This window comes from Rhodococcus sp. 15-649-2-2, assembly GCF_002258645.1.
Taxonomy (GTDB): domain Bacteria; phylum Actinomycetota; class Actinomycetes; order Mycobacteriales; family Mycobacteriaceae; genus Rhodococcoides.
Window position 1 is genome coordinate 1 of sequence record NZ_NPFM01000015.1, and the last position, 57477, is coordinate 57477.

Annotated in this window: 57 protein-coding genes (1 of these 57 only partly in view); 30 read left to right on the top strand and 27 right to left on the bottom strand. The window is 64.0% G+C overall.

What is annotated here, in order from left to right; all coding sequences use genetic code 11:
* Window positions 1-202: 202 nt before the first annotated feature.
* The 5 genes from CH305_RS07260 to CH305_RS07280 are packed head-to-tail and all read right to left on the bottom strand — an operon-like array spanning window position 203 to window position 5278.
* Window positions 203-1225: an NAD-dependent epimerase/dehydratase family protein gene (locus tag CH305_RS07260; RefSeq protein ID WP_094703275.1), complete on the bottom strand. Its 1023-nt coding sequence runs from the start codon at window positions 1223-1225 to the stop codon at window positions 203-205.
* 60 nt (window positions 1226-1285) lie between these two features.
* Entirely contained in the window at window positions 1286-2605 is a 1320-nt protein-coding gene (locus tag CH305_RS07265; RefSeq protein ID WP_032378601.1) for an MFS transporter, read from the bottom strand.
* Window positions 2602-3153: a 3-isopropylmalate dehydratase gene (locus tag CH305_RS07270; RefSeq protein WP_032378602.1), complete on the bottom strand. Its 552-nt coding sequence runs from the start codon at window positions 3151-3153 to the stop codon at window positions 2602-2604. Before CH305_RS07270 ends, CH305_RS07265 begins: the two co-directional genes overlap by 4 nt.
* Window positions 3150-4415, bottom strand: a complete 1266-nt coding sequence (locus tag CH305_RS07275) for an aconitase family protein (protein ID WP_373454543.1) — start codon at window positions 4413-4415, stop codon at window positions 3150-3152. Before CH305_RS07275 ends, CH305_RS07270 begins: the two co-directional genes overlap by 4 nt.
* The gene (locus CH305_RS07280) at window positions 4412-5278 is read right to left on the bottom strand and encodes an oxaloacetate decarboxylase (protein WP_052058575.1); all 867 of its coding nucleotides are present in this window, start codon (window positions 5276-5278) and stop codon (window positions 4412-4414) included. The genes CH305_RS07275 and CH305_RS07280 overlap by 4 nt, the downstream gene beginning before the upstream one ends.
* A gap of 143 nt (window positions 5279-5421) precedes the next feature.
* Between CH305_RS07280 and CH305_RS07285 the strand changes: the two genes are divergently transcribed.
* Window positions 5422-6222 carry an IclR family transcriptional regulator gene (locus CH305_RS07285; RefSeq protein WP_037151856.1) on the top strand — a complete coding sequence of 267 codons (801 nt, stop codon included), beginning with the start codon at window positions 5422-5424 and terminating at the stop codon, window positions 6220-6222.
* A 48-nt stretch (window positions 6223-6270) separates the two neighbouring features.
* Here CH305_RS07285 and CH305_RS07290 read toward each other — a convergent pair whose 3' ends face one another.
* Together CH305_RS07290 and CH305_RS07300 are read right to left on the bottom strand one after the other, a co-directional pair.
* Window positions 6271-7104, bottom strand: a complete 834-nt coding sequence (locus CH305_RS07290) for a DUF72 domain-containing protein (protein ID WP_094703276.1) — start codon at window positions 7102-7104, stop codon at window positions 6271-6273.
* Window positions 7105-7340: 236 nt separating this feature from the next.
* Complete coding sequence (locus tag CH305_RS07300) at window positions 7341-7922, bottom strand: TetR/AcrR family transcriptional regulator (protein ID WP_256983591.1); 582 nt, start codon at window positions 7920-7922, stop codon at window positions 7341-7343.
* Between the two features lie 50 nt (window positions 7923-7972).
* Between CH305_RS07300 and CH305_RS07305 the strand changes: the two genes are divergently transcribed.
* The 3 genes from CH305_RS07305 to CH305_RS07315 all read left to right on the top strand — a co-directional run bounded on the left by CH305_RS07305 (window position 7973) and on the right by CH305_RS07315 (window position 11272).
* Entirely contained in the window at window positions 7973-8440 is a 468-nt protein-coding gene (locus CH305_RS07305) for a group II truncated hemoglobin (protein ID WP_032378605.1), read from the top strand.
* Between the two features lie 139 nt (window positions 8441-8579).
* Window positions 8580-10124, top strand: coding sequence for a metallophosphoesterase (locus tag CH305_RS07310; RefSeq protein WP_094703278.1), 1545 nt, complete (start codon window positions 8580-8582; stop codon window positions 10122-10124).
* A gap of 38 nt (window positions 10125-10162) precedes the next feature.
* Window positions 10163-11272, top strand: a complete 1110-nt coding sequence (locus CH305_RS07315) for a S1C family serine protease (protein ID WP_094703279.1) — start codon at window positions 10163-10165, stop codon at window positions 11270-11272.
* 36 nt (window positions 11273-11308) lie between these two features.
* Here CH305_RS07315 and CH305_RS07320 read toward each other — a convergent pair whose 3' ends face one another.
* Window positions 11309-11686, bottom strand: coding sequence for a VOC family protein (locus CH305_RS07320; protein WP_032402203.1), 378 nt, complete (start codon window positions 11684-11686; stop codon window positions 11309-11311).
* Window positions 11687-11745: 59 nt separating this feature from the next.
* Between CH305_RS07320 and CH305_RS07325 the strand changes: the two genes are divergently transcribed.
* From CH305_RS07325 to CH305_RS07340, 4 genes are all read left to right on the top strand, one after another.
* The gene (locus CH305_RS07325; protein WP_179278220.1) at window positions 11746-12723 is read left to right on the top strand and encodes an LLM class F420-dependent oxidoreductase; all 978 of its coding nucleotides are present in this window, start codon (window positions 11746-11748) and stop codon (window positions 12721-12723) included.
* A 65-nt stretch (window positions 12724-12788) separates the two neighbouring features.
* Window positions 12789-13397: an AIM24 family protein gene (locus tag CH305_RS07330; RefSeq protein ID WP_032402204.1), complete on the top strand. Its 609-nt coding sequence runs from the start codon at window positions 12789-12791 to the stop codon at window positions 13395-13397.
* A 1-nt stretch (window position 13398) separates the two neighbouring features.
* Entirely contained in the window at window positions 13399-14076 is a 678-nt protein-coding gene (locus CH305_RS07335) for an AIM24 family protein (RefSeq protein ID WP_032378609.1), read from the top strand.
* 11 nt (window positions 14077-14087) lie between these two features.
* Window positions 14088-14831: an AIM24 family protein gene (locus CH305_RS07340; RefSeq protein WP_032402205.1), complete on the top strand. Its 744-nt coding sequence runs from the start codon at window positions 14088-14090 to the stop codon at window positions 14829-14831.
* Here CH305_RS07340 and CH305_RS07345 read toward each other — a convergent pair.
* Window positions 14820-15572, bottom strand: coding sequence for an alpha/beta fold hydrolase (locus tag CH305_RS07345; RefSeq protein WP_094703280.1), 753 nt, complete (start codon window positions 15570-15572; stop codon window positions 14820-14822). The two genes, CH305_RS07340 and CH305_RS07345, sit on opposite strands and share 12 nt — an antisense overlap.
* Before the next feature lie 28 nt (window positions 15573-15600).
* Between CH305_RS07345 and CH305_RS07350 the strand changes: the two genes are divergently transcribed.
* Both CH305_RS07350 and CH305_RS07355 read left to right on the top strand, forming a co-directional pair.
* Window positions 15601-15927 (top strand): hypothetical protein, encoded by a 327-nt coding sequence (locus CH305_RS07350; RefSeq protein ID WP_032378612.1) that lies wholly within the window; start codon window positions 15601-15603, stop codon window positions 15925-15927.
* 48 nt (window positions 15928-15975) lie between these two features.
* The gene (locus tag CH305_RS07355; RefSeq protein WP_094703281.1) at window positions 15976-16701 is read left to right on the top strand and encodes a rhomboid family intramembrane serine protease; all 726 of its coding nucleotides are present in this window, start codon (window positions 15976-15978) and stop codon (window positions 16699-16701) included.
* A gap of 37 nt (window positions 16702-16738) precedes the next feature.
* Here the strand turns inward: CH305_RS07355 and CH305_RS07360 are convergent, their stop codons facing one another.
* Together CH305_RS07360 and CH305_RS07365 are read right to left on the bottom strand one after the other, a co-directional pair.
* A complete protein-coding gene (locus CH305_RS07360; RefSeq protein ID WP_094703314.1) occupies window positions 16739-17887 on the bottom strand; it encodes a macrolide family glycosyltransferase in 1149 nt (382 codons plus the stop codon).
* Between the two features lie 33 nt (window positions 17888-17920).
* On the bottom strand, window positions 17921-18235 hold the full coding sequence (locus tag CH305_RS07365; protein ID WP_032402262.1) for a helix-turn-helix transcriptional regulator: 315 nt from the start codon (window positions 18233-18235) through the stop codon (window positions 17921-17923).
* 89 nt (window positions 18236-18324) lie between these two features.
* Here CH305_RS07365 and CH305_RS07370 point away from each other — a divergent pair, with 89 nt between their 5' ends.
* Genes CH305_RS07370 through CH305_RS07385 form a run of 4 tightly spaced genes read left to right on the top strand, consistent with a single transcriptional unit; the run spans window position 18325 to window position 24478 of the window.
* Window positions 18325-19605 (top strand): MFS transporter, encoded by a 1281-nt coding sequence (locus tag CH305_RS07370; RefSeq protein WP_094703282.1) that lies wholly within the window; start codon window positions 18325-18327, stop codon window positions 19603-19605.
* Window positions 19574-20161 (top strand): GNAT family N-acetyltransferase, encoded by a 588-nt coding sequence (locus tag CH305_RS07375; protein WP_032402263.1) that lies wholly within the window; start codon window positions 19574-19576, stop codon window positions 20159-20161. Before CH305_RS07370 ends, CH305_RS07375 begins: the two co-directional genes overlap by 32 nt.
* Before the next feature lie 9 nt (window positions 20162-20170).
* Window positions 20171-22540 carry a lysylphosphatidylglycerol synthase transmembrane domain-containing protein gene (locus tag CH305_RS07380; RefSeq protein ID WP_094703283.1) on the top strand — a complete coding sequence of 790 codons (2370 nt, stop codon included), beginning with the start codon at window positions 20171-20173 and terminating at the stop codon, window positions 22538-22540.
* Between the two features lie 15 nt (window positions 22541-22555).
* On the top strand, window positions 22556-24478 hold the full coding sequence (locus tag CH305_RS07385) for a bifunctional diguanylate cyclase/phosphodiesterase (RefSeq protein WP_256983593.1): 1923 nt from the start codon (window positions 22556-22558) through the stop codon (window positions 24476-24478).
* Between the two features lie 28 nt (window positions 24479-24506).
* Here CH305_RS07385 and CH305_RS07390 read toward each other — a convergent pair whose 3' ends face one another.
* Window positions 24507-24803 (bottom strand): putative quinol monooxygenase, encoded by a 297-nt coding sequence (locus CH305_RS07390; protein ID WP_032379396.1) that lies wholly within the window; start codon window positions 24801-24803, stop codon window positions 24507-24509.
* A 14-nt stretch (window positions 24804-24817) separates the two neighbouring features.
* Window positions 24818-26323, bottom strand: a complete 1506-nt coding sequence (locus tag CH305_RS07395) for a PucR family transcriptional regulator (protein ID WP_256983594.1) — start codon at window positions 26321-26323, stop codon at window positions 24818-24820.
* A gap of 147 nt (window positions 26324-26470) precedes the next feature.
* Here CH305_RS07395 and CH305_RS07400 point away from each other — a divergent pair, with 147 nt between their 5' ends.
* The 8 genes from CH305_RS07400 to CH305_RS07435 all read left to right on the top strand — a co-directional run bounded on the left by CH305_RS07400 (window position 26471) and on the right by CH305_RS07435 (window position 36923).
* On the top strand, window positions 26471-27337 hold the full coding sequence (locus tag CH305_RS07400; protein WP_032402265.1) for a xanthine dehydrogenase family protein subunit M: 867 nt from the start codon (window positions 26471-26473) through the stop codon (window positions 27335-27337).
* Between the two features lie 2 nt (window positions 27338-27339).
* Window positions 27340-27813: a (2Fe-2S)-binding protein gene (locus CH305_RS07405; RefSeq protein WP_032378620.1), complete on the top strand. Its 474-nt coding sequence runs from the start codon at window positions 27340-27342 to the stop codon at window positions 27811-27813.
* A complete protein-coding gene (locus tag CH305_RS07410) occupies window positions 27810-29162 on the top strand; it encodes an 8-oxoguanine deaminase (protein ID WP_037151886.1) in 1353 nt (450 codons plus the stop codon). The genes CH305_RS07405 and CH305_RS07410 overlap by 4 nt, the downstream gene beginning before the upstream one ends.
* The gene (locus CH305_RS07415; RefSeq protein ID WP_230592393.1) at window positions 29159-31483 is read left to right on the top strand and encodes a xanthine dehydrogenase family protein molybdopterin-binding subunit; all 2325 of its coding nucleotides are present in this window, start codon (window positions 29159-29161) and stop codon (window positions 31481-31483) included. The genes CH305_RS07410 and CH305_RS07415 overlap by 4 nt, the downstream gene beginning before the upstream one ends.
* 109 nt (window positions 31484-31592) lie before the next feature.
* Window positions 31593-33035 (top strand): NCS2 family permease, encoded by a 1443-nt coding sequence (locus CH305_RS07420; RefSeq protein ID WP_094703284.1) that lies wholly within the window; start codon window positions 31593-31595, stop codon window positions 33033-33035.
* Window position 33036: 1 nt separating this feature from the next.
* Window positions 33037-34113 (top strand): XdhC family protein, encoded by a 1077-nt coding sequence (locus tag CH305_RS07425; protein WP_218828575.1) that lies wholly within the window; start codon window positions 33037-33039, stop codon window positions 34111-34113.
* A gap of 57 nt (window positions 34114-34170) precedes the next feature.
* Window positions 34171-34461, top strand: coding sequence for a hypothetical protein (locus CH305_RS07430; protein WP_094703285.1), 291 nt, complete (start codon window positions 34171-34173; stop codon window positions 34459-34461).
* A 140-nt stretch (window positions 34462-34601) separates the two neighbouring features.
* On the top strand, window positions 34602-36923 hold the full coding sequence (locus CH305_RS07435) for an HNH endonuclease signature motif containing protein (RefSeq protein ID WP_094703286.1): 2322 nt from the start codon (window positions 34602-34604) through the stop codon (window positions 36921-36923).
* Here CH305_RS07435 and allB read toward each other — a convergent pair.
* From allB to CH305_RS07470, 7 genes are read right to left on the bottom strand one after another with little or no spacing between them, the layout of a single operon-like run.
* Window positions 36920-38281, bottom strand: coding sequence for an allantoinase AllB (gene allB / locus CH305_RS07440; RefSeq protein WP_094703287.1), 1362 nt, complete (start codon window positions 38279-38281; stop codon window positions 36920-36922). The genes CH305_RS07435 and allB overlap by 4 nt on opposite strands.
* On the bottom strand, window positions 38232-39275 hold the full coding sequence (alc, locus tag CH305_RS07445; protein ID WP_094703288.1) for an allantoicase: 1044 nt from the start codon (window positions 39273-39275) through the stop codon (window positions 38232-38234). The genes allB and alc overlap by 50 nt, the downstream gene beginning before the upstream one ends.
* On the bottom strand, window positions 39272-40405 hold the full coding sequence (locus CH305_RS07450; protein ID WP_094703289.1) for a glycerate kinase: 1134 nt from the start codon (window positions 40403-40405) through the stop codon (window positions 39272-39274). The genes alc and CH305_RS07450 overlap by 4 nt, the downstream gene beginning before the upstream one ends.
* A gap of 2 nt (window positions 40406-40407) precedes the next feature.
* Complete coding sequence (gcl, locus tag CH305_RS07455; protein WP_094703290.1) at window positions 40408-42207, bottom strand: glyoxylate carboligase; 1800 nt, start codon at window positions 42205-42207, stop codon at window positions 40408-40410.
* Between the two features lies 1 nt (window position 42208).
* Window positions 42209-43105 carry a 2-hydroxy-3-oxopropionate reductase gene (locus tag CH305_RS07460; protein ID WP_032402223.1) on the bottom strand — a complete coding sequence of 299 codons (897 nt, stop codon included), beginning with the start codon at window positions 43103-43105 and terminating at the stop codon, window positions 42209-42211.
* Between the two features lie 8 nt (window positions 43106-43113).
* A complete protein-coding gene (locus CH305_RS07465; protein ID WP_094703291.1) occupies window positions 43114-43950 on the bottom strand; it encodes a hydroxypyruvate isomerase family protein in 837 nt (278 codons plus the stop codon).
* Between the two features lie 12 nt (window positions 43951-43962).
* Window positions 43963-44358, bottom strand: coding sequence for a gamma-glutamylcyclotransferase (locus tag CH305_RS07470; protein WP_032385160.1), 396 nt, complete (start codon window positions 44356-44358; stop codon window positions 43963-43965).
* A 222-nt stretch (window positions 44359-44580) separates the two neighbouring features.
* Here CH305_RS07470 and uraD point away from each other — a divergent pair, with 222 nt between their 5' ends.
* From uraD to CH305_RS07510, 8 genes are all read left to right on the top strand, one after another.
* Window positions 44581-45126, top strand: a complete 546-nt coding sequence (gene uraD / locus CH305_RS07475) for a 2-oxo-4-hydroxy-4-carboxy-5-ureidoimidazoline decarboxylase (RefSeq protein WP_256983596.1) — start codon at window positions 44581-44583, stop codon at window positions 45124-45126.
* Window positions 45119-45457 (top strand): hydroxyisourate hydrolase, encoded by a 339-nt coding sequence (gene uraH, locus CH305_RS07480; protein WP_032402224.1) that lies wholly within the window; start codon window positions 45119-45121, stop codon window positions 45455-45457. Before uraD ends, uraH begins: the two co-directional genes overlap by 8 nt.
* 5 nt (window positions 45458-45462) lie before the next feature.
* Window positions 45463-46353 carry a factor-independent urate hydroxylase gene (gene pucL / locus CH305_RS07485; RefSeq protein ID WP_032402225.1) on the top strand — a complete coding sequence of 297 codons (891 nt, stop codon included), beginning with the start codon at window positions 45463-45465 and terminating at the stop codon, window positions 46351-46353.
* A gap of 12 nt (window positions 46354-46365) precedes the next feature.
* Window positions 46366-47766: a nucleobase:cation symporter-2 family protein gene (locus CH305_RS07490; RefSeq protein WP_094703293.1), complete on the top strand. Its 1401-nt coding sequence runs from the start codon at window positions 46366-46368 to the stop codon at window positions 47764-47766.
* A gap of 43 nt (window positions 47767-47809) precedes the next feature.
* Window positions 47810-48571: an IclR family transcriptional regulator gene (locus tag CH305_RS07495; protein WP_037151915.1), complete on the top strand. Its 762-nt coding sequence runs from the start codon at window positions 47810-47812 to the stop codon at window positions 48569-48571.
* Window positions 48572-48803: 232 nt separating this feature from the next.
* Window positions 48804-49835 carry a D-isomer specific 2-hydroxyacid dehydrogenase family protein gene (locus CH305_RS07500; protein ID WP_094703294.1) on the top strand — a complete coding sequence of 344 codons (1032 nt, stop codon included), beginning with the start codon at window positions 48804-48806 and terminating at the stop codon, window positions 49833-49835.
* Between the two features lie 61 nt (window positions 49836-49896).
* Entirely contained in the window at window positions 49897-50505 is a 609-nt protein-coding gene (gene vanX / locus CH305_RS07505; RefSeq protein WP_094703295.1) for a D-Ala-D-Ala dipeptidase VanX, read from the top strand.
* A gap of 37 nt (window positions 50506-50542) precedes the next feature.
* Window positions 50543-51649, top strand: coding sequence for a glycosyltransferase (locus CH305_RS07510; protein ID WP_094703296.1), 1107 nt, complete (start codon window positions 50543-50545; stop codon window positions 51647-51649).
* A gap of 27 nt (window positions 51650-51676) precedes the next feature.
* On the opposite strand, the gene CH305_RS07515 is transcribed toward CH305_RS07510, so the two are convergent.
* From CH305_RS07515 to CH305_RS07545, 7 genes are all read right to left on the bottom strand, one after another.
* Complete coding sequence (locus tag CH305_RS07515) at window positions 51677-52774, bottom strand: HAMP domain-containing sensor histidine kinase (protein WP_094703297.1); 1098 nt, start codon at window positions 52772-52774, stop codon at window positions 51677-51679.
* The gene (locus tag CH305_RS07520) at window positions 52767-53462 is read right to left on the bottom strand and encodes a response regulator transcription factor (protein WP_094703298.1); all 696 of its coding nucleotides are present in this window, start codon (window positions 53460-53462) and stop codon (window positions 52767-52769) included. The genes CH305_RS07515 and CH305_RS07520 overlap by 8 nt, the downstream gene beginning before the upstream one ends.
* Window positions 53463-53563: 101 nt before the next feature.
* Window positions 53564-53737 (bottom strand): hypothetical protein, encoded by a 174-nt coding sequence (locus CH305_RS28995; protein WP_179278222.1) that lies wholly within the window; start codon window positions 53735-53737, stop codon window positions 53564-53566.
* A gap of 547 nt (window positions 53738-54284) precedes the next feature.
* Window positions 54285-55379, bottom strand: a complete 1095-nt coding sequence (vanA, locus tag CH305_RS07530) for a D-alanine--(R)-lactate ligase (RefSeq protein WP_256983603.1) — start codon at window positions 55377-55379, stop codon at window positions 54285-54287.
* Between the two features lie 159 nt (window positions 55380-55538).
* Window positions 55539-56399: a spermidine synthase gene (locus CH305_RS07535; protein ID WP_094703300.1), complete on the bottom strand. Its 861-nt coding sequence runs from the start codon at window positions 56397-56399 to the stop codon at window positions 55539-55541.
* Window positions 56392-56832 carry a cupin domain-containing protein gene (locus CH305_RS07540; protein WP_094608831.1) on the bottom strand — a complete coding sequence of 147 codons (441 nt, stop codon included), beginning with the start codon at window positions 56830-56832 and terminating at the stop codon, window positions 56392-56394. Before CH305_RS07540 ends, CH305_RS07535 begins: the two co-directional genes overlap by 8 nt.
* 10 nt (window positions 56833-56842) lie before the next feature.
* A protein-coding gene (locus tag CH305_RS07545) for an SDR family NAD(P)-dependent oxidoreductase (protein WP_094703301.1) crosses the window boundary here: on the bottom strand, window positions 56843-57477 show its 3' portion. It continues 31 nt past the right edge of the window; only the last 635 of its 666 coding nucleotides appear in the window; its start codon lies beyond the right edge, outside the window; it ends in the stop codon at window positions 56843-56845.

The window sequence follows — 57477 nt, forward strand, 5'->3', positions numbered from 1 at the left end:
CACCATCTCCCGAATCTGCTCCCCCGTGAACTCAGCACTCAACATGCGATAACCCTCCATAGCTTCTCGAATGACTCACCAGAAGCTTGGCAAAGAGGGGTTCCCCGCAAATGCGCGCGCGTTTGTCAGATGCGAGCGAATTCGATACCGATCTCGCAGCTATTCCGAACGCGTCTGACGATTCCGCGCGCGTCTGTCGAGTTCACCAACCCTCTGCATGCCCCACGCCCGCGAGAATTGCCGCCTCACGGTCGGCGGAGAGTCCGACAGGCGTCCGGTCGCGCCTCGTCGACGCCTCACCGTTCACTGACTGCAGCCAGGTCCACGTGTCTGCGACGGTCTCCTGGATCGGCCGTGCCCGAAGCCCCTCCGCGAATGCCTTCGACACGTCGGACGCGTGCAACGAATCATGATCTGCGCCAGGCGGAATCCAGATCGGTAGCTCCGTCCACGGCTGCACTCCGGCAGCACTGAGGACGTCCGGTTCCACCCAACGCAGGCGAGCATCGGACCGTGTCGCGGCAACACAGGCCTGCAGAACCTCGCGCATCGTTGCATGCCCGGGCCGACTCACCACGTCGTACGGACCCCCGAGCCCACGGGCAGCCGCGTCCAGAGCCCAGCCGACAAGATCGCGCGCGTCGATGTACTGCAGTGCCAGGTCGGCTGGACCGGGCGCGAGTACATCCCCGGCACGCCCATTCTGGTCACGCCGCAGGCTCCGCTCCTGCCCAATTCTGTTCAGCCACCATGGAAGTCGGCCGATATTCTCGTACGGTCCCAGGATCAATCCGGCCCGGACCAGCAAGGCTCGAACACCGAATGCCGCGACGGCGGCCTGCTCACCACCGAGCTTGCATCGCGCGTAGTCATCGCCAGGCCCTTGTACCGTCGGCCAGGTCTCGGTCGCACCTGCTCCAGGCGCGTCGTACACCGATCGGCTCGACACATAGACGTAGCTGCGCACTCGACCGGTGAGCGCAGAAGCCGACTGCGCCACTACACCGGGCTCCCACGACCACGTATCGAAGACTATGTCCCAGTTACCTTCTCGAACCGAATCCAATCCGTCGGCCGCGCGTCTGTCTCCCTGGAGTTGCATGACCCGAGGATCCGACGGGGTCGTGCCGCGATTGAGTACCGTAACGTCCCACTGCAACTCGAGAGCATGCTCGACGGCAGTTCGCCCTACGAAGTCGCTTCCGCCGAGTACCAGTAGCTTCATGCATTCAGTGTGCCGTCGATCGACCCCTTCGGCACGCTGCTGACAGCAGAGCGGCTCGAGCTACACAGGAAGCTTGCTGCGTCCCGTCTCCTTGATGGTCAGCACCGTCGCAACACCGATGACGCACACACCCATCACCCAGTACGCCGGTGACATGGCGTTGCCGGTCGATTCGACCAACTGTGCGGCTACGTACGGCGCAGTTCCGCCTGCCGCGATCGTTCCGATGTTGAAGCCCAACGACACTCCGGTGTAGCGCACGGAGCGCGGGAACAGTTCGGTGAACAGCGGGAACGCCGGAACCTGCACTACGCCGTTGAGCACCATGTAGACGAAGTAGACGACGCCGACGATCAGAATGCTGGACGTGGCACCGAGAATCATGAACACCGGCAGCGCGATGATCACGTAGGCCACATAACCGAACAGCAGCACCGGTTTGCGACCGAATCTGTCCGTCAGCATGCCGCTCAAGGGGAAGGTCGCACAGGCCAACGCAATTGCGATCGCGGAGGTCCAGTAGACCGAATCCTTCGAGAATCCCAGGTCGTTGATGAGGTAGACGCTGAAGTAGGTCAGTCCGATGTAACCGGATCCGTTCATCGCAATGGCGATGCCGACGACACGGAGCACCGACCACGGCTGCTTCTTCACGACATCGCTCAGCGGGCTCTTGGCAACCTCGTTCTTGGCTGCCATTTCCTCGAACTCCGGGCTGTCCTCCAGCTTCAGACGCACTCGCAGGCAGACGAATGCCAGCGGAAGAGCCAGCAGGAACGGAATGCGCCAGCCCCACGCCGACATCTGATCGTCTGTTGTGACAAGGGCGACCACTCCGACGACGGCTGCGGCGACAGCGAAACCGAGGGTAGAACCGACCGGGGTGAACGACCCGAAGAATCCGCGACGGTTCGGTGGTGCCGATTCGGCGATATAGGTTGCTGCACCGCCGATTTCACCGCCGGCCGAAAAGCCCTGGGCCAGTCGGATGATGACGAGCAGAATCGGTGCCAACACTCCTACACTCGAGTGTGTGGGCAGCATTCCCAGGACTCCACACGCGATACCCATACAGACCACCGTCACGACCAACGCCTGTCGACGACCCTTTCTGTCGCCGAGGCGGCCGAAGAAGATGCCGCCGAGCGGACGTGCAACGTATGCGACGCCGAATACTGCCAAGGTCGCGAGTATGGATACGCCGGGACTCGTGGACGGGAAGAACAGTGGCGCAATGACTACGGCGAGAAAACCGTAGACGGCGAAATCGTAGTACTCGATCAGCGTACCGACGCCACCGGCCAGCGCGGCACGGCGCGCGGTGCTGGTATCGGCTTTCGGTGCGCTGGTGACCGCAGAAGGCTGGTCGACGTTCGTCATCGCGCTGTTCCCTGTCCTGTGAGTGGTTGCTTGCTTCGGTGTTCGGCAAGAAGTAGTTCGTACGATCCGCCGGCCTCGATGACTGCGACTGTACGAGGGCTGGGCGCAGCGCCCACCATCGATCGGCCGTCGCCGATGGTCAATGATGCTCGTCGCCAATCCAATTCGACGGCGTCACCGGTTTCGACCGCGCCGGAAACTCCCGGAATGGTGATGAGGGGTACTCCGTTGAACGTCTCTCCGCGCCAGAACCCCGGCGAGAACGACTCGGCCACGATGGCTCGAATACCGGCGTTACGCAGGGCCACCATCGGTGGGTAGTGCGGGTGGCCGTATCCAAAGTTCCGGCCTCCGACGATGATGTCGCCCGGCCGAACGCGGTCGACGAAACCCGGATCGTATGCGGCCATACAGACCGATCTCAAATGATCAGGATCATACGACTTGATATTTGCAACGCCCACAACGAGATCGATGTCGAAGTCGTCGCCGAAGACCCATGCAACTCGGCCGGCGATGACGTCGGGCGGGGGCGGGTAGGCACTCATGAGCTCACCTGCTGAATTGTGCCCGCGAGCGCACTTGCCGCGACGGTATACGGAGAGCCCATATAGATGTTGGCGTCCGAGCTGCCCATCCGGCCGGAGATGTTGAGTACGCCGGTCGATATGCAGTTCTCGCCCGCCGCTAATGGCTTCTGATAGCCGAAACAGAAGTCGCAGCTGGATACTGCGATGTGGGCACCCGCTGCACGCAGTACGTCGAGCAGACCCTCTCTTTCGGCTTGATCGTGCACCTTCTGCGACGTCGGCACCACATTGAGTTCCACGCCGGGGGCCACGGTGCGGCCGTCGAGGACGAGTGCCGCAGCCCGCAGATCTTCGATTCGCCCACTGGCACAGGATCCGATGAACGCCTTGGTGATCGGCGTGCCGGCGAGGTCTGCGGCAGAATGGGTGTTGGCTGCGCGCGCCGAGCCGGGCACAACGACCTGCGGCACGATCTGGGCGAGATCGATGGTGTGCCGAGCTGCGTAAGTCGCACCCGAGTCAGGATAGACCGGCGTGAAAGACTGTCTTGCAACATCGTTGGCGTAGGCGAGGGAGATCTCGTCCGGTTCGAATATCGCGGACACAGCTCCGGTGAACATCGCCATGCCGCACAACCCCTGTCGGTGGTCGATCTTCATCGATCGGGCACCGGGGCCACCGAATTCCATCACCTGGTGTGCGCATCCGTCGGCCCCGACGAGGTCGATGATGGAGTGCACCAGATCGCGGCTGTCCACTCCCGGCGCGAATTCGCCGTACAGATCGAACCGCGTGGTCGCTGGAATATCCACGTACAGCTGGCCGGTCACCCACGCTTCGATCAAGTCGCGGCGAATACCCCAGCCCAACGCACCGAACGCGCCGATTCCGCTGATGTGGCCGTCGAAGTGCACGAGGAAGTCACCGGGGATGGCCAGGCCGAGCTCGGCGGTGAGCTGGTGCCCGATGCCGCGGCCCTCGTGCAGCTCGATTCCGTAGTACTCGCACCATTCCCGGGTGACCTGGTGGACTTCTTGCTCCCGGTCGTTGAGCTTGGTCAACATGTGATCGATGAAGACGACGTACCGGGCTGGGTCCTCCAGCGAGGTCATACCGAAGTCATCACGCATCTGGCGGAACATCACATCGGTGTATCCGGGGAAGTCGTACGCGATCATCCGAGCCGGACGCACCGCGTGATTCGCACCGGCGCGCACGGGATCGCCGCCGCAGGTTCTCCCGAGGATTTTCTCCACCATCGTGAAAGAGTCCGGAATCATCGGTTCGACTCCGCGGGGAGGTACTTGCGCTGCTGCGCTTCGACTTCGGGAAAGCCGATGAGGTCTACGAACTCGTGGTGCTGCAACGCGTCGGCGCTGACGTCTGCGGGAGCTTCACCGGCGGCCAGGCGGCGGAGAGTCTCGCGTGCGGCACCCGTCGCGGCCATCAGTACTTGAGTGGGCAGCAGGGCCAACCGCACTCCGATCTGCGCCAGAACTTCCGGGGTGAACTCCCGCTCGGTCCAGGTCGAGGCAGTGAGTGTGGCCATCAGCGGAACCCCGACCGCTCGGTGACAGTTCTCCCACTGCTCGACGGTTTCGAATGTCTTGGTGACGGGCATGATCATGTCGGCGCCAGCATCGACATAGGCCTGGGCCCGCCTTATCGCATCGTCGCCCCGCGCATCGGTGCGCGCGATGAGCAGAACGTCGTCCGGCATCGAATCACGCACCGCTCGCACTTTGCCCGATGCCTCGTCGACGGAGATGAGATCCACCGGCTCGCCCACGCAGATCGGACATTTCTTGGGTGACAGCTGGTCCTCCATGAACACGCCCTGGACACCGGCCTCGGCGAACCGGTTCGCGGTGCGCGCGGCGTTGACTGCATTTCCGTACCCGGTGTCGATGTCAGCGACCAGCGGCAGCGCCGATGCCTCACGAATGGTCCGGACCGCCTGGAGGTTCTCGGTCATGGTGTAGAGCTCGGCGTCGGGGAGGCCGAGGGCCGCTGATACGGCGAATCCGGAGGCGCAGAGCGCTGAAAAGCCCGCTTGCTCGGCCAGCTTGGCCGTCAACCCGTCCCACACGCCGGGCGCAAACACCAGGCCTTGTTCGGTCAAGCCTCTCAAAGTTATCGTCACGAGCACTCTCCGTTTCGTATTGCGGAACGCCTTCCGAATTTAGAGTTGCTCGGATCACAAGTCAACACCTGTCGATCGATACCGCAACGAGCGTCGGTTCGTAGGATGGCGACGACGCTCCACCCGACCGGAAGGAACAACCCGTGGCAGTTCCCACCGAGTCCGACGCTCAGGCCGGCCGCGACATCGTCGGTGCCGTCGTGAAGGCATGCGCTCTACTCGACCATTTCGACACAATCCATCCCGTGTGGACGCTCAACGATCTGACGACGGCGAGTCGAATGAACAAGACGACCGTTCACCGCCTTATGACGACGTTGATCCATGCCGGTTGGGTGGACAGAACAGCGGAGGGTTCGTACCGAATCGCCATGCCGGTGTTCGAGATCGGCTCGTCCGCGCTGACACAGCTCGACATCCGCGGTGCCGCCCAGCCGTACCTGTCCGAGATCGCTGAAAAGTTCGGCGATACCGCCTATCTGATGGTTCCCGCAGACGAAGGTGCGGTCTGCATCGATCGCCATGAAGGCAGCAATCCTCTTGTGGTCGCAGGTATTTCGATCGGGTCTGTCCTCCCGTATCACGCCACGGCCGGGCCGATGGCGATGCTGGCGTTCTCTGCTCGGATCCGCGACCGCTGGCTCGGCGGTGAACTGCCCGCGTACACGAACCGGACACTGACCTCGCCCGAAAAGTTGATCGGTCATCTCGACCGAATCCGATCGCAGGGATATGCGCTGAGCAACTCCGACTACCTCGCTGGCGTCGCGGCAGTCGGCGCACCGATTCTCGGACGCGACGGGGTGGTCGTGGCGTCGATCAGCGTCGGTGGCCGCGTGGAGACCTTCGAGGGCGACGCCTTGACCGACAAGGTGGAGTCGATACTCGCGGCGGCGCGCAGCCTCTCACGCGTCGCAGAGGCCCTACCTGCATCGAGCCAGTAGCTACAATACTATTCGCACCTCTAGCTCCAGTAGTAGAAAGCGTAATACTCACCTACCGATGCGCTCGATGAGCCTCATGGCGTCGAAGGGTGCGTAGCCCTTGATGTCGTTGTCGAAGTACACGTAGACGTCCCGTCCCGTCGACGTCCAGTCCGCAATCTTCTGGGCCCATCGATCGAGGGCCTCATCGGTGTAGCCGCTGGCATACAGTTCCTCGTCGCCGTGCAGTCGGGCATACATGAAATCCGCTGTCGGAGTGTCGATGTACGGGTATTTGCCGGCGGTATCGGCCACCACGATCGCAATATCGTTGCGCTGCAACAACTCCACCGCTTTGTCGGAGGCGAAGCTTGCATGCCTGGCTTCGACACAGTGCCGAAGTGGCCGAGACGACGCAGCAGGCAACAACACTCGATCCTCCGCCAACTTGTCGTCCCGTGATTCCGCCAGAGCCACTGCAGCTGAGACCGTTCGAGGCAACAGGGCACAGAAGTCCGCCACCTTCTGCGCATCGAATTCGAGGTTCGGCGGGAGTTGCCACAGGAAGGGCCCGAGCTTGTCTCCCAGAGTCAACACACCGGTGGCGAAGAAGTTCGCCAGAGCCGATTCGACGCCGACGAGCCGCTTGATGTGCGTGACGTATCGACCGCCCTTGATGGAGAAGACGAAATCGTCGGAGGTTTCGTCGTGCCACTTGGTGAAGCTCGACGGCTTCTGCATCGCATAGAAGGTGCCGTTGATCTCGATCGATGTCAGGTGCTCGGACGCATATCCGAGCTCCTTGCGATGCGCCAAACCCGCCGGATAGAAATCTCCCCGCCACGGCGCGTACGTCCAACCGGAGATGCCGATCAGAACTCGGGGTCGACGCTGCGCGGGCATGAGCAGACTCTAGTCGTGGACTTGCACGCCAACATTTCCGATGAGTACGAGTATGTGGCGGAAGGAATACTCGCCCGTCGACGTTCCCGACAGCCTGACGGCGTTCGACGACCGGTCCATCTCGGTCGAACCGGACGGTTCGCTCGCACCGCATTTCGGGCGGCCGTCCGATCTATCAACCACCTCACGCTCGGTGAAGGATCGTCGATATTCGACTGCAGGCAAGATGCTGCTTCCTAGCGCCGGTCGCCTCCAGCCGCGCGCCAGATCACCGCGGCCGTTCGCTCTGGCCAGCGCTCCGGAATGGGGTCTCCGGCGAGGGCCCGGCCGTAGAACGAGCCGGTCGCCATCGGAACGATGATCTCGAGGTCCGCGTCGACCGGAATCGACCCGTCACGCTGACCGCGTTCGAGGATGTCGCGAATACGTTGCCTCCGTGGGGCGACGACGCCTACGGCGTACCGGTCACGAACATCCTCGTCGGTTCCCTCCTGCAACATCGTCCCGACCAGAGCCATTCGGCCGGGGCGCGAGACGCCCGATCTGAAGTCGGTGAGTTCGCGGACCAGCGCTTCGAACGGCTCGGCGTCGTCGAGTTCGGGTGGTGCCACCTCGGCGACGGCGGTGACGGCTGCTTCCGCGAGCGCGGCCTTCGTCGCCCATCGGCGGTAGATGGCTTGCCGGGTGGTGCCGGCGTCGGACGCCACGCGCTGAACAGACAAAGCGTCGTATCCCGATTCGGCCAGCTGTCGAGCGGCGACGGCAAGAACACGGTCGTCGATCGTTGTATCGCGCAAACGGCCCGTCTTGCTCACCATGATGGGCAACATACCTTGTCAATACAATACTGTTGTGTATTGTATTGACGATGGCAGATCCGACGCTCTACGACTGGGCCGGTGGAGACGCTGCGTTCCGGCGGCTGCTCGACGCGTTCTACGACCACGTCGAGCGAGACCCGTTGCTGTCGCCGATGTTTCCCGGTGGCGTGAGCGAAGATCACCGCGCTCACGTGACCCTATGGTGGGCCGAGGTATTCGGCGGACCTGATCGCTACACCACCGAGCTGGGTGGGTACCACCGCATGCTCGCCCACCACATCGACCTGGGGATCACAGCCTTGCAGCGTCGCCGATTCGTGGAGTTGATGTCGATCGCGGCGGACGACGCCGAGCTACCCGACGATCCCGAGTTTCGCTCGGCATTCATGGCGTACGTGGAATGGGGAACGCGACTGGCGTTCTCCAACTCTCAGCCGAACGCCGAGCTGGTGGCCGACGCACCCGTCCCTCGCTGGGGCTGGGGCGTCGCGCCGCCCTGGAATCCTGGCAGTTGACCGGTCGCGAATCCCTATCCGGGTGTCCCCACAACGATCGCGTGGTTCTTCGTCGGACTCGTCGTTTTCGATCCGCTCGCGGTGCTCCTCGTCATCGCGACGCCGCGGCTCTGGCGCTGGTATCGGTAACCTCGATGACATGAAGCGCCCATCGGCATTCGGCTCCCTGGCGCTGGCCTGTGTTCTGCTCGCCCTCACCGACGCCGACGCGGGAGCCGAGCGTCGCGATCAGCCGGCACCTCGCCAGGCCGCTGCGGTACCTGGCGTCGGGTTGACGACGGTTCCCGCAGCGATCACCACGTCGATGGTGGCGGGGATCGCCGCAGAATCGGATCCGACGACGCACGCGGTCGGTGTCGAATCGTCGAGCACCGAGATGCACACTTCCGGGTGGGACGAGTATCCGTACCTTCGCTACACCGTTTCGGTGGTGCCGGGGACCGAAAGAACGACGCTCACCTGGTCCGGTCGATCGGTCAACACCAATGACCTCGCGCTGCATGTATTGAACGAAGCGACGGCCGATTGGGGTCCGCCGCTCGCGGCAGCGGAGCCTGCGACTCCCGGTGGACTAATCGAACTCAGCGCCGACGTAGCCAGTGAGAGCGGCACTGTCGAGGTTCTCGTCATCGACAGTCCCCGAGCGGATCGCTCGTTCGCCGAGACCAACGCCAGCCCCGACCGGGCTTTCGCGGACGCCGACACCTACGACTTCGCGCTCCAACACATCACCGACACCCAGTACATCTCTCGCGACGACCCCGGTGTTTATTCGGACATGACGCAATGGACTGCCGACAACGCCGACGAGCTGAAGATCGACTACAGCGTGCACACCGGCGACCTCATCCAGAGTTGGATCAGCCCCGGTCGACCGGATACCCAGGCCCGCAAGGAATTCGAGGCAGCCAGCGAGTCCATGAGCATCCTGGAAGACGCCGGCATCGCCCACGGCGTGCTGCCCGGCAACCACGACAACATCTGGAACGCGGCGGGCAAGTTGGTTCCCGGAGAGCACGAGAAGAATCACGCGCTCTACAACGAGTACTTCGGCCCACAGCGTTATCGCGATCAGCCGTACTGGGGCGGTTCCTTTACCGCCGAGGACAATTCGGCGCACTACGATCTGGTCGACATCGCCGGTGCAAAATTTCTCATGCTCTTCATCGGCTACAACCCACCCGAGAAGGTCATGCAGTGGGCAGAACGGGTACTCGACGATCACCCCGACCGCAACGTCGTCATCGGTACGCACTATTACCTCGACGAACTCGGCGAGAAGAAGTTGATGGGGTTCGGCGATATCGGATCGAGTTCGGGTCAACAGATCTGGAACCGACTCGTCGTACCCCACGAGTCGGTCTTCCTCGTCTTGTCCGGGCACGTGGACGGTCAGGTTGCCGTGGTCGACGAGAATGTCGGCGACACCGACCGCACCGTCGTGCAGTTGCTGGCCGATTACCAGTACTTCGAGGTCGACGGCGAACGAAGTACCGGATTTCAGCGTCTGCTCCAATTCGACGTCGACGGCGCGACGATGGCCGTCACGACACACTCACCGACGCTCGACGCTTTCGACGTCGAGAACTACGACATCAAGAACCGGTACGGACCCGAGGACGGCGAGTTCGTCACCGATTTCACGTTGCGCGCCGACGTTCCACGGGCCGTGATCGTCAACTAGCTGGCACCTCCGACGCCACCGGACCATAATCGATTCCTATGCGGTCGGGTGGACGAGCGGTGGTTCTGACGCTGGTCGCTGCCGGTATGTGGCTGTTCGCGACGCCACCACTCGATCCCGGAACCACCGACTTCACTGCCGCGCCTGCACCCGTCCCACCAGTTGCTCCCGTCGTCGAACCGCCGCCACTGACTCTCGACGAGCTCTCGGCCCGGGTCGATCCAGCCGTCGTCACACTGTCGGCTTCCGCCGGTTTCTCCGGGGTCGCCGGTACCGGCTTCGTCGTCGCTCCCGACGGGATCGTGCTCACCAACTTCCACGTCGTGGAGTTCGCCACCGAGATCAGCGCGGTGAACATGGGCAACGGACTGATCTACGACGCCACCGTGCTGGGTTACGACAAATCTCGTGACGTCGCGGTCGTGCAGTTGATCACCGCGACCGACCTGCCAGTGGTCGAGTTGGCCCCGGACCCACTTCCCGACGTGGGTGATGCCGTCACCGCCATCGGAAATGCCTCGGGCGCAGGGGTATTGGTGCCGGCACCCGGCGCCGTGACCGCTCTCGATCAACAGGTGCGCACCCGCAGCTCGGTGGACGGCTCACGGAACACACTGGACAAGATGATTCGAGTCGATGCCGATGTGCGAGCAGGAGATTCGGGTGGGCCGCTGTTCGACGCCTGGGGCAGGGTGGTGGGTGTGAACACCGCCGGGCTGTCGGACGACGCTCGCAACGGCACCGAGTTCGCACCGCCCCAGGCACCCGAGGCCTACGCCGTCCCCATCGGCGAGGCGGTTGCCGTGCTCGATCAAGTATTGGCCGGGCAGTCCGGCGGCACAGTGCATGTGGGTCCGACGCCGTACTTCGGAGTGTCGGTGCGTGATGTGTCTGTCTTCGAGAACAAGCCGGCGATGGGGGCGGCCGTCGTCTCGGTGAACTCCGATTCCCCGGCCGAGACTCTCGGCTTGTCGGCGGGAGACATCATCGTCTCGCTCGACGGAACGGACGTGCAGTCCTCGTCGGATCTGTCGGAGGCGCTCATCGGCCGCGTCCCCGGCGATACCGCCGTCGTGGTGTGGGTGAACGACGCAGGAGTCACCAGTTCCGGGACAGTCGCTCTCGCCCAAGGAACCCCTACAGCTTGAGGCCCGTTCCGCAGGCTCCACTCCCGAGTGCATAAATCAGCCCTGCACCACCGACAACACATTGCCCGCAGGATCGGTGAACCAGGCGATCAGCGGCCCACCGTGTCGGAAGATCCCCTTCTCGTCGGTCCCCATATCTGGATATTGTTGGAAAACAACCCCTTTCGCACTCAACACATCGACCGCTGCCTCGATGTCGACCACCGGGAAATTGAGGATGGTGTATTGCGCCGGCACGTGCCCGGGCCGGGGATAGACCAGTACCGTCGCTGCTCCCAGGTGTAGTTCGAGCATCCCCATCTCGTTGTCGGTCACCTCGAGACCGAGGGTGTCGGCGTAGAACCTGCGGGCTGCAGGCAGGTCGTCGACGGCGAATCCGGAGAACGGTGCTCGGGCCAGATCGATGGTTGTCATGGACGAATTATCGCGCTCTCCCACGTGCCGTGGGCCGATATCCGAGTAGCGTGGATCTCGTGACTATTCGCCTCGGTTACCAGATGCCCAACTTCAGCTACCACGGTTCGGTCGCAGAACTCTTTCCCCAGGTCATCGCGCAGGCGCGCGAGGCCGAAGCGGCCGGGTTCGACACCGCGTTCGTGATGGATCACTTCTACCAACTTCCCGGCATCGGCAAGCCTGACGAGCCGATGCTCGAGGCCTACTCCGCGCTGTCCGCCCTTGCGACGGCCACCGACACCATTCAGCTCTCCGCCTTGGTCACCGGGAACACCTACCGCAATCCGGCGATCCTGGCCAAGACCGTCACCACGCTCGACGTCGTCAGCGGCGGTCGCGCGATCCTCGGGATCGGAGCCGGCTGGTACGAACTCGAGCACCAGAGCTTCGGACTCGAATTCGGTACGTTCACCGATCGGTTCGAGCGTCTCGACGAGGCCCTGCAGATCATCGAGCCGATGCTGCGCGGCCAGCGACCGACATTCGACGGCCTCTGGTACCAGGTCGAGAACGCGATGAACGAGCCCCGCATCCGCGACGATCTTCCGATCATGCTCGGCGGCGGTGGCGAGAAGAAGACGTTCGGCCTGGCCGCTCAGTTCGCCGATCACCTCAACATCATTTGCGACGCACAGGAATTGCCGCGCAAGATGGCAGCCGTTCAGGCTCGGTGCGAGGAGGTCGACCGCGACCCGAAGGACCTCGAAACGAGCTTCCTCGCGTTCGTCATCATCGACGAGGACGGCGACAAGGCCAAGGAGTTGCAGCGCGAGTTCGTGCTGAAGCAGGGCCTCGATCTGACGAACCTGTCCGAGGAGGACGCCGCGAAGGCCACCGATCGCCACTTCTGTGGAACCCCCGACGATGTCGCCGAGCAGGTGCAGAAGCGCGTCCTCGATCAGGGCATCGACGGCGTCATCATCAACCTGATCACCAACGGACACCAGCCCGGAGCCGTCGAGCTGGCAGGCAAGGCGTTGAAGCCTCTCGTCTGAATTTTCTCCAGCAGTAGCCGCGGGGGCGCGAGCAGTGGCATAGTTCCCCCGTGGCTCAGCTGAGGATGAACGGGCACCGTGTCTTGGTCGCAGACCTGACCGGCGACTCCCTGCGCGCGATGTCGGGTTCGATGGTGGCCTACGAGGGCGATGTCGCCTTCAAAAGCGCTGGGATGGGCGGTGGCGGAGGATTCCGCGCCGCGCTGAAACAGAAAGTGACCGGCGAGTCGCTGTCGTTGATGGACGTGTCCGGCAAGGGCACCGTGTACTTCGCCGTCGATGCCCAGGACATCACTCTCGTCGAGGTGCAAGGCGACACCCTCCACGTCGAATCGTCTCAATTGCTCGCTCTCACAGGTCAATTGAAGACCGATGTGAAGTTCTCCGGTCTTCGCGGCGCAACGTCGGGGCAGGGCTTGTTCACCACGGTGGTCAGCGGATCCGGCACCGTGGCGCTGTTGTCGAAGGGTGGGCCGATCATCGCCCTCGCCGTCGATCCGCAATACCCCCTCGTCGTCGATCCCGACGCGTTCGTCGCCCATCGCGGCCAGTTGAACCAGAGCTTCGTCACCGACGTCACGTGGCGCTCCGCCATCGGCGGCGGCAGCGGCGAGGCGTTCTCCCTCCGCTTCGACGGCCAGGGCGTCGTCTACATCCAACCCGAGGAGCGCTGACGTGCCGCTCGAACTCGTCAACAGCAAAGTCGTGAAATCCGTTCTGGCACCGAATCAGAACGTGCTCGCGCGTCGTGGATCGATGCTCTACTACACCGGCGACGTCCGGTTCGTTCCGCACTCGATGGGCGGCTCGGCCGGTGCCATGCCGGGCATGGGCGGCGTTGCCGGGATGGCCGGCCGGATGATGGCAGGCGAACACGTCGCGATGATGGCCGCCGAGGGGCAGGGCGAGGTCTTCTACGGTCACGCCGGGTTGTACATCGAGGTGATCCATCTCGACGGTTCGTCGATGCTCACCGTCGAAGCCGATCGGCTCCTGGTGCACGACGGCTACCTTCAGAGTTCCATCGTTGCGTTGACCTCGCAGGGCGGCGTCCGCGGAGCAGTGCGCGGCGCAATGACCGGGCAAGGTCTGTTCACGACGCAACTGACCGGGCAGGGCAGCGTCGCGGTCCTGTCGCACGGCGGCGCGACACCGTTGCAGGTCGGGCCCGATCACCCACAGGTGGTGGTCGATCCGCAGGCGTACGTGTGCCACATCGGCAACATCAACGTCGACATCTCTGCCAATGTCGGCTGGCGTGACGCCGTCGGCAAGGGCAGCGGCGAGGCGATCCAGCTGAAGATGACCGGCATGGGCACCGTGTGGGTTCAAGCCTCCGAGCAGAAGTTCTAGGGAGCGGCGCAATGAGTTTGGAGATTCACACCCCGTACACCCTGCCGGTCAACGACAACGTGCCCGGCAACGATTACGCGTTCTGTGTCGAACTCGCAGGTCAGCCGTGGTTCACGTCGAAGGGCGCGATGATCGCGTACTACGGCAACATTCGCTTCGAGCCGCTCGGGCAGACGTCGATGCCCGCCATCGTCGCCGCGCGGTTCTCGTCTCCGCTGTACTCGAACGACTGGGTTCTCGCGCAGGGTCAGGGCAAGCTGATTCTCGGCGATCGCGGATTCAACATCAACAGCTACGACCTCGACGACGGCAACCTGACGATCCGAGCCGCAAATCTGCTTGCGTTCGAGCCGACTCTGGATCTCAAGCAGTCCATCGTCCCCGGATTTCTGACGCTGCTCGGTACCGGGAAGTTCCTGGCCTCGTCCAACGGCACCGTCATGTTCGCCGAGCCGCCGCTACGCATCGACCCGGAAGCGCTTGTGGGATGGGCAGATTGCCCGTCACCGTCGCATCACTTCGACGCAGACTGGATGCAGAACTTCCTCGGTGCGGCGCGCGGATTTCTCGGAGCCAACAGCGGCGAGGAGCGCCAGTTCGATTTCACCGGCGCCGGCACCGTGTTGATCCAGTCGAGCGAGAAAGTGCTCAACGATTCGCATCTGTTGCGCTACATCGAATCTCAGACGGTCTCGCTGGGCCAGAACTCGCTGCGGGCTCTGCACAACACCATCGGAGCTCGGCTACAGCAGTAGCCCGGCTTTCACTGCCTCTACGACGCCTTCGCGATTGTCGGCCATCATGACGTGGCCGGCATTGTCGATGCGCGTGAAACCCACACCTGCAGAAGCCAATCGGTCCTGCTGCCTCGGAGCGCCGGTACGCTCTCCGTAGACGAACAACCGCGGTACGGTGACCGACTCGAGCATGGCCTGCACCGTCGGATCAGGTCCCACGCACAGGCCGACGGCGGTGCGATGAAGTGCAACCGGATCGGCAACGCGCAGGGTGGACGCCCATCCCGGATCCGCGTCGGCGATCAGTCGGTCGATACCGGTGTCGACGAACTCGGCCTCCGACTGCCGGGCAATCTCGACGCTGGCGGTGCCGTCCCAAGGCAGCAGGTTGGGCTCGAGCACGATCAGCCGGCCCACCAGATCCGGTCGACGGTAGGCAAGCACGGTGGCGATCGATCCACCCAGGCTGTGGCCGACGAGGTCGACCGAGGTCAGATTCCGCTCATCGAGCAGGTCTGCAACGGCAGCAGCATGGTCGTCGAGCGAGTAGCCGAAATCGAGCGGACGATCGCTGAAACCGAAGCCGAGCAGATCCGGCAGCAGCCGCTCTCTGCCCTCGAACGTCGCGTCGGCGGCGATGGCACCGAATGCCGGGCCGCCCGCGGAGCCGAGCCCGTGCAGAAAGACCAGAGCCGGGTCGGTGCTGCCCGGCAACGTGAACGTGCGGACGCTCGGCGGCTGTTCGGAGGAAACGCGCATACTGGAGTTTCACCTAGGAGGTACTGCCATGGCCAACCAAGGACCCTTCGGATTCGGATCCGACGACTTCGACAAGTTCGCCCGTGAGGCAACCGAGGGACTGCGCGAGGTGGTCGGTTCGCTGTTCGCCTCCAACGTCGGTGCACCCAAAGCTCCGCCCGAGCCCGAAACCACAGGTCAGAAGGGCGACGGAGTCTGGGCGATCTACAGCGTCGACGACGCCGGATCGCCGCAGATCGATCAGCTCTACGCCACCGAACTCGATGCCCTGCGTGCACACAAGGACAACACCGACCCGCGTCGACGGGTCCGCTTCCTGCCCTACGGCGTGAGCGTCAGCGTTCTGGAGGACTGACATGGGTGCATGCGGCTAGCGTGCACCTGCGTCAGTGAACGGTGACGGATGAATTCCGGGACCTACGCACGATCTGCGAATCGCCACTCAGCCGTACCGACGTTTGTGGTCGCCTCGATCACCACCGTGGTCAGCGTGGTCGCCTTTCTCGACTCGAGCGTGATGGATCTGCTCGTCCGGAACCGGCCGCTCCTCGAATCCGGCCAGTGGTGGCGAGCTGTCACACCGGTACTGGTGCAGCCGGACGGTTGGGGTCAGTTCGCCTTCAACCTCCTCGGAACAGTGCTGGTGGGGATCGCCGCGCAGCGCCGGGTGGGGCCGGCCACCTGGTTGTGTGCCTACGCCATCGGTGGTGTCGGCAGTGTCGCGATCTACAGCGTGTGGCATCCGGTAGACACCGGCGGCGGTTCGTCGGCGGCCGTCGCGGCCCTGATCGGAGTGCTGGTGGTGACCTGCGCGGTCGAGCCCGATCACAGTCCGCTCGGTGGATGCGCCCAGGTGTACGCGATGTTTTTCGCCGTCTACCTGACGGCACTCGATATCGGCGGCGTGGGCGCATCGGTGGTTGCGGGCAATGCTTCTATCGTGGCGACAGTGGTGGCGCGCCGCGGGCTGGGCGTCGAGCGAACGTCATTCGTGGTGCTGTCGGTGGTCACGCTGACCGGCATCACGATGGCGGTGCTCAGAGACGACCACGGTACCGGCATCCTGATCGGCCTCGCGTTCGGAATCCTTGCGGAGATTCGCCGTCGCCGCTCGACCACGGAGCGGTAGTCCGGCGCGCGGGAGCTACGAGCGCTCGCGACGTAACCTAACGGCGTAATGCCTCTACCGCATTCGCCGCCTGTTCGACGCCACCGTGTGCTCGCACCTCGGCACCGAGTTCTGCTGCACGTGCACCGAATTCGCGGGCGTCGGCGACTGCCTCTGCCAGCATCACAGCCGTGACCTTCTCGAAGTCCAGGTGCACGCCCACCCCGAGTTCGGCGAGCATTGCGGCGTTGCCGAACTGATCGACAGCCTGCGGCACCGCCACGGTCGGCACGCCGAACCACAGCGCCTCCGTGCACCCGCCCATCCCGGCGTGGGTGATGAAGACGGTGGTGGCGTCCAGCACCGCAAGCTGCGGAACATGTTCATGCACTTCGATATTCGCGGGAATATCACCCAGCACGGCCGGATCGACACGTCGACCGATGGAGATCACCACATTCCAGTCGGTCTTCCCGAACGCCTCGATACACAGTCGATAGAAGTCCGGTCGCTCGTTGTATCCGGTGCCGAGCGAGATGTACAGGACAGGTGCCTCGGGTGCCGTCCAGCTGTGGTCACTCAGGCGTACCGGATCGAGGCACGGTCCGACGAACTGCACCGTGTCGGCCACCCGGTCGGCATGCGGCTGCATCACCCGCGGAATCAGCGACAGGCAGTGCGCCGGATAGGTGATCCACTCCCACGGGTCGGCGTCGATGTCGTTCTCTCGCAGCCACGTTGCATAGGTATCGCGATACGCGGCACCGGTCGGCGACTCTCGGATGGCGGTCATCCCATCACCGAGATCGTCCGCGTAGCCGGCCCAGGCCACGTACGTCGGCGAGAGTTGCACGGCAGGCACCCCGTAGCGCACCCCGAGGACCGGTGCCGTCATACCGCCGATGTCGTACAGGAACAGGTCCGGCTGATCGTCGTCGTAGAACGCAGTGAGCACGGGGTACGACGCAATGGCCTCGTCGAGGAACACCCGCATCGCCGACGCCGGATCATCGGGCCACGAAGCCTCTCCGTCGGGCATCATCGACTCGAAAGGGACCACCTCCACGCCTGCCGGTTCCACCATGTGCCGCAAGGAATCTCCCACGGCATAGGTGACGCGATGCCCGCGCCGCACCAGCTCGGCAATGACGGCCAGTGATGGATAGATGTGACTGGGAGCCGTCGTGCCGATCATTGCGATGTGCATGGGCATCACGGTACGACGGGCGACCGTTTCGGGCTAGCGGATTTCGTTGGCGATCAGATCGAGCAGGCCGGGGAACCGATCCTCGAGTTCGCGACGGCGCAGCGTGACCTTGCGACTGTTGCCACGGTCGACCTGGAACACGAGACCCGCCTCGCGGAGAACTCGAAAGTGATGCGTGAGAGTCGATTTGGTGACACCGAGCTCGAAAGACATACATGTTCGTTCGGCACCGTCGTCGTCGCCGACAAGTTCGGTGACCACCTTGCGGCGCAGCGGATCCGCCAGCGCGGACATCACCGCACCGAGTTGCATTTCTTCGGGCTCCGGATGCCCGTTCTCGTCTGCCATGAGCTCCTCCCGCATCAAGGTACGACTTGCGCCGTACCTCAAAACCTGTTCTAGTACGAAAAGCATCGTACCTAAGCGCAGGGGGATTCATGAGGGCAGTTCTACCGGTCGTACTCGCAGCGCAGTTCGTCGTGCCGATGTCGATCTCGGGCACCGCCATCGCGCTTCCGGTCATCGCAGCCGATCTCGGCTCCGATCCCACCCCACTGCAGTGGGTCGTCAACGGCTTCAACGTTGCGTTCGCCCTCTTCACAGTGGTCTGGGGTGCGGTCTCGGATCGCATCGGGTACCGCACGTCGTTCCGCATCGGCGTACTGCTCACGGCCACGGCCAGCCTGGTGAGCGCACTCGCACCTTCCCTGCTCGTACTGGACGGGGCGCGGGTGGTCGCGGGTATCGGTGCCGCTGCGGTTCTGGTGGGCTCGACGTCGATTCTGTCGCTGCATTTTCACGGGACCGAACGGACCACGGCATTCGCACTGTTCGGCACCGTGAACGGGCTGGGGCTGGCACTGGGTCCGACGATCTCCGGGCTGCTGATCGCCGCGGTCGACTGGCGCGGGGTGTTCGCCGCTCAGGCGATCGTCCTGCTGATAGCGGCCGTTGGCACCCTGGCTCTGCCTGCTCTGCGAAGCGAATCCACCAACCGTCTGCTGGATTTCGGCCTACTGCGCAACCGTCGATTCCTCGCGCTCTGCCTGGTCCCGGTCGCCGGAGCCATCGGTTTCGTCACCCTGCTCACCTATCTGCCGGCCGCCCTCAGCGCAGTCGCGTCGATGACTCCCGGCCGAGCCGGACTGTTCATGCTGGCGATGACCATCCCGGTTCTTCTCGCCCCGCTGACCGTGGCACGGCTGAGCACGACGTTCGACGCCGTGACCCCCAGCCGCGTCATTCTCGCGAGCCTGGGCTGTCTCGCTCTCGGCAATCTCGGCATGCTGGCCCTGCAGCCCGGCGTCCCACTTCCCGCCGTGACGATCCCCATGATTCTGGTGGGGCTCGGTTTCGGACTCCCCATCGGTTTGGTCGACGGCGAGGCACTCGCCGCAGTTCCGCCGCACAGCAGCGGCACCGCCGCCGGGGTACTCAACCTGTTCCGCATCGGCAGCGAGGCCATCGCGGTCGCCGGCTATGCCTGGCTGCTGGCCTTCCTCATCCGCGGGCGGGTGTCGAACAAGATCGACGCCGACGCCGCTGCATCCGGGCAACCCGGATTCGCCGATGCCTACGCACACGCTTTCACCGAGGTGATCGCCCTCGTCGTCGTCGCTGTCGCCGTCACCGCTGCGGCAATCATTGCGCTTTCCCGGACGGCACGTTCCGACGTATCGTCGGCGAATGCCCTTTCTGCAACCGGTGACCCTCGCTGACGATCTCGTGACTCTGGAGCCGCTGAGCCACGACCATCTCGAAGGACTGTCCGACGCCGCCCGCGACGGCGAGTTGTGGAACCTCTGGTACACCAGCGTGCCGAAACCCGAGGACATGGCGGCAGAGATCGATCGTCGGCTCGGATTGCTCGAAGCCGGAACCATGCTCCCGTTCACGCTGCGCCGCAACGACACCGGCCAGATCATCGGCGCGACGACGTTCTGCAACGTCGACTCGAAGAACCGTCGGGTCGAGATCGGGTACACCTGGAATGCCCGCTCCGCGCACGGAACCGGCACCAACGCCGCCAGCAAATTGCTGCTGCTGACGCATGCCTTCGAGGAGCTGGGATGCATCGCCGTCGAATTTCGCACCCACTGGATGAACCTGCAATCGCGCACGGCGATCGCAAAGCTCGGTGCCAAGCAGGATGGAATTCTGCGCAATCATCAACGCATGCCCGACGGTTCGTTGCGCGATACCGTCGTGTTCTCGATCATCGAATCCGAATGGCCCGCCGTCCGCAACGAACTCCGCAGGCGTACTGCACGGTAGGTTGACCCCATGCGTGTGGATGGGCGGGACATTCCCGTAGCGGGGAACCTGCTTCAACCGCTGGTGCGAAGAACCAGCGACATCATTCGGGTCGTGTCGGCTGCGGTACTGCTCGGCCTGGTCATCGCCGGTTCGCTGATCACCAGAAATCAGTGGGATGCGCTCGAGGAATCGGTATCGAACATCGTCGGCGTGCTCAGCCCCGACCAGTCCAACGCCGTCTACATCGTCTACGGCGTCGCCATCCTCGCGCTCCCGTTCGGAGTCCTGATCGGCCTGATCGCCGGCCGCAAATGGAAACTGCTCGCCGGCTACGCGGCAGCGGCATTGCTGGCCGCGTTGGCGCTGTCGATCACCGGCACCGGAATCTCCACCCCCACCTGGGACCTGGACGTTCCCGAGCGACTCGACACCTTCCTGTCGCAATTCCTCGACGACTCTCGCTGGATCGCCATGTTGGCCGCGGCCCTCACGGTGTCGGGCCCCGGCCTGCCCGCGCGGTGGCGTCGGGCATGGTGGACGCTGTTGCTCGCGTTCGTGCCGATCCATCTGGTCGTCTCCACTGTCGTTCCGGCTCGCTCGATGCTCGGTCTGGCCGTCGGCTGGCTCGTCGGAGCCGTCATCGTGCTGCTGGTCGGTACGCCGGCTCTCGAGGTTCCTCTCGACGCAGCACTGCGTCTGTTCCGCGATCGCGGCGTCACCGTCCACAGCTTCACCGTCGTCCGTCCGGCCGGACCGGGTCCGTTGGTGTTGAACGCACACACGTCCGATGCCGATGTGGTGGTCGAGTTGTACGGGCAGAATCAGCGCAGCGGCGGCGCGCTACGCCAGTTCTGGAGATGGATCACGCGGCGTGGCAGTGAAACTGCGCCGCTCCATGCGTCGATGCGCAGGGCCGTCGAGCATCGAGCACTGATGGGCTTGGCCATCGAGAGGCTGGGTGCCGCGGGCAGCCATCCGCTCGCGGTCGCGGCACTCGATCGGGGGTGGACGTTGTACGCGCACGATCTGCCCCTCGGTCAGCCGGTCGAGGCCGAGCACGACGACGCCACCCTCAGCGCGTTGTGGAAGGCCCTCAACACCCTGCACGAGAACCAGATCTCGCACGGAGACCTGCATCGAGGCGAACTCCGAATCCATGAGGGTCGGGCTCTGTTCTGCGGATACGGGCACGCCGAACTGGGAGCGTCGGATGCCCAGATGCAATCGGATGTGGCGCAGCTGTTGCTCACCACAGCAGACCTTTTCGGCTCTCGCCGTGCCGTGGAAACGGCCGTCGGCGTCCTCGGCTTCGATACCGTGATCGCGGCATCGGGCCGGCTCACCAAGTCCGCCATTCCGCCTCGGATTCGTCAATCGGTTCGCGATGCAGCCACGACGATGAAGGCCGTCCGACTCGAGGTGCTCGAGCAGACCGGGGCCGCCAAGATCGAGGCCGAACAGGTCACTCGTTTCAGCCGAAACCAGATCATCTCGCTCGTGTTGTTGATCGGATTGGTCTACGTCGCGTACCCGTTCATCAGCGCAGTGCCTGCGTTCGTCACCGAACTGGGTTCGGTGGACTGGTGGTGGGTTCTGCTCGGGTTGGCGGTCTCTGCTCTGACGTACGTCGGTGCCGGAGCTGCGTTGTGGGCGTGCGCGTTCGGCAAGGTCAGCTTCTGGAATCTGACGGTCATGCAGGTTGCCAACACCTTCGCCGCGACGACGACCCCCGCAGGCGTGGGAGGACTGGCTCTGAGTGTGCGATTCCTGCAGAAGGGCGGATTGGGTACCGTTCGCGCGACAGCGGCTGTGGCACTGCAACAGTCGGTCCAGGTGATCACGCACGTGAGCCTGTTGATCTTCTTCAGCGTCGTCGCCGGCACCTCCTCGGGGTTGTCGAACATGGTGCCCGGCAACACCGTGCTGTATCTGATCGCGGGTGCCGCATTCGGTGTCGTCGGAACGTTCATGTTCGTGCCCAAGTTGCGCCGGTGGCTTCGAGTCGCCGTCCGGCCGCAGATCAAGGAAGTCCTCACCGAACTGGGCGAGCTCGCACGTGATCCCAAGCGCTTCTCGATCATCATTCTCGGTTGTGCCGCAACGACATTGGGTGCAGCGCTGGCGCTCTGGGCGAGCATCGAGGCCTTCGGCGGCGGTACGACGTTCGTGACGGTGACCGTCGTGACGATGATCGGTGGAACCCTCGCGTCCGCCGCACCGACACCCGGCGGCGTGGGTGCAGTGGAGGCCGCACTGATCGGCGGTCTCGCGGCGTTCGGTCTACCTGCCTCGATCGCAGTGCCGTCGGTGTTGCTCTACCGTGTGCTGACCTGCTGGTTGCCGGTGTTCCTCGGGTGGCCCACGCTGCGTTGGATGACCGAGAAAGACATGGTCTGACCCACAGGCCGACAGGTGCGCCCGATTTCGGCCCCGCCACTGGTAGCGCTGGTAGCGTTCGTGATGGCCGGGGATCTGCCCAGGAGAGGTAAGCCCATTTCCAAACCGGGAACCGTGGTGGTGACGGCCCAAGGCCGTACGCGGTACAGACCTGGGATCGGCATCCCTCTCGACAGCGTCGAGGACGACTACACCTACTTCGCGAACACCGCACGCGAACGTTGGGTGCGTTACTTCATCGGGCTCGTGACACTCCTGTTCGGTGTGTCCGGCGTCCTCATGTCTGCCACCGGCATCCACTACGAGGGTCTGGACGTGTACGTCTTCCTCGGCTCGTTGACGACGATTCCGGTGGCGATCGCCTGGTTCCTGCGGCCGTGGCCGTCACCGCGCGTGGCCAACGCCTTCGTTCTGTACGCCGATATCGGCGTCGTAGCGACCCTGTTCAGCAGTACGAACCGCCTCGTCCCGCTGACCGGGTGCATGATGTTCACCATCGTGGCGGTCTTCACCGTCATCGCCAGCTCGTATCGAGTGATGTGGGCTCACCTCGCCGTCTCGATGGCGACGGTCCTCACTCTCGCCGTCCTCGCAGTGAAACAGGGAACGAACCCGTGGCTGGTGGCCGCGACCGCGGTCACCGTCGTCACGTTGTACCTCACCCCGCTGATGATGCGGGCCTACATTCGGTACCTGCGTTCTCGGGCGTCGGGTGCAGTCACCGATTCGTTGACAGGCCTGTTCAACCGGCGTGGATTGCTCGAAGCGATCGACGGCGTCGGTATCGCGTACGCCGCCGATGCTTCCGATCGGACCATCGGCGTCACTGTGCTCGACATCGACCGGTTCAAGGAGATCAACGACCGGTTCGGTCACCCGACCGGCGACGCCGTCTTGATCGAGATCGCAGCGCGCCTCACCGCCGCGGTCCCGCGGACGTCGGTGGTCTCGCGCCTGAGCGGAGACGAGTTCGTGGTGGTGCACGTCGGGTCCCCCGGCGACATCGAATCGACTGTCGACAAGATCCGGAGCGGTCTCGACGAGACGTTCTCCGGACCTCCGTTCACCACCAGCATCGGATCTGCCGTGGAATCGCTCGGGAGCGCACCCGTCACCCCGACGGTGGTGCGCAAGCTGATCGCACTGGCCGATATCGAGATGTATCGCAACAAGTCTCGGCTGGCCGGGGACGACGGCAGCGCGCGCGGCAGCAGTACCGGAACGCGAGCCGACATTCGCGCACGCATCGAAGGTCTGATCTCGCGAGGTGGGCCGGACGTGGTGTTCCAACCCATCTGCGACACCGTCACCACTACCGTCGTCGGCTACGAGGCGCTCTCGCGCTTCCCGTTCGGCTACGGCTCGCCGACGATGTGGTTTCGCGACGCGACCAACGCCGGAATCGGGCCGCTCCTCGAAGTTGCGGCCATCGAACGTGCCCTCGTTGCCGCCGAGTCTCTGCCCCGCGGAATCTTCATCTCCCTCAATGCATCTGCCGACACCATTCGTTCCATCGACCTGGCTGCGAAGCTACGACCGTTCCAGAGAGACCGAGCGTTCCACATCGAGATCACCGAACACGAGCGGGTCGACGACTACCGTGCGGTCGCTCGAACCATCGAATCCTTACGCGTGGCGGGCATCTCGATCTCCGTCGACGACGTCGGTGCCGGCTTCGCCGGGCTTCGCCAGGTGGTCGAACTGCGGCCCGACACCCTCAAGGTCGACTACGCATTGGTGCACGGAATCGACACCGACGCGGTCCGACGGGCCGCTGCTGCATCGGTGATCGGATTTGCCCACGAGATCGGCTCGACCGTCATCATGGAGGGCGTCGAGACGGAGGCGGAACTGCAGGTCGCCGTGGAACTCAGAGCCGACATGGTGCAGGGCTTCCTCACCGGGCGGCCACTTCCGTTGGCGAAAATAATCGAGTGACGTTGCGCTGCGCCATCGCGCAGTGAACTCAGATCGACGAATCCACGGAGAACTTCGTCAGTACAGGCGCGGCAGCCAGGAGCGGCGGCATCTCGGTGATCTTGCCCGGGCCGGCGCGGAACTCGCGGTACTTCGCATCGGCCTCGGCCGACTCCCACGTCTCGTAGGCGACGACATGCGCCTCGTTCTCCTCGTCCACCCACACCTCCACGCCGAGGCAGCCCTCGAACGCACGGGTATCGGCAAGCACCGTGCGCAGCAACGCACGCGCCTCGGCAAGAGATTCGGGCTTGAACGTGAAATCCAGTGTTGCGATGAGGGCCATGGGCTTCACACTAGTCATCTCAGCCGAAGTGCCAAGTAGAACTCGATTCTGTCCTCCAGCCGCGACAGGTCGCGGCCGGTGAGTTCCTCGATGCGCTGCATTCGGTACCGCACAGAATTGACGTGCATGTGTAGTTGTTCGGCGCATCGGGTCCAGGCACCGTTGGTGTCGAGGTAGACCGACAGCGTGGCGATGAGATCGCTGTTGTGCTGATCGTCGTACTCCGTCAGGGGATCGAGAAGCCTCGAGGTGAACATTCGGCGGACGTCGTCGGGCACATTTGCCAAAAGTATTGTCAACGTTGCCAATTCGTCATGACCGACGACGCTGCAGTCCGCACCCCGCCCCTCGGCGAGCCTGCGGGCGTAGCGCGCTTCCTCGATTGCGCTTCTGATGTCGGCGGCCGCGGTGGGAGCGCTGACCCCGATGGTGGTGCCGCTGCCGATCAATCCCGGGGTGACGGACTGGACGGCACGTCGAACGGCGTCGGTCTTGTCGGTGCGCGCCTCCACCACAGCGATGGCCTCGTTCTCGACGACTCCCAGCGTGATGTCGAGAGGTGCCAGCAGTTCTCGTAGCAGCGGCCGCAGCTCACCGAGCCGGAGCGTCTCCCCCGAGGTAGCGGCAACGATTGCCGCATAGCGTGTTTCGGTATCGAGTCCGATGACGTGCATCTGCGCCAGGATGTCCGCCGGTGTCGCGCCGCCCACGATGGAGCGAACGAATTCCTGAGCGAGGATGCCCGATCCTGACACGCGTTCGTCGACGCGACCGCGTTCGACGGCGACGATCGACGCCAACTGCCCGGCCAGCGATGTCCTCGGGACATCCCATGTCTGCCAATCGCTTTCGAAGGCGACGAACCAGTCCACGACACGTGGGGTGGCCTCCCCGTCGACCGGAAAGATCGACACCCGCTGCGTTCGGCAGTACCGCGGCAGACGTACCGAAGTCATGAACTCCCGCGCCACGGCCGCAGTGTCGGGCGGGTTCTCGGATCCGGCGAGAACACGTCCCGACGAGGCGACGACCCAGCACTTCATACCCAGATCGGAACTCACCATCTCCAACAGCGGCCCCAGGCCGCCGCCGGGTCCGGCGCTCGCCACGAGGCGTCGATGCCGGTCCAGCACGAGGCTCAGATCCGACGCCCGCGCCGTCGAGAGCTGCCGGACGACACTTTCGGTGACCGTGGCGAAGGCGATGTCGGCCGGCACTCGAAACAGCGGCAGACCGTGTTCGCGGCAGGCGTCGACCAGGTCGTCCGGCACAACACCGCCGGCGGAGGCCGCCAGCGCCGCGATTCCGGCCTTGGACACCGCCCGCACGAAGGTTCTCGAATCCTCCGGGCCCGCCCGCCACATCAAGCCGGTCAACACCAGTTCGCCGCCGCTGAGGTAACGGCTCGGATCGAGCATGTCGGTGGTGACGACCCATCTGATCGTCGGGTCGAAATGCTCGGGAGTCACGATCGGCTGCAGCTTCAGATCGGGGAGATCGGCCAGATCACGCAGTCTCACGGTGCCATCGACCTCCTCTTCGTATGATCCTCCAAAACCTACACTGTGATCGGCGTCATACTTCGTCGTTCCTGTCCCTCGTTCGCGGTACTCCCGGCGGCTGTACTGGGTGAACACGAAATATGGACAGCGAGCGGAGCACCGAACATGGATTTCCTGCGACCACAGACCTGGAGCGACGCGTTGGCCGCAAAGGCCGACGACGTCGACGTGGTGCCCATTCAGGGCGGCACCGACGTCATGGTCGAGATGAATTTCGATCTGCACCGACCGGGCGGACTGCTGGATCTGAACCCCATCAGCGAACTCACCGAATGGCAACAGCTACCCGACGGATCGCTTCGGGTGGGGGCAGGCGTGCCCTACGTCCGCATCATCGCCGAGCTCGGAGACAAACTTCCCGGCATCTCACAGGCGTCCCGCACCGTCGGTTCCCCGCAGATCCGCAATCGCGGCACCGTCGGCGGCAACCTCGGCGGAGCATCTCCTGCCGGTGACCTGCACGCGCCCTTGCTCGCTGCGGGCGCGACAGTAGAAGTGGAATCGGCCGCACGCGGGGTACGGATGATCCCAGCGACCGACTTCTACCTCGGCGTCAAACGCAATTGCTGCGAGCCCGACGAGCTGATCCGTGCGTTCCACGTCATGCCGGCGGCGGGACCTCAGTACTTCTCCAAGATCGGCACTCGCAACGCGATGGTCATTGCGGTGTGCTCGTTCTCGATCGCACTGTTTCCGCAGGAGGGCCGCGTCGGCACCGGTCTCGGCTCCGCTGCGCCGACGCCGCGTCGGGCTTACGATGCCGAGAACTACCTCGCGGCCGAACTCGACTGGGACGGTGCCCTCGATCCGCGGGTGTCCGAGGAATTCGGCCGATTGGTCAGTGCGGCAGCAAGTCCCATCGACGACGTACGAGGCACTGCCGATTACCGCAAGCACGCCCTCTCCGTGATGGCCCGGCGCACGCTGGGTTGGGCATGGCGAGACCTCACAGCCGCACGGAAGGTGGCCTGAACATGCGAGTCAATTGCACCATCAACGGAAAAGACATGGAAGCCGACGACGTCTGGGAGGGTGAGAGTCTGCTGTACCTGTTGCGTGAACGCATGGGGCTTCCCGGATCCAAGAACGCGTGCGAGCAAGGTGAATGCGGATCGTGCACGGTCTATCTCGACGGTATCCCGGCCTGCGCCTGCCTGGTGGCAGCCGGACAGGTCGAGGGCCGTGAGATTCGTACCGTCGAAGGCCTCGCCGACGGCGACAAGCTCGACCCGATGCAGGAGGCGTTCGTCGAGTGCGGAGCCGTCCAGTGCGGCTTCTGCACCCCGGGACTCGTAGTCCAGGCGCACGATCTCATCGAGCGCGTTCCCAACCCGTCGGACGTCGAGATTCGCGAGTCTCTCGCCGGAAACCTCTGCCGCTGTACCGGATACGAGAAGATCCTCGACGCCGTGCGGCTCGCAGCAACCCGAAAGGCCGAAGCCAAATGACCACCGTCATCTCGGGGGCATACATTGCCCCGATCGTCGGCGACGAAATCCCGAACGGGTATCTCGTCGTCGAGGGCACCACGATCAGCGCCATCGGATCGGGCCCGGCACCGATCATCGCCGGGGCCGAGACGATCGATGCGTCCGGCTGCCTCGTCACCCCCGGCCTGGTGAACACTCACCACCACCTCTACCAGTGGGCCTCTCAAGGTCTGGCCAAGGACAACACCCTGTTCGAATGGCTTGTTGCACTGTACAAGCCGTGGTCCAAGATGGACGCCGAAGTCGTCGGCGGTGCTGCCGCAGCCGGGCTGGGATGGCTGGCGAAGTCGGGGTGCACCACGAGCACCGATCACCATTACATCTTCCCCAAGGGCCGAGGCGACCTGTTCGCCGCCGAGATCGATGCGGCGCAACGCATCGGCGTCCGATTCCAACCGTGCCGCGGCTCGATGGACCGGGGCGTGTCCGACGGCGGATTGCCGCCGGACGAGGTGGTCGAGTCGCTCGACGACATCCTCACCGCCACCGCCGAGGCCATCGACACCTATCACGACGCCTCTTTCGGTTCCATGCTCCGGATCGCGGTCGCACCCTGTTCGCCTTTCTCCATCAGCAAAGAGCTGCTCGTGGAGTCCGCCGGGCTTGCTCGCGCCAAAGGTGTTCGGCTGCATACCCACCTGGCCGAGACCCTCGACGAGGAGGAGCACTGCCTCGCTCAGATGAACTGCACCCCGGTCGAGTACATGGAGCAGGTCGGCTGGCTCGGTGACGATGTGTGGTTCGCCCACGCCGTCCACCTGCACGACTCCGACATCGCGAAGATGGCGGCCACCGGCACCGGCACTGCCCACTGCCCGAGTTCCAATGCACGTCTGGGCGCAGGCATCGCCCGAATCTCCGATCTACTCGCGGCCGGCGCACCCGTCGGCCTCGGTGTCGACGGTTCCGCCTCGGCCGAGATGGTGCCGCTGGCCGGCGAGGTGCGGCAGGCAATGTACATGCAGCGAGCCAAGTACGGTCCGACGGCACTCACGGCGCGTCAGGCACTCGAGATCGGAACCATCGGCGGTGCAACGGTACTGGGACGTCAGAGCGAGATCGGTTCGCTCGAGGTCGGCAAGCTGGCCGACATCGCGATCTGGCGCACCGACGGGTTCTACTCGGCCGTGGACGATCCGGTCGTGGCGTTCGCCTACGGGCAGACGCCACCGCTGGCTCGCTTGATGGTGGGCGGACGAACGATCGTCGAGAACGACGTTCTGACCAGCGCACCGCAGGACGAAATAGGCCGCGCCGGAGCCGATGCGCACCGTCGCCTCATGAAACTCGCGGAGGACGTGCTGTGAGCGCCCCGACCACTACACCCCGGCAAGCTCCCGCCGACATCCCAGCACCGGGACGCGGCCGCGTCGGCGACAGCCCGCTGCGGCCCGACGGTACGTTGAAGGTGAAGGGCGAGTTCGCATATTCTTCGGACCTGTTCATCGACGGCATGCTCTGGGGCGCAACGCTTCGCAGCCCGCATCCCCGTGCGAAGATCGTCTCCGTCGACATCTCGAAGGCACTGGCAACACCCGGCGTCGAAGCTGTTCTCACGCACGAGGACGTGCCGGGACGTAAATGCTTCGGACTCGACCACACGTGGGACCAGCCGGTGTTGGCCTTCGACGAGGTGCGACACGAGGGGGAACCGATAGCGCTCATCGCCGCCGACCATCCCGAGACCGCCCGGCGCGCAATGGAAAAGATCGTTGTGGTCTACGACGTGCTCGAGCCCCTGACCGACGCTCGACGCGCAGCCCTGGATCCGGACTACCCGAAGGTGCAGGAACGCGGCGGAGTGGCGCGGCATCAGCCGGTCCGCGTCGGCAACGTCGCCGCCGCTCGGGCGACCGCGGACGTCATCGTCAGCAGCGACTTCGCCGTCGGGATCCAGGACCAGGCATTTCTCGGACCGGAATCCGGACTGGCCGTACCGGCCGAGGACGGCGGAATCGACCTGTATGTCGCAACGCAGTGGATGCACAACGACCTTGCACAGATCGGACCGTGCCTCGGTCTGCCCGAAGAGAAGATCCGGATGACGCTCGCCGGCGTCGGCGGAGCATTCGGTGGCCGCGAGGACCTCTCGATGCAGATCCACGCCGCGATGCTCGCCATGCACACCGGCAAACCCGTCAAGATCGTCTACAACCGCTACGAGTCGTTCTTCGGTCACGTGCACCGCCACCCGGCGCAAATGCACTACGAGTACGGTGCGACCAGCGACGGCAAACTCGTGTTCGCCGATGTCGAGATCATCCTCGACGGTGGCGCGTACACCTCGGCCACCCTCAACGTCGTCGGCAACGCGGCCTCGCTCGGGGTCGGACCGTACATCATTCCCAACATCGAGATCGATGCGTACGGGGTGTACACGAACAATCCGCCATGCGGTGCGATGCGTGGATTCGGCGCAGTACAAGCATGTTTCGCGTACGAGTCGATGATGGACAAGCTCGGTGAGGCCTGCGGCATCGGACCGGTTGCGATCCGCCAGATCAACGCCGTCAGCCAGGGCTCGATCCTGGCCACCGGCCAGGTGATCGAAGCGCCGGCACCCCTCGCCGAGATGCTCGCCCGAGCCGAAGCGATGGAACTACCTGCCCCGCTGGATGCGTCGGACATCCGGAATCTGCCGGGTGGGGCTTCCCAGACGACCCACGGCGAAGGGGTCGTGCGAGGGATCGGTTACGGCGTCGGGATCAAGAACATCTGCTTCTCCGAGAACTACGACGACTACTCCACTGCTCGCGTCCGTCTCGAGGTGATCGGCGGTGAAGCAACGGCATTGGTGCACACCGCTGCCGCAGAGGTGGGGCAGGGTCTGGTGACGTTGGAGGCGCAGATCGCCCGCACCGAACTCGGCGTCACCAAGGTTGTCATCCACCCGGCCGACACCAAGGTGGGCAACGCCGGATCGTCCTCGGCGTCACGGCAGTCGTACATGACCGGCGGTGCCGTCAAGACTGCCTGCGAGGCCGTCCGCGAGGCGGTGTTCGTCCTGGCCGGCCTGTACCTCGGGCGTGCTGTGGCCGACCTGAGCCTCGACGGCGGCAAGATCGTCTCGGCCACCGACGGTGTGCTGGCGACGATCGAGGATGTGCTCGGCGACCGAGTCATCGAGCAGACGCGTGAATTCCACCATCGCCCCACCAGCGGAATGGATCCGGTCACCGGGCAGGGCGCGAGCCACACCCAGCTCGCCCTGTGTGTCCACCGCGCCGTGGTGGACGTCGACGTCGATCTCGGGCTCGTGAAAGTGGTCGAGATGGCCGCTGTTCAGGACGTCGGCAAGATCCTCAACCTTCTCTCGCTCGAGGGCCAGATCCACGGCGGCACAGCCCAGGGCCTCGGCCTTGCGGTGATGGAGGAGATCGTCGTCGTCGACGGACTCGTGAAGAACCCGTCGTTCACCGACTACCTCATCCCGACCATTCTCGACATGCCGCCCATGAAGCTGGACATTCTCGAGAACCCGGATCCGTTGGCCCCCTATGGCCTTCGCGGCGCAGGCGAGCCGCCCACGCTGTCGTCGACGCCTGCCGTCGTCGCTGCCATCCGCAACGCCACCGGACTCGCCTTGACCCGAGTTCCCGTGCGACCCGAACACATCGTCAACCCCTGATTCATTCGATGAGACCTTCTCCAGCACAACGCGACCCGAGGCCAACTCCCCCGGCACGGTCAGCGTCACACGCTCGGACAAGGTTGATCACGCCCTGGGAGGGCCGATCATGACCGATGTACACACACCCAGTACTCGCAAGAGCGGACGAGGTCGATCTCAGATCGACAAGTTCTTCGATATCACCGGCCGAGGCTCGTCGGTATCGCGTGAGATCCGCGGCGGCGTCACCACTTTCGTGGCGATGGCGTACCTGATCGTCCTCATTCCGCTGATCATCGGCGATGCCCGTGATGTCACGGGTGCGACTCTCGATGCAGCGCAACTGTCGACGATGGTCGCCCTGTCCGCCGGCCTGACGACGATCCTGATGGGGGTGGTCGGTAACGCGCCCCTCGCGATGGCAGCCGGCCTCGGCGTGACACCCATCGTGGTGTTCCAAGCCGCGCCGTACATGACGTGGCCGCAGGCAATGGGTCTGGTGGTGCTCGAGGGCGTGGTCATCGTCGTCTTCGCCCTCACCGGCATTCGGCAGCTCATCATGGACGCGATCCCCTTGGTGCTCAAGCAGGCGATCGGCGTCGGAATCGGCGCGTTCATCGCCCTCATCGGACTGGTCGACGCCGGGTTCGTCGGCCACCACGAAGCAGCCGCAACCGCCGTCACCCTCGGCACGTTCGGCAAGCTAGCGGGCTGGCCCGTGTTCGTGTTCTGTATCGGCCTGATCCTGATGATCATGCTGTTCGTTCGGAGAGTGCCGGGCGCGATGCTGATCGGCATCTTCGTCGCCACCAATCTTGCGATCATCCTCAACTCGGTGTTCGACATCGCACCGGAGGCATGGGGTCCGGTGGTACCGAAGGTGCCCGATTCCATCGTCGCCACACCGCAATTCGACCTGCTCTTCAACGTCGACCTGTTCGGCGGGTTCGCTCGAGCAGGTGTCGTCACGGCCTCGGTGGTGCTGTTCACGCTCGTGCTCTCGGGTTTCTTCGACGCCATGGGCACCATCCTGGGCGTCGGCGAGGAAGCGGGCCTGGTCGACAAGCAGGGCAGGATGCCGGGATTGAGCCGCATCCTCACCGTCGACGGCATCGGTGCCATCGTCGGAGGTGCGATCAACGGATCCGCCAACACTGCCGTCGTCGAGTCCGCGGCAGGCGTCACCGAGGGTGCCCGAACCGGTCTCGCGAGCGTCGTCACCGGCGGACTGTTGACCAGTCTGATCTTCTTCACCCCGTTGGCCGGGGTGGTCCCCGTCGGTGCAGCAGCCCCCGCGCTGGTTCTGGTGGGCGCGCTGATGATGACGCACGTACGCAAGATCGACTGGGAGAACACCGAAATCGCGATCCCGGCCTTCCTGACCATCGTGCTGATGCCCTTCACGTACTCGATCACCGTGGGAGTCGCAGCGGGTGTCATCTCGTACACCCTCGTTCGCCTCGCCAAAGGCAAAGCACGCCAGACGCATTGGCTGCTGTACCTGATGTCGGGAATCTTCCTGGTCTACTTCGCCCTGCACCCCATCGAAGAAGCGTTGGGAATCTCGTAACGTGAAAGAGATCGTCGATCGTCTGACCGCCTGGGACCACGCCGGTGTTCCCTATGCGGTGGCGACGGTCATCGCGGTATCCGGAAGTGCTCCACGGCTTCCGGGTGCCGCGATGGCGGTCTGCGCCGACGGAGAGGCCGTCGGAAGCGTCTCCGGTGGCTGCGTCGAAGGCGCGGTGTACGAGCTGTGTCGCGAGGTTCTCGAGACCGGCGAGTCCAAGCGAGAGTCGTTCGGCTACAGCGATGTCGACGCTTTTGCAGTCGGTTTGACCTGCGGGGGAGTGATCGAGGTGTTCGTGCGCCTCGGCCCTCCGCGGGCCGTGCTCGCGGCCATCGCGTCGGATAACGCGGTAGCCACGGTGACGATGCTCGACGGCTCCGGGCAGTCGCTCGCCGTCTCGTCCTCCGCGACCATGGGTACGACCGGTTTTTCGGACGTCGACGCCGTGGTCGTGGGTGAGGCGCTGGCGATGTTGGACTCCGGGGGCACCGGCATCCGGTCGGTGCGCTGCCGGCCGGACCTCGACGTGTTCGTGCAGTCGTACGCAACCGCCCCGCGGCTGCTGATCTTCGGGGCCATCGACTACGCCGGCGCACTCGCCCGCGTGGGCAAGTTCCTCGGGTATCACGTGACGGTGTGTGACGCCCGACCCGTATTCGCCACTGCTGCACGGTTTCCCGACGCCGACGAGGTGGTCACCGAATGGCCGCACAGCTATCTGGCGCGGACGGCAGTCGATGCCCGGACGGTAATCTGTGTACTGACCCATGACGCCAAATTCGATGTGCCGCTGCTCGAGGTGGCTTTGCGACTGCCAGTGGCGTTCGTGGGGGCAATGGGATCGCGTCGGACCCATGAGGATCGCGCGGCTCGGTTGCGTGACGTCGGGTTGAGCGAGCAGGAGCTCGCACGCTTGAAGTCGCCGATCGGCTTGGACCTGGGTGCGAGAACTCCGGAGGAAACTGCGCTGGCCATCGCGGCGGAATTCGTGGCCGTGCGACGCGGGGGTAGTGCGCTTCCACTGACACGCACCGACGGCCCGATCCACCACGACGAGGCGAATGCCAAATACGCGTAGACCTTTGGTGGTGGTGCTGATTCATACGGGTGTCGATAGCGAAGGATCACTGTTCCGATGGAGTCCGAGGCTGCTTCGGCGGTGGTGGACCCGGCGATCAGTCACGCTTTCGTCGACTCGATGGACGTGGTCGCAGCGGAGTTGAGCCTCCTCGGGTGGACCCCGGAGGCAACCGATGGCAACGACACCTGCATCGATCAGCAGGACGAGTTCGATTCAGAGGTCTGGAAAGACGACGTCCGCGTCATCACCCTTAGCCTTCTGCCCGGGACTCCTCACCGGGTCGGCAAACCTGTACCTCCCGCGCTTCAACTCACTGTGCAAGACGTGGGAAGTAGTTACACCTGACCGGCAGCAATCTCTATTTGGACCAAGATCGCCTGGTCGAGAGGCCTTGATCGACACTTCCGTTTCTTGTCGGTGGGCTGGGATAGTCTCCATTCAGTTCGAACGCATGTTCTGAATCGTTGCTCACCGGGGGGTGAAAAATGGGTGCAGTACCGATCGTGTCGCTGGAGGCGTTGACCGCTGCTGCGTGTGCAGAAAATCGTCACGCTGCCCGGAAGGTCGCTGCCTGCTACCGCGTGCACTGCGACTGGATCACCCTCGATTCCAAGTACAAGCACTACAGCCGGTACGGACGCACCGAGATGGCAGTGGCGTTGGGATGTTCGGCGACGGTCGCCGAATCGTACGTCTCCGTGGGCGTCGCCCTGAACACCCGACTCCCACTGCTGCGGGCAGCATTCGAGACCGGGGAGATCGATCTCCCGCGGGTACGGACGGTGTGCCGCATCCTCGACAACCTCTCCGACGACATCGTCACGTCCGTCGAGGACGACATCGTCGAGGCCGCCCGCCGGTCGTCACCGGGTCCCCTCGAAAAGGAGATCTGGGACATCCTGCTCCGGGTCGCCCCCGACGAAGCGGCAGCACTACGGGAATTCGCCAAGAAGTTCCGGAGCGTCACCTACAGCCCGGCCGGAGAGTTGGCGCGGATTCGAGCGGAATTGACCGCCCCCGAGGCCGCCGCCGCATGGCAGCTCCTCGAGGAGATGGCCGACACCCTCTGCCCGAAGGACCCCCGCGGCAAGAAAGAGCGCCTGTGTGATGCGTTCATGGCCCGCATGCACGGCGAACCCCGCCTGACATGCCTGTGCCGACGCGCGGATTGCCCGAAAAAAGATGCAGCATTGCCGGATCGACGAGTGCCGTTGACGATGATCACCGTCGACATCGCCACCCTCATCGGACTACTCGCGAACCCGGCGTATCTGGCCGGCCACGGATCCATCGACCCCGACCTCGCGCGGGAACTCGCACGCAACAGTCAGTGGCAGATCCTGCTCACCGAAGCAGTCACCCTCGCAGAGAAGCTGGGACTGGCTGTGCAGAACCCGGAGACCGGGGTATGGGAACGTCGCTCGGACAGTGAGAAGACAGGGGCTGCAACAGGACCCGAGGCGGGAACAGCGATGGAACCAGACGCCGACAGGGATACAGACACAGACGCCGACGCAGACAGAGACGAAGGCGTGGACTCGGCTGCTGATGCCGATGCTGCAACAGCTGCTCATGGTGATGGGGCAACGGGGTCGGCCGCGGATTCGGGTAGGGATGCTGATTCCTCGACCGCACCGACGTCGGCCAGTTCACCTGCACCTGCACCTGAGAACACCTCGGCATCGGCACCAGCCGCACCAGCAGATGAGGTCGACGACACCGGCCATATCGGCGATGCCGGGGCAAACGACGAGTCCGCACCCACACCTGCGGCCGACCCGTCGCCAGCTCCTGAACCGGACGCCGCCGATCCTGCCCAGAAGCACGCAGCAACACGCGCAGGGGCAGCGGTGACCGACCCGCAACCAGAGCCGACGTCGGACACCGACCCTGAGACAGCTGCATCGTCCGAACCCGCATCAGCTCCACCACTAGCTGCGGACCAGACACCGCCGGCACCTGATGTCGCACCGAGCTGTTCGGAATCACGCTCATTCACAACACCATCCGGCTCCACACCACCATCCGACTCCGCAACATCGCGTCCGACGTCAGCCGAAGGCCCGGCACCAGGAACAGGCTCGGCTGCTGCCGCTGCTGTCAGTAACGGCCAACACCAGCGTCGCGTGGGATCACTGACCTCCGCTGCGTCCCTGTTCTGCACCCACACACCAGTCGGCAGGGGCACACGGCACAGCTCTGCCCTCGACCTGCCCTCCGCAATTCGGCGCAACCGGACGATCCCTACAGCAGGCCACACACCCTCGGGCCTCTACCTCGGCAACGCATCACTGGCCGCTGCACTCGAAGCCGCGATCGCCGCCGACCCCACCCTCGGAAAATCCGTCGCACGGGACCCACTGACCGACCGAGCCCTGATCTACCGACCCGACACCCTCACCACCGCCGCCGTACGGCTACGTGACCGCCACTGTCGCTTCCCCGACTGCCACCGCCCCGCCGACCGCTGCCAACTCGATCACGTGATCCCCTTCGACCACGCCAACCCCCTCGGCGGCGGCTGGACCACCATCAACAACCTCCAATGCCTCTGCGAGTTCCACCACACCGTCAAAACCTCCGGCTACTGGAAAGCCGTCATGCTCCCCGGCGGCGCCATCCTGTGGACCTCCACTTCCAAGACCACCCGAATCACCCTGCCCGCCAACGGAACAGCCGTACCCATCATCGGCAACGACCTGAGGCCACACATCCCCACCAAACCCAGACGATCCGGCATCATCGCCTACCCCGACCCACCCGACAACGAACAAACCGAGACAGACGACACGGCACCGCCGTTCTAGTCGCGCGACAGCAGACGCCCCGTCGAGGATTCCGACCCTGCGATCCATGACCGTCGCACCACACCCGACAAGCCCAGTCGATCGTAAGCCGTCACCGGGTTTCGGTGGTACAACTGCGCAACGTCAACGGTGAATTTCTCGTCGGGCGCGAACACCACAAGGTCTGCAGCGCAACCGACCTCGATGCGTCCGCGATCAGTCATGCCCACCTGATCGGCGGTGTTCGTGGCCATCCATCGTACGATGTCGGTCAGTGCACAGCCGCGGGATCGCGCCTCGGTCCACACCGCAGCAAGTGACACTTGCAACGACGCGATGCCACCCCAGGCATCGCCGAAGTCCCCGGTGTCGAACCGCTTGAGGTCGGGGGTGCAGGGGGAGTGGTCGGTGACAATCGTGTCGATCGTGCCGTCGAGCAGACCCTGCCACAGCGCCTCTCGGTTGCCGGCCTCCCGGATCGGCGGGCAGCATTTGAACTGCGTCGCTCCCGCCGGCACGTCCTCGGCGTCGAAACACAGGTAGTGCGGACAGGTTTCGACGGTTACCCGCACCCCGTCGCGCTTCGCCGCTGCAATCATCGGCAGCGCATCCGCACTCGACAGATGCAGAATGTGCACCCGGCACCCTGTCTGACGGGAGAGCTCGATCACCTGCTCGATGGCCCGGTTCTCTGCCGCCCGCGGACGCGATTCCAGGAACCCCGCGTACTCACGACCCGCCGCGGACGGGGCCTCGGCGATGACCTCGGCATTCTCCGCGTGCACGATCATCAGCCCGTCGAACGACGCGATCTCGATGAGAGCCTTCTCCAGTTCCGAAATCGTCAGCGGCGGAAACTCGTCCACGCCCGACGCCAGCAGGAAGCACTTGAATCCGAAGACTCCTGCGTCGTGCAACGGTCGCAGCTGATCGACGTTTCCGGGAACTGCACCGCCCCAGAATCCGACGTTCACGACCGACTTCTCGGCCGCAACCCGGCGCTTGATCTCCAGCGCCGCGACGTCGACAGTGGGGGGAATACTGTTGAGCGGCATATCGACGATGGTCGTGATGCCACCGGCCGCAGCCGCCCGGGTAGCGCTGGCAAACCCCTCCCACTCGGTGCGCCCCGGCTCGTTGACGTGCACGTGGGTATCGACCAGCCCGGGCAGCAACACCTCGTCCGGCCCGAGCTCGACCACCGTCCCAGCAGCGACCGAAGCATCCACATCATAGGAATCGATAGCCACGATCCGGCCGTCCCGGAGAGAGATCGACGCCGAGACCTCTCGTCCGCCGATCACTGCACGAGCAGCGCGAAGAACCAGATCAGACTGCACTGGAGACACTCTGGAGCTCGGACGACTTCCATGCGACATCTGCCGCGTCGAGGGCATCGGCGTCGAGCTCGCCGAACAATCGCAACCGAGACAAACCGCCGTCGGGGTACACGTCGAGTCGTAGGTGTGTGTACGCCTCCGTCTCGTTCAGCAGGAAACGGTGTCGCGTGTCCGGCTGTACCGCGGTGCGCTCGAGAATCTCGGTCCACGCCGTCGGATCCGTGATGTGTCGGCGACGAGAATCGATGGCGCTGAGCCGAACCCACCCCGGAGCGTTTCCGACGTAGTAGCTCGTGTCGACCTCGACGTGCCGAGGTGCGCCGGGTGCCGCGAGTGCGAAGACCGCGTAGTCGTTGCCGCCGTTGCGACGACGGGAGTTCTCCCAGCCCTCGCCCATGTTCCGCGCCCGCCCGGGCAGGATGATGTTGGCGGGGGAAGAATAGAAGGCATCCGAGCAATCGGTGAGTCGCGCACCGTTCTCGGCCGCGAGCAGGTCGATGGTGCCCCCGAGGAAGCGAGGGTCCTGCACTATCTGACCGTGCACGCGGAACCGAGCTACGCCGCCGTCGGGATAGATGGACAGGCGTACGTGCGTCCACCGGTGCCGATCCGCCACCTCATAAGTATTCGCTGTATCACCCACTGCCGCAGACTTGTCCACGATGGTGTGCCAGTCCGCCTTCAGCACATCGTCGAGGGACGGGTAGCCCTCGATCGACGCCGCTTCGATGGAGACGAACGGCGGGTAGTTGCCGGTGAAGTGTGCGGTGTCGACCACCACGCCGTGCACGATGCCCGGTGCGCCGAGACGAACGATCGCCCAGTCGTGCCCACCCTCGTCACGACGACGTCGAGTTTCCCACCCGTCGTACACCTTTCCCTTGTGGCCGAAGTCCGCCGGATCGAACAGCGGAGCGTCGGGCTTGATCAGGTTCTCGCGCTGCGCGAACAGTTCGTCGTTCGCCGCCGAGACGCTGCCGCCGAGAGCCCGAGACGCGAGATCGGTCAACGAGGTGAAGTGCGTGGTGCTCATGAGATTCCTTCCGAAATGTTTGTGGTGGTGATCATTCGACCTACCTCGCGGAGCAGCCTGGCCGCGTCGCGCATGGAGATTCGGGGGTCCGGCTCGAGATCGGCCAACGCATAGGAGGCAACGATCCCGTGAGTGCGCAACCGATCCAGGCCGATGACGCTGCGCCCCGCGACAGTGATCACCGGAACACCCGCTTCGCGCGCTGCGTGCGCGACTCCGATGGGTGCCTTGCCGTAGAGGCTCTGCTCGTCGAGTGAGCCCTCGCCGGTGACGACCAGATCTGCGCCGGCGAGGGCACCGGCGAAGTCGATCAGCTCGAGCACGGTCTCGATACCCGGCTTGGCAACCGCACCGAGTACAGCAATGGCTCCGAACGCCGTGCCGCCAGCCGCCCCGGTGCCGGCGAGACCACTGACATCGCGTCCGATTGCGTTGCGCACCAGATACGCCCACTGCCGCATTCCGTGTTCCAGATACAGCAGTTCCTGCGGTCCGGCACCCTTCTGCGGTCCGTAGACCGCTGCCGCTCCGGTCCGGCCGAGCAACGGGTTGTCGACATCGCACGCCAACTCGAACACCGCATTCCGAGCCGACGGCATCAGACCGGAGACATCCAGCTGCACCGCGCCACGTAAAGCACCGCCACCACGCGCGACGTCGTTGCCGTCGGCATCGAGGATGCGTGCCCCCAGCGCCGTCAGCATGCCCGCGCCGCCGTCAGTGGATGCGCTGCCCCCGAGCCCGACGACGATACGATCAGCGCCGGCCTCGAGTGCATGCGCGATCACCGTGCCCAGCCCGAACGTGCTGGCTCCCAGCGCATCCGAGCGACCGCCCGGCAGAAGCTCGAGCCCGACCGCCGAGGCGAGTTCGACGACGGCAGTATCACCACGACGGGCATACGACGTATCGACCGCCTCACCGGTCGGCCCCGAGCACGTGACGGCCACCCGGTCCCACCCGGCGGTGACGGCAGCATCGACGGTGCCGTCACCCCCATCGGCGACGGGTAGGCACACCGTCTCGAGCGACGGGTCTACCGCGACCAGACCTTCGGCCAACGCGCGAGCGACCTCGGCCGCGGACAGCGAGCCCTTGAACTTGTCGGGCGCCAGCAGAATTCGCGTCATCTCTAGTCCAGCAGAAGCAGCGCGGTGGGCGCGTCCGCCGACGTGTTGGCCAGTTCCTCGAACTCACCGACGTTGTCGATCTCGGTACCCATCGAGATGTTGGTGACCCGCTCCAGAATGATCTCGACTACAACGGGAACCTTGTGCTCGTTGGCCAGAGTCCTGGCCCGCACGAGCGCCTCACCGATGAGCTCGGGCTCGGTGACCCGAAGCGCTTTGCACCCCAGGCCTTCTGCCACCTGGACGTGGTCGACGCCGTACCCCTTGGGGATACCGGGCTGAGTGTCCAAGGTGTCCTGGTGGTTGATGTTGTCGAATCCCAGCTGGACGCAGAAGTCCATGTCGAAGGCGCGCTGCGCCTGCCGGATCAGTCCCAGGTACGAGTTGTTCACCACCACATGCACGTACGGCAGATTGAACTGCGCACCGACAGCCAGCTCCTCGATCATGAACTGGAAGTCGTAATCGCCGGACAGGGCAACGACATTCGCGGTCGGATCGGCAGCCACCGCACCCAGAGCCGCAGGGATCGTCCAGCCGAGCGGGCCGGCCTGCCCGCAGTTGATCCAGTTGCGGGGGGAGTAGACGTGCAGGAACTGACCGCCCGCGATCTGCGAGAGCCCGATGGTGCTGATGTAGCGGGTATCCCGATCGAAGACCTTGTTCATCTCCTCGTACACGCGCTGAGGCTTGATCGGCACGTTGTCGAAGTGAGTGCGGCGATGCATCGTGCGCTTGCGCGTCGCACAGTCCTCGACCCAACCGGACAGGTCACGCAGCGTGCCTGCGGCACGACGCTCCTCGGCGACGGCCACGAACTGCTCGAGGGCGGCCTTGGCGTCGGAGATGATGCCGTAGTCGGGCGCGAAGACGCGTCCGATCTGGGTCGGCTCGATGTCGACGTGGACGAACTTCCGGCCCTTGCGGTATGTGTCGAGGCCGCCGGTATGCCGGTTGGCCCAACGGTTTCCGATGCCGAGCACGAAGTCCGAGGCCAACATGGTCGCGTTGCCGTATCGGTGCGCGGTCTGCAGACCGACCATGCCTGCGGCGAGGCGGTGGTCGTCCGGGATGGTGCCCCAGCCCATCAGCGTCGGGATGACCGGCACGTCGAGGATCTCGGCGAGCTGCACGAGCAAGTCCGACGCATCGGCGTTGATGATGCCGCCGCCGGCCACGATCAATGGGCGCTCGGCAGCCAGAAGCATGTCGATGGCCTTCTCGGCCTGAGCACGCGAGGCGACGGGCTTGTGCACGGGCAGCGACTGGTACGTGTCGGGATCGAAGTCGATCTCGGCCAGCTGCACGTCGATGGGCAGATCGATCAGTACCGGACCGGGGCGACCGGACCGCATCAGATGGAACGCCTGCGCAAATGCACCGGGAACCTGGGCCGGCTCGAGCACCGTCATCGCCATCTTGGTGACGGGCGCAGCGATCGATGCGATGTCGACGGCCTGGAAGTCCTCCTTGTGCAGCCGCGCAACCGGAGCCTGGCCGGTGATCGCGAGGATCGGAATCGAGTCGGCCATGGCCGAATACAGCCCGGTGATCATGTCGGTACCGGCCGGACCGGAGGTACCGATACAGATACCGATGTTGCCCGGTGCGGCGCGGGTGAAGCCCTCCGCCATGTGCGAGGCACCTTCGACGTGGCGAGCCAGCACGTGCCGGATGCCACCGTGATTGCGCATCGACGCGTAGAACGGGTTGATCGCAGCACCGGGCAGGCCGAATGCAGTTGTTGCACCTTCGAGTTCGAGAATCTTCACTGCGGCATCGGCCGCGCGCATCCTGGCCATGTCAGTTGTCCTTACCTGTGATCGAGGAGCCCGAGAGCCGAGCGACACCGCGGTACAGCGCCGAATGGTCCAGTCCACCATCACCGTTGGCGCGGGCGGAGGCCATCAGCTGTGCCAGCACCGCGCCCATCGGAATCACGACGCCCGCTTCACGCGCAGCCGAGGTGACGATGCCGAGGTCCTTGTGGTGCAGGTCGATGCGGAAGCCAGGCTCGAACGAGCGGTCCAGCATCTTCTGCGCCTTCTGGTTCAGCACGGCCGAACCAGCGAGGCCGCCCCCGAGAACTTCCACCGACGCAGCCAGATCGACGCCGTAGGCCTCGAGGAACGCAATGGCCTCCGCGAGCACCTGAATGTTGCCGGCCACGATCAACTGGTTGGCCGCCTTGACCGTCTGCCCGGATCCGCTCGGACCCACGTGCACGACGGTCTTGCCGACGACGTCGAGAATCGGCTTGGCCGTGGCGAAGTCGTCCGCGCTGCCACCGACCATGATCGACAGAGTCGCGTTCTCGGCACCGGCCTGTCCGCCGGATACCGGGGCGTCGAGGATACGGAACCCGCGCGAGGACGCGTCGGCCGCCAAGGTGGCGGTGACGTCGGGACGGATGCTGGAGAAGTCGATGATCAGCGCGTCGCGTCGAGCATTGTCGAAGACACCGCCCTCACCGGTGAGAACCTCCTGCACGTCCGGAGAGTCGGGAACCATGATCGCGACGATGTCGGCGTCGTGGACGGCTTTGGCGATCGAGTCGGCCGCGGTACCGCCGGCTTCGACGAGGGGGCCGGTGCGGTCGGGCGTCAGGTTGTAGCCGACCACCTGGTGGCCTGCTTTGGCGAGATGAACGGACATGGGGCTGCCCATGATTCCGAGGCCGATGAATGCAATGGTGCTCATATCAATCCCTACTTGGTAGTGGTGCCGGTGGAGAGAGCCAGCTGGAGCCAGTCGAACGTGTTCTCGCGGGTGGCTTTGTATTCGAGTCCGACGTAGCCTTCGTAACCCCGTGCTGCCAGACCGGTGAGCTGTCCGCCGAGATCGAGGCTGCCGGTTCCCGGCTCGCCGCGGCCCGGGGAGTCGGCGATCTGCACGTGCCCGATCAGGTCGTGGTGTGCCTCGAGTGCTGCGGGAACGTCCTCTCCGTTGACGGCGAGGTGGTAGAGGTCGGCGAGCAGGCGCAGGTTGTGTACGTCCTGCTCACGGGCTACGCGGCGGATAGTGGCGACGGCACCGGCAGCGGACTTCAACGGGTAGGCGGGCGCGCCGCTGACGGGTTCCACCAGCACGACGCCGCCGATCTTCGCTGAAGCTCTACCTGCGGCGGCCAGGTTCTCGATGGCGACCTCGTCCTGATCCAGCGGATCCACACCGTCGATACGGTTGCCGTACAGGGCGTTGAAGGCCCGGGTGCCCAGCTGCTCTCCGATTCCGACGGTGACGTCGATGTTGTCGCGGAACGCCTGCACTTGGGCCGGATCGGAGAGGATCCCGCGATCCCCGGCGGGCATGTCTCCCGCGGCGAAGTTCAGGCCGGTCAGCTGTACGCCCGCATCCCGGACGGCCGACACGAATGCAGCGACGTCGGCATCGGACGGGACCGGGTTCGAGAACGGCCACCAGAATTCCACGGCGTCGAACCCCGCGTCACGAGCACGCTGCGGGCGATCGAGCACGGGCACATCGGTGAAGAGAATGGAACAGTTGACGGTGTACTGGAGTCGAGAGTCAGCAAAGGGGTTCATGCGCAGTGCCTTTCAGTTCTGAGGTTGCGGCAGTCCGCGGTATCGACGCCAGCTGCCGGCGTAGGTGATGTCGGTCAGCTCGTCCGGTTGCGCGTCGAGCACCCCGGGGCGTAGGCCGACGCCGAGGACGGAACGCCCGTCCTCGAGCGCAACCACGGTGAGCTCGAGCTCCGGCGGTTCGTCCGGGAGGAACGCGGTACGGATGTCGTCGAGCGGAATGTCGTACAGCTCGCCTTCGATGGCCGCACCGGCGGTGTGATCGAGCAGCAGCGCCGGGAATTCGTCCCGTACCGAGAAGAACCGGTAGTTGGGCGTGGTGCGCACCGTGCCCACGAACGGGTGCGAGGAGACGTTGTGGTGCAGGCTACCGCCGCGCATGGCACCGCCATTGCAGAAGAGCTCCGTCATGAAGTCGTTCCTTTCGGAGTCGAGCGGACCAACTGAAAGTCCGTAATGCGGAATTTGAATTCCGTTTGTTCGACCGAGTGTGGCGTGCGCCACGTGGTCCTGTCAAGACCCGGTGTGGGCCCGTGCGCCCAATGCCCCGCTGCTGCAACGAGAAAGCCCTCTCTCGCGGCGGGCCACACATCGACCCTTGACACCGGTTGTGATCGGTGTCACGCTCGTTTGGTGGAATCAACATTTCGTAATGCGGAATCGCGACTGCGCGGTCCCGACGCGACGACCGAATTGAACGAGGCCCCCGAGGCCGAAGCTGCTCGAATCCTGTCGCTCTGCCTGGACGTTCCCCGTTGGGTGAACGAGGTTCTACGGCACCGACCGTTCGTCGACGACCGGTCCCTTCGCCACGCCATCACCCACGCCGCATCGCCACTGACGGCCGACGAAGTACACCGAGCACTCGCGGTACATCCGCGCATCGGCGAACGGCCCGAGGGTGACGACGCCAGCGCTCGCCATGCGAGCACCGAGCAATCCGGCGTGGACGTCTCGGACGAGAGCATCGAACAACGCCTGCGAGCGGGGAACCTGGCCTACGAGAAGCGCTTCGGGCAGGTGTTCCTGATCAGGGCAGCCGGCCGCGACGCACATGACGTGCTGAAGGCCCTGGACAGCCGACTCGCCAACGACCGCCGAACCGAAGCTGCGGTAGTCGAGCACGAACTGCGAGAGATCGCGGCAGTGCGCGCGACAGGAAGCCTGGGCAATGCCTGACCACCGCAGCCACGTGACCGCTCACGTACTCGATGCCGCCAAAGGAATTCCGGCGCAGGGGATATCGATCTCTCTGACCGACGCTACCGGCGCCCAGGCAGCCCACGCCGTCACCGACGAACAGGGCCGAGTCTCCTCACTCGGGCCGAGTGAACTGACACCCGGAACCTATCGCCTCACCTTCGACACCGGTGCGTACTTCGCGGCGCAGAACACCGAATGCTTTCACCCCGAAGTTGTCGTCACCTTCGAGATCACCGCACCCGACCAGCACTACCACATCCCACTTCTGTTGAGTCCTTTCGCTTTCACCACCTATCGAGGGAGCTAGAACCCATGACCATCGTGCTCGGAGCAAACCAGTACGGCAAGGCCGAATGCAGGCTCGTCCGCATCGACCGCGAGACGCCCCGCCACCGCATCACCGACGTCAGCGTCACCTCACAGCTTCGCGGCGACCTCGACGCTGTCCACATCGAAGGCGACAACGCCCACGTCGTCGCCACGGACACCCAGAAGAACACCGTCTACGCCTTCGCTCGCGACGGCATCGGCGCGATCGAGAACTTCGCACTCCGTCTGGGCGCGCACTTCACCGGCAACTTCGATTGGATCAGCGGTGGACGCTGGGAGATCGAGCAGTACCAGTGGTCACGTATCGCGAACGGAAGTGACGGATACGACCACTCGTTCGTCAAGGCGAGCGACGAGAAGCGGAACACGATCGTCACGGTCGACGGCGACGACATCTCCATCGTCTCCGGAGTCAGCGATCTTGTGGTCCTCAACTCCACGGCGTCGGAGTTCTGGGGTTACCCGAAAGACCGCTACACCACGCTGAAGGAAACCACGGACCGAATCCTGGCCACCTCGGTCAGCGCCCGCTGGCGGTACCTCACCACCGAGCTCGATTTCGACAAGACCTTCGACGACGTCCGTTCGATCATGCTCGATGCCTTCGCGTCCACTCACTCTCTTGCGTTGCAGCAGAGCCTGTTCCAGATGGGCAAGCAGGTTCTCGAAGCACACCCGGAGATCGGCGAGATCAAGTTCTCGATGCCCAACATCCACCACTTCCTCGTCGACCTCGAGCCGTTCGGACTCGACAACCCCGGTGAGGTCTTCTACGTCGCGGATCGCCCCTACGGTCTGATCGAGGCCACGGTGGAACGCGACGATGCCCCGGACGCAGGCCGCGCCTGGGATACCGTGCCCGGATTCTGCTAGGAGCGAGACGACATGAAGCTGACGAAACGCACGCCGACCAAGACTCATGCGCCGCACGATCCCGCCCGTCCCGAGGACGAGCGGTTGTCGATCGGCAGGTCGTACGTCTACGGATTGCAGCACATCCTGACGATGTACGGCGGTGTCATCGCACCACCCCTGATCGTCGGCGGCGCAGCGGGATTGACCGGCACCGAGATCGCACTGCTGGTCTCGGCCGCGCTGTTCGTCAGCGGAGCGGCCACGTTGCTGCAGACACTCGGAGTACCCTACTTCGGTGCGAAGTTACCTCTGGTACAGGGAATTTCGTTCGCGTCCGTCTCGACGATGGTGGCGATCGCGAGCGGCCCGGGCGGACTGAACTCGGTGTTCGGAGCCATCATCGCCGCCGGTGCCATCGGCATCCTCATCACCCCGTTCTTCAGCAAGATCGTTCGCTTCTTCCCACCGGTGGTGACCGGCACGATCATCACCGTCATCGGCATCTCGCTACTGCCCGTTGCGGTTCGGTGGGCCATGGGCGGAGATCAGCAGGCCACCGATTGGGGCTCGATGTCCAACATCGGTCTCGCGGCATTCAGCCTCGTGGTGGTTCTGCTCGTCAGCCGACTCGTGCAGGGCACACTCTCGCGCTTGTCGATCCTCATCGGCATCATCGTCGGCACGGTGTTCGCGGTCCTCGTCGGCAAGGCCGATTTCTCCGGTGTGAGTGACGGTGCCATCTTCAGCTTCCCCGAGCCGTTCGCGTTCGGAGCACCGACATTCCAGGTGGCGGCCATCATGTCGATGGTGGTCGTCATCCTGGTGATCATGACTGAAACCACCGCCGACATCCTGGCCGTCGGTGAAATCGTCGGCACCGAGGTCGATGCCCGACGCGTCGGCGACGGCCTGCGAGCAGACATGGTCGCCACCACCATCGCTCCCGTGTTCGGCACCTTCCCGGCCAGTGCGTTCGCCCAGAACGTCGGACTCGTGGCCGTCACCGGGATCAAGAGTCGCTACGTCGTCGCAGCCGGCGGATCGGTGCTGCTGTTCCTCGGACTCTTTCCCATCCTCGGGCTGGTCGTCGCATCGGTGCCGTTGCCGGTGCTCGGCGGTGCGGGCATCGTGCTGTTCGGCTCGGTGGCGGCCAGCGGCATCCGGACGCTGTCCAAAGTCGAGTTCGACGGCAACCTCAACCTCGTCATAGTGGCGGTGGCCATCGGATTCGGTGTCATTCCCATCGCCGTACCGGGCTTCTACGCCGCGTTTCCCGACTGGGTGCACGTGGTGCTCGACTCGGGTATCAGCGCCGCGAGCATCGTGGCCGTCGTACTGAACATCCTCTTCAACGTCGTCACCCGTGGCCAGAAGCCCTCACCCTCGGTGGTGACCGCTGCACCGCCGGTGGCGACGCGGCATCACCAGTAGAGTCCTTCGGGACGGGTACGACTACGACGGTGCGAGGTGGACTGTGGCGGCAGGTGGCGGGGTGCAGTCCGTGGAGCGCGCGTTCGAGCTGCTCGACATCATGGCCGCCTCCGGTGGATCCATCGGGATCAGCGAACTCGCCGAAGCGACCGATCTGCCGATGCCGACGGTGCACCGACTGATCGGCACACTGGTCTCCCTGGGCTACGTCAGGCGCTTACCGTCACGCCGATATGCATTGGGCACCAAACTCATTCGATTGGGCGACAGTGCCTCCAAGCTCATCGGTGGATGGGCCAAGCCGTATCTCGCAGAGCTGGTCCGGATCACCCACGAGACGTCCAACATGGCCTTTCTCGAGGACGACATGGCGGTCTACGTCGCGCAGGTGCCGTCGGAGCACGCGATGCGGATGTTCAACGAGGTCGGTCAGCGCGTGTTGCCACATTCCACCGGCGTCGGCAAGGCATTGCTGTCGCAGTTGGACGACGACGCCGTCCGCGCGATCGTCGGCCGCCTCGGCATGACTCCCCGCACCGTCAACACGATCACCACCCTCGACGCGTTGCTCGCGGATCTCGCGCTGATCCGCGAACGCGGCTACGCGATCGACGACGGCGAGCAGGAGGTAGGGGTGCGCTGCTTCGCCGTCCCGGTACTCGGCGCTCCGACACTCACGGCGATGTCCATCGCGGGGCCCTCGGCTCGGGTCACCCTCGAATCGGCCGAACAGTTCGTACCCCTGCTGATCTCGGCGGCCGAGCGACTGGCCAAGGATCTCGCGAGCAACAATCCAGCGCCTTGATTGCGCGGTCACAACCACATACCAGTGGTAACAGCGCCGTCAGAGAAGCATCGACGCGACTGACGCGTCCGGGCTTTCGTCGAGAAGCGAAAGCCGGTCTGGACGGCGTGCGGCGAGTGCGGTCGTCGAGAAGCTGGCTCCCGGCGTTCCCACTGGCACCAGCACAAATGTATCGTCGGTGTATCTGAAACCGCATACGCGGCGACAACAGGGAATTGCCTTAACTCTAGGCATGGCCAATACAGAATCAGCACTGCCTACGGCACTCCATGCTCGACCGCAGGAGTCTGCAGTGGCTACGGCATCGGGCTTGACAGTTTACGGATGTGGCCGAGACGAGGCGGCCCTGTTCAGCGAGATGGCGCAACGCCATGGAGTTGCGCCGGTCTTCACAGACGAACCGCTGTCCGAGGCCAACAGCAGATTGGCGGAGGGCAACCGCTGCATCAGCATCGGGCACAAAGACAGAGTCACGAACCCCGCACTCCTGGCGCTCAGTCGGTCCGGTGTCGAGTACATATCCACCAGGAGCATTGGGTACAACCATATCGATTGTTCATACGCTGCGAGTGTGGGCATTTGCGTCGAGAATGTGGCGTATTCACCCGACAGTGTTGCCGACTACACACTCATGCTCATGCTGATGGCGGTACGAAATGCAAAATCGGTCATCTGCCGTGCAAATACTCACGATTTCAGGCTGAGTGAGGTATGGGGTCGGGAACTGCGCGACCTGACCGTCGGCGTGATCGGCGTAGGACGCATCGGTCGAGCGGTCATCGAGAGGCTCTGGGGTTTCGGGTGCCGGATACTGGCCTACGACAATCTTCCCACCAGCGCGGCTGACTACGTTTCTCTCGATGAATTGTTGGGGGAGAGCGACATCGTCACTCTCCACACGCCATTGAATGCGGATACGCACCATCTTTTGAATTGCAGGCGCATTTCGAGAATGAAGCGCGGCGCGTTCGTCATCAATACCGGCCGTGGCTCGCTCATCGATACGAGTTCCCTTGTCGACGCTCTCGAGGACCGCAGATTGGGTGGCGCGGCGTTGGATGTCCTCGAAGGGGAAGAAGGAATATTCTATGCGGACCGGAGGAGTACTCCCATAGAGAGCGCGCCGTTCCTGAGGCTACACAAATTGCCGAACGTCGTCATTACTCCGCATGTTGCTTATCGCACCGACCATGCTTTGAATGACATGGTCGAGAATTCGATTCTGAACTGCTTGAATTTCGAGAGAGGCAACGGGTGCCAATAAAATTGACGCCAGATAGCAGAGGTACCTCAGCTTTGACGTTCTATTTGTTGGGAGGCGTCCGATGAATGCAGACTTTGTGGCTGTAGACACGACGATTTCCGGCATTCGATGGAATTCCAAGTATGCTACATCGGACAACTTCACCGGCGACGTTGTCGATGGCTACGGAACCAATCGGATCATTGGCACGAAGGCGTTGTGCTCAGCGTTGGGGACAGCGCAAGAAAAGGCCGCTTCGGCGGGCTTCGGCCTACTGCTGTGGGACGGCTATCGCCCGCGCCGCGCCGTTGATTGCTTTTTGCGTTGGTCGCAAAAGCCTGAAGACGGACGGACAAAATTGCGGCACTACCCGAATATCGACAAGACCGAGATGGTCGAAAAGGGCTACGTCGCTGCAATGTCGGGCCACAGTCGGGGGAGCACCGTGGACTTGACACTTTATGACCTGTCCAGCGGTGATCCCGTTCCCATGGGAGGTGATCACGATCTGATGGATCCGATCTCACGCCATGGCGCACCGGGCATCACGGTGGTCGAAGGAAGGAACCGGCAGCAGCTGCGTTCGATCATGGAAGATTGCGGGTTTGTTCGATACGACTGCGAGTGGTGGCACTACACATTGAAAGACGAGCCCTTTCCGAACACCTACTTCGATTTCCCCATTGAGTAGCCGAGGCCGGCAGAGACCCGGAACCGGTGTAAGGGACGTGGCGGTGCCGCGGATCGTCGTCGCCGGTGGTCATTCGGCGGGGCACATCGAGCCCACGATGAACTTTGCCGATGCGTTGCGCCGAATGGAACCTACCGCCGAAATCACCTCCCTCGGTACCGTCCGGGGGCTGGACACCACTCTGATCCCAGTACGCGGCTATCCTCTCGAGCTGATTCCGCCGGTTCCGTTGCCGCGCAGGCTGAACTGGGATCTAGCTCGAATGCCTGGGCGGCTGCGCGAATCGGTGAATGCGTGTGTTGCAGTGCTCGACCGCGTGAAAGCGGATGTCGTGGTTGGCTTCGGCGGCTACGTGGCCGCACCGGCATATATCGCTGCTCGCAAGTGCGGGCTGCCGATCGTCGTCCATGAGGCGAACGCCCGGCCTGGGATGGCCAACCGGCTCGCAGCCTTGATGACCACACATGTGTTCACCGCTGAGTCGGGTGCCCGGTTGGCTCACGCTTCTGCCATCGGCATCCCGCTGCGACCGGCTATCGCTGGGCTGGATCGAATCGCACTGCGTACCGAAGCCCGGGCACGGTTCGGATTGCACCCGGACGGGCCGGTTCTGTTGGCCACCGGCGGTTCGCAGGGCGCCCAGGCAATCAATGCCGCGGTGGCCGGCGCGATCGCACCGCTTCGAGCGGCCGGGGTGCAGGTGTTGCACATCACTGGGTCGCAGCACGTGGTCGACGTGCCGGACAGCGCCGCCACCGAGGTGCCGTATGTTGTGGTGTCCTACGTCCACGAAATGCAGTACGCATATGCCGCAGCCGATCTCGCGATCTGCCGCTCGGGGGCCATGACGTGCGCCGAATTGACAGCAGTCGGTCTACCGGCTGTGTACGTTCCGTTACCGCTGCGCGGCGGCGAGCAGCGGCGCAACGCCGAGCACATTGCTGCTGCCGGCGGGGCGATACTTGTCGACAACTCCGATCTGACCGCACAGTGGATCGAGACCAACCTGATCCCGATTCTGACAGACCGCGAGCGGATTGCGGCGATGTCGGTCCACTCGTCAGTGGCCGGGACACCCGATGCGGACATCGTTCTGGCCAGGCATGTCCTCGACGTGATCGCAGCGCGCCGTCTCGATAGCTGAACGGCCGGTTGGCGATCCGATCACGCGTCACCGTCCGATGTGCGGTGGCGCGAGCGGTAACTCGACTGTGACGTGGAGTCCTCCGTCCGCTCGGGGTGCGAGAATCAGACTGCCGTCGTGCGCGTGGACAATGCTCTTGACGATGGCCAGGCCGAGGCCGACACCAGCATGATCGCTACGTATGCGTTCGTTGCCGCGTTGAAACGGTTTGACAAGCGTGGAAACGGCCTGGGCGGTGAGCTTCTCGCCGGTGTTCTCGACGGTGAGCATCGCTGACTTGGACTCAGCACTGGTCGTTACCCGCACAGTGCCGCATTCATTCAGATTGTGAACGATCGCGTTGTGCACGAGGTTTGTTGTCACCTGCTGCAGGAGCGCGTGTGAGCCGTAGGTAGGGGAAGTGTCTCCGGAGGCCTCCATAGTGACCTGCCGTTCTTCGGCAAGAGGAAGAAGTGTTTCGATGGCCTCCTCCGCCGTGAGGGACAGGTCGACATTCTCACGGACGAAAGACCGTTGGTCGGCGCGACTGAGTACGAGCAGTGCCTCGGTGAGGTTGATCGCTCGAGTATTGACGTTGTGCAGCAGTGCGATCAGTTCGCCGGTGTCGCGCTTTGGATCACTACGGGCGACGTCGAGCAGTGTTTGCGTGATCGCCAAGGGCGTGCGCAGTTCGTGTGAAGCATTGGCGGCAAACCTCTGTTGCTCGGCGTCGTGCGATTCGATTCGCGCGAGCATGGTGTCGAAGGCGTCGGCCAGTTCGCGGAACTCGTCTCTACGCCCGTCCAACTGAATTCGGTGAGACAGCGACCCGCTCGCGGCAAGCCGCGTGGCATTCGTGATCTGGTTGAGCGGAGAAAGCACGCGTCCGGCAAGGAACCATCCGCCCACGACACCGAACACGAGCAGAATCAGCAGTGCCCATACGACTTTCGGCCCGAAGGCGCTCAGAAGCTCGGAGCGGTTGGGGCCGCTGCCGGGTGCCCTGGTTCGGTCCGCGCGATCCGGCACGTAGCGCAAGAGAAAGACCCAAACCACCCCGAGTAACAACGCGCACGCCATCATGAGGAACCCGACGTAGCTCAGCGTGAGTTTGAGTCGGACGCTCAGCCCACCTGCCCTATCCACGCTTTGGTTCTTCGACTGTGGAGCCCGCGTCGGTGTCGATGCGATATCCGACGCCCGGCACCGTGGCGATCAACCAGGGTTCGCTGAGGCGTTTACGTAGCGCCGAGACGGTGATTCGTACGGCATTGGTGAACGGGTCGGCGTTCTCGTCCCACGCTCGTTCCAGTAGTTCTTCGGCGCTGATGACTCCACCCCCCGCCGCCACGAGGACTTCGAGTACGGCGAACTGCTTTCTGGTGAGAGCGACGTAACGGCCGTCGCGATACACCTCGCGGCGGAACGGATCCAGACGCAGACCCGCGATCTCGTGCACGGGTGGTCTGCTGTAGGCACGTCTTCGGTCGAGGGCCCTGAGTCTGAGAACGAGTTCGCGGAGGTCGAAGGGCTTGGTGAGATAGTCGTCGGTACCCAACTCGAACCCGGATGCCTTGTCGTCGAGCCGGTCCGCCGCCGTGAGCATGAGGATTGGCAACCCGCTGCCGGACGCCACGATGCGTTTGGCGATCTCATCGCCGGATGGCCCGGGAATGTCGCGGTCGAGGACGGCGATATCGTAGGTGTTGATGCTCAGCAGTTCCAAAGCGGTGTCGCCGTCGCCGGCGATATCGGCCGCGATGGCCTCCAAGCGCAGCCCGTCACGGATCGCCTCTGCCATGTACGGCTCGTCTTCGACAACTAGAACACGCATGGCCGTGATCCTATGAGTTCGCGTATATCGTCGGCGTATGTAATCGGGCCGCCGAATCGACCTCGATGTCCAGTAATTTTATGCGAGCGGCGATGGTACGTCTACGGCGTTCGTGTGATCACGATTCCGCGCTGTGCGTGAAATTGCTCGAATTTCCCTATCGGTAGCGATACCGAATCCGAACTGTAGGAGTAGCCCGATGGGTTGTGGAAGCGCACAACCTTCTCCTCCACCGCGTAGATCAGCACCAGATGCCCTCCCCGGTGCGACGCCATGGTGGCAGGGTCGCGAATCTCGGGCGACACTGAAGCGATCATGACCTGCCCAGGCCGAACATGTCGAACAGATTGGCGAATCGGTGTGCGCTCGACAAGTTGGCAGGCAAATCCGAATTGTTCTTCGACCCACTCGATGAACGGCCGGTAGAGCAGTCCGTGAACTTTCCCAGACGGTTCGAGTAGGTAGCACCCCCGTTCGAGGGCTTGATCGAGCAGCTCGCCCATTGACAACCGAACGTCGGTCCAACCATGGAGTAGCGACTGCAGACACGCCAAGCCGCATACCTTTCGCGACCAGAACAGGTACTCGTCGCTGGAGCGGTATCCATCGGCTGCCCAATCGGGAAGGTCCCATGGATCAGTACCCCGTAAGAAAACCTCCAGCCCAGAGGGGCCTGTGCGTCGCATGACGACCTCGTCGTTCTGTTTCAGATCCCCCCACTGCGAGACACAGTGCAGAACCTCATCACGTGACCGGAGAGTCGATATCGGCATCAATCGCTCCTGTCTGATCCGGGAGATGCCGCCCTCGCGATGGCGCTGTTCATCGTTCTTTCCGGTGCGACGCCATGGTGATGAGTCTGTCGATCACGTTCGACAGCGGGAGCCCGGCGGCCGCCATCATCCTGGGGTAGCGGCTGTACGAGGTCATGCCCGGCATAGTGTTGACCTCGTTGAGCACTACCTGCCCGTCGTTGGTCAGAAACATGTCCACTCGCGCCAGTCCTGTGCACCCGAGAATGCGGTAGATCTTTTCGGCGGTTTCTTGAACGAGTCGGCGTGAGTGGTCCGGGATGTCCGCAGGAACGACGAATGTCGAGTTCTCCGAACCGGTCTCGGGGGAGTCTTCCTGATGAATTCGGAAGAATCCGTGTGAAAGGTCGACGCGGTCCACCTCGCCCACTATCAGGCCGGACCTCTCACCGAGGACCGCGCAGCCGATTTCGCTGCCTGTGACGGCCTCCTCGATGAGCACTTTCGAGTCGTACTTTCGGGCCAAGTCGATGGCGGTGATGAGCTCGGCCTGGTTGGCTACTTTGCTTACTCCGAAAGATGAGCCCGATCGGGCGGGTTTGACGAAGACGGGATAGCGAAATTGGTTGGAGTCGACGTTCTCGTTCTCCGTGACAACCCAGAAGTTCGGTGTGGCGATCTCCGCGGACTTGGCGACGACATAAGCCAAGGACTTGTCCATGCACAGCGCTGAACCCTGGATGTCGCAACCGACATAGGGAATACCAGCTAGTTCCAACAGGCCCTGGATCGCACCGTCTTCACCGAGCTTTCCGTGCAGCAGGGGAAAGACGAGATCGAGGCGCACGGTCTCGTACTCCCCGTGCTTCATGACCAGCAGACCGTGAACAGCCCTATCGGGCGAGACCACGGTTGGAATACCAGTGCCGCTCTCCCACCCTTCGTCCGGGCCGTCGCACAACAACCAATCTCCACCTGTCGTGATGCCGATCCAGAACGGGTCGTATTTCTCCGCGTCGAGGCTACTTGCGACCTCTCGCGCCGACTTGACGGAAATGGGGTGTTCTTCACAAGCCCCTCCGAAAATGATTCCGACTTTGATCCGCGTCGTCCGATGTGCCTGCGCCTGCCGCGGCGCTGCGCAATCACGTTTTCCTTGGGTCACACCCCGGTCGTCGTAGGTCATACCGCCATCCAAGACGGAAGGGTGTTGCCAAAACGTATGCGATTATCGATACGCAGACGAAATGTCGTTCATGCCTTCGGACCACGGTAGGTTTCTGCCGCCACCGGCAGGTCCAGGACTACGAATGTTTTCGCCGAATCAGGACGAGGTGCTCTCCGGAGAAGTCGATCGAGGCTGATCCCGCAACACCTTCGCATCACGCGCGAACGCTGTGACCTCCTCGGTCAGCCACACGTGCGCCGGAACTGCGCCGCCGAGTAGTTCGCGAGCCAACGACGGCGAGTCCCCGATCGGAACGTCGCTCCCCGCAATGATGATGTTCCCGTAGCGCCTGCCCTTGAGCATCGCCGGATCCGCGACGATTGCCGTGTGCGGAAAGATACTTCCGATGGTCGACGCCTCCTGCTTGGCGAGCGACAGGTCCCGGCGGTCACCGCAGTTGACGACGTACATACCGCCGGGTGCGAGGACGCGTCGGACATGGGTGGTGAATTCGGCGGTGAGCAGCGGGGCCGGAGTTGTGGCTCCGGCGAACACATCTCGCACGATCAGGTCACGACTGTTCTCGCTCAAGGTCTCGGTGACCGCCCGAGCCTCACCGACTCGGATGCGAAGCAGAGGTGCCCGCGGTAGGTCGAACCATTCACGAACAAGCTCCGAAAGCTTCCCGTCGAGTTCCACGACCACCTGACGCGCACCGGGAAACTCGGCGGTGAACGAGCGTGCGAGCGTGCAGGCCCCGCCCCCGAGATGCAGCGCGCGCAGCGGGAAGGTCGAATCCCATTGCGCACGTACCAATCCCGAGATCCACCGCATGTACTCGAACTCGAGCACGGTGGGGTCGTTCATGTCGATGTGTGAACTCGGAACATCGTTGACGTTGACGACCCACCCGTCGTCCGAGAAGGTATCTCGCACCAATTCACAGGTGCCCGAATCGATCTCGAACACACCGGGTTGCAGAGCGCCGGTTGACGCCGTCGCCCGCTTCCTACCCATGGGAGTCCTCGAGCCGAAAGTCCTCGAAATCGAATCCGGGAGTGACGATGCAGCTCACCAGGCTCGGTTCGTCGCCCACCGGCTGCGCCCGCTGCCACACCGACGGAGGCACGATCTGCTGCGGAGATTCGGGCGAAACCAGCAGCGAGGTCGCGTCACCTGGCTTGTCCCCTGCACCGCCGAGATCCAGCTGCACTGGACTGCCTCGGTGGTACAGCCACATCTCGGTGCCGCGAACGGTGTGCCAGGCCGACTGCTGACCGGGCATCAGCAGGAACAGGATTGCCGTACCTGCCGCGCGCGGGCCGGGATAACCGTCGGGCAGAGATGTCTGTGGAATCGTGACCTCGCTGCGCCAGGTCTCCTTGAACCAACCACCCTCCGGGTGGGGTGCAAGGTCCAGGCTCTGAGCCCAGTCGGGCAGCGATGTCATGCCGGCAAGCCTAGTCAGCCGAGATCTGAACCCGGAACCTGTTCCGTTCGGTATGCAGGCTCCACAGCTGCTCGGCGAGAGCCTCGGGGCTCTTCTTCGGATCGCTACCGTCGATGGCACCACCGATGATCAACTGCGACACCTGGATTCCCTCCTCGGCCAACTCCTCGTTGAGCAGCTGCGCGTACGCCGCCTGGCCTGCGAACGCGATGGACGTGCCGGTGACCGTACGACCGGGCTTCACCGCAGAGCCGCCGTTGACGAACAGGATCGTGCCTTTGTTCTCGCCGAGGAATCGCATTCCCGGTAGCACCTGATGGACGGCAGCGATCGGTCCGTAGATGGAGAACTCGACCGGGCCGACCATGTCGGCCGGGGTGGTCTCGAGTACGGGCCGCATGAAGTCCTTCTGCGGAAGCGGGCTGTACTGCAGCACCTCGATGGGACCGAGTGTTTCGGTGACCTGCTCCAAGGCCGACGCGATCGAGGCCGGGTCGCGCACATCGGCGGCGAAGCCCTTCGCGGATACACCGTCGGCCGCCAGCTGATCGGCGAGCGAGTCGACACGGGACTGGTTGCGGGAGATGAGGCCGACCGAGAAGCCCTGCGCGCCGAACTTGCGCGCCACTGCTGCGCCGAGACCTG

Coding starts and splice junctions, on each gene's coding strand:
- CH305_RS07260 (WP_094703275.1), bottom strand. CDS start 1,225: ATGAAGCTACTGGTACTCGGCGGAAGCGACTTCGTAGGGCGAACTGCC.
- CH305_RS07265 (WP_032378601.1), bottom strand. CDS start 2,605: ATGACGAACGTCGACCAGCCTTCTGCGGTCACCAGCGCACCGAAAGCC.
- CH305_RS07270 (WP_032378602.1), bottom strand. CDS start 3,153: ATGAGTGCCTACCCGCCCCCGCCCGACGTCATCGCCGGCCGAGTTGCA.
- CH305_RS07275 (WP_373454543.1), bottom strand. CDS start 4,415: ATGATTCCGGACTCTTTCACGATGGTGGAGAAAATCCTCGGGAGAACC.
- CH305_RS07290 (WP_094703276.1), bottom strand. CDS start 7,104: ATGCCCGCGCAGCGTCGACCCCGAGTTCTGATCGGCATCTCCGGTTGG.
- CH305_RS07300 (WP_256983591.1), bottom strand. CDS start 7,922: ATGGTGAGCAAGACGGGCCGTTTGCGCGATACAACGATCGACGACCGT.
- CH305_RS07305 (WP_032378605.1), top strand. CDS start 7,973: ATGGCAGATCCGACGCTCTACGACTGGGCCGGTGGAGACGCTGCGTTC.
- CH305_RS07310 (WP_094703278.1), top strand. CDS start 8,580: ATGAAGCGCCCATCGGCATTCGGCTCCCTGGCGCTGGCCTGTGTTCTG.
- CH305_RS07315 (WP_094703279.1), top strand. CDS start 10,163: ATGCGGTCGGGTGGACGAGCGGTGGTTCTGACGCTGGTCGCTGCCGGT.
- CH305_RS07320 (WP_032402203.1), bottom strand. CDS start 11,686: ATGACAACCATCGATCTGGCCCGAGCACCGTTCTCCGGATTCGCCGTC.
- CH305_RS07330 (WP_032402204.1), top strand. CDS start 12,789: ATGAACGGGCACCGTGTCTTGGTCGCAGACCTGACCGGCGACTCCCTG.
- CH305_RS07340 (WP_032402205.1), top strand. CDS start 14,088: ATGAGTTTGGAGATTCACACCCCGTACACCCTGCCGGTCAACGACAAC.
- CH305_RS07345 (WP_094703280.1), bottom strand. CDS start 15,572: ATGCGCGTTTCCTCCGAACAGCCGCCGAGCGTCCGCACGTTCACGTTG.
- CH305_RS07350 (WP_032378612.1), top strand. CDS start 15,601: ATGGCCAACCAAGGACCCTTCGGATTCGGATCCGACGACTTCGACAAG.
- CH305_RS07355 (WP_094703281.1), top strand. CDS start 15,976: ATGAATTCCGGGACCTACGCACGATCTGCGAATCGCCACTCAGCCGTA.
- CH305_RS07360 (WP_094703314.1), bottom strand. CDS start 17,887: ATGCACATCGCAATGATCGGCACGACGGCTCCCAGTCACATCTATCCA.
- CH305_RS07365 (WP_032402262.1), bottom strand. CDS start 18,235: ATGGCAGACGAGAACGGGCATCCGGAGCCCGAAGAAATGCAACTCGGT.
- CH305_RS07370 (WP_094703282.1), top strand. CDS start 18,325: ATGAGGGCAGTTCTACCGGTCGTACTCGCAGCGCAGTTCGTCGTGCCG.
- CH305_RS07375 (WP_032402263.1), top strand. CDS start 19,574: ATGCCCTTTCTGCAACCGGTGACCCTCGCTGACGATCTCGTGACTCTG.
- CH305_RS07380 (WP_094703283.1), top strand. CDS start 20,171: ATGCGTGTGGATGGGCGGGACATTCCCGTAGCGGGGAACCTGCTTCAA.
- CH305_RS07390 (WP_032379396.1), bottom strand. CDS start 24,803: ATGGCCCTCATCGCAACACTGGATTTCACGTTCAAGCCCGAATCTCTT.
- CH305_RS07400 (WP_032402265.1), top strand. CDS start 26,471: ATGGATTTCCTGCGACCACAGACCTGGAGCGACGCGTTGGCCGCAAAG.
- CH305_RS07405 (WP_032378620.1), top strand. CDS start 27,340: ATGCGAGTCAATTGCACCATCAACGGAAAAGACATGGAAGCCGACGAC.
- CH305_RS07410 (WP_037151886.1), top strand. CDS start 27,810: ATGACCACCGTCATCTCGGGGGCATACATTGCCCCGATCGTCGGCGAC.
- CH305_RS07420 (WP_094703284.1), top strand. CDS start 31,593: ATGACCGATGTACACACACCCAGTACTCGCAAGAGCGGACGAGGTCGA.
- CH305_RS07430 (WP_094703285.1), top strand. CDS start 34,171: ATGGAGTCCGAGGCTGCTTCGGCGGTGGTGGACCCGGCGATCAGTCAC.
- CH305_RS07435 (WP_094703286.1), top strand. CDS start 34,602: ATGGGTGCAGTACCGATCGTGTCGCTGGAGGCGTTGACCGCTGCTGCG.
- allB (WP_094703287.1), bottom strand. CDS start 38,281: ATGTCGCATGGAAGTCGTCCGAGCTCCAGAGTGTCTCCAGTGCAGTCT.
- alc (WP_094703288.1), bottom strand. CDS start 39,275: ATGAGCACCACGCACTTCACCTCGTTGACCGATCTCGCGTCTCGGGCT.
- CH305_RS07450 (WP_094703289.1), bottom strand. CDS start 40,405: ATGACGCGAATTCTGCTGGCGCCCGACAAGTTCAAGGGCTCGCTGTCC.
- gcl (WP_094703290.1), bottom strand. CDS start 42,207: ATGGCCAGGATGCGCGCGGCCGATGCCGCAGTGAAGATTCTCGAACTC.
- CH305_RS07460 (WP_032402223.1), bottom strand. CDS start 43,105: ATGAGCACCATTGCATTCATCGGCCTCGGAATCATGGGCAGCCCCATG.
- CH305_RS07465 (WP_094703291.1), bottom strand. CDS start 43,950: ATGAACCCCTTTGCTGACTCTCGACTCCAGTACACCGTCAACTGTTCC.
- CH305_RS07470 (WP_032385160.1), bottom strand. CDS start 44,358: ATGACGGAGCTCTTCTGCAATGGCGGTGCCATGCGCGGCGGTAGCCTG.
- uraH (WP_032402224.1), top strand. CDS start 45,119: ATGCCTGACCACCGCAGCCACGTGACCGCTCACGTACTCGATGCCGCC.
- pucL (WP_032402225.1), top strand. CDS start 45,463: ATGACCATCGTGCTCGGAGCAAACCAGTACGGCAAGGCCGAATGCAGG.
- CH305_RS07490 (WP_094703293.1), top strand. CDS start 46,366: ATGAAGCTGACGAAACGCACGCCGACCAAGACTCATGCGCCGCACGAT.
- CH305_RS07500 (WP_094703294.1), top strand. CDS start 48,804: ATGGCCAATACAGAATCAGCACTGCCTACGGCACTCCATGCTCGACCG.
- vanX (WP_094703295.1), top strand. CDS start 49,897: ATGAATGCAGACTTTGTGGCTGTAGACACGACGATTTCCGGCATTCGA.
- CH305_RS07520 (WP_094703298.1), bottom strand. CDS start 53,462: ATGCGTGTTCTAGTTGTCGAAGACGAGCCGTACATGGCAGAGGCGATC.
- CH305_RS28995 (WP_179278222.1), bottom strand. CDS start 53,737: ATGGCGTCGCACCGGGGAGGGCATCTGGTGCTGATCTACGCGGTGGAG.
- CH305_RS07535 (WP_094703300.1), bottom strand. CDS start 56,399: ATGGGTAGGAAGCGGGCGACGGCGTCAACCGGCGCTCTGCAACCCGGT.
- CH305_RS07540 (WP_094608831.1), bottom strand. CDS start 56,832: ATGACATCGCTGCCCGACTGGGCTCAGAGCCTGGACCTTGCACCCCAC.